At 52.1% G+C, this 57,671-nt stretch carries 49 protein-coding genes, 1 pseudogene and 1 riboswitch (2 of these 51 running past the window's edge); of the genes and pseudogenes, 33 read left to right on the top strand and 17 right to left on the bottom strand.

Annotated elements, in window-relative coordinates; translation table 11 throughout:
• Window positions 1-57, top strand: a riboswitch (TPP riboswitch); it begins 54 nt to the left of the window's first position.
• 208 nt (window positions 58-265) lie between these two features.
• The 10 genes from ABE504_RS20505 to ABE504_RS20460 all read left to right on the top strand — a co-directional run bounded on the left by ABE504_RS20505 (window position 266) and on the right by ABE504_RS20460 (window position 9,626).
• Window positions 266-871, top strand: a complete 606-nt coding sequence (locus ABE504_RS20505; protein ID WP_430092080.1) for an ECF transporter S component — start codon at window positions 266-268, stop codon at window positions 869-871.
• 4 nt (window positions 872-875) lie between these two features.
• The gene (locus tag ABE504_RS20500) at window positions 876-2,612 is read left to right on the top strand and encodes an ABC transporter ATP-binding protein (protein ID WP_430092078.1); all 1,737 of its coding nucleotides are present in this window, start codon (window positions 876-878) and stop codon (window positions 2,610-2,612) included.
• Window positions 2,603-3,406, top strand: coding sequence for an energy-coupling factor transporter transmembrane component T family protein (locus tag ABE504_RS20495; protein ID WP_430092076.1), 804 nt, complete (start codon window positions 2,603-2,605; stop codon window positions 3,404-3,406). The genes ABE504_RS20500 and ABE504_RS20495 overlap by 10 nt, the downstream gene beginning before the upstream one ends.
• A gap of 347 nt (window positions 3,407-3,753) precedes the next feature.
• Window positions 3,754-4,482 carry an SDR family oxidoreductase gene (locus ABE504_RS20490; protein ID WP_430092074.1) on the top strand — a complete coding sequence of 243 codons (729 nt, stop codon included), beginning with the start codon at window positions 3,754-3,756 and terminating at the stop codon, window positions 4,480-4,482.
• Window positions 4,483-4,514: 32 nt separating this feature from the next.
• Window positions 4,515-4,895 (top strand): MerR family transcriptional regulator, encoded by a 381-nt coding sequence (locus ABE504_RS20485; RefSeq protein WP_430092072.1) that lies wholly within the window; start codon window positions 4,515-4,517, stop codon window positions 4,893-4,895.
• A gap of 399 nt (window positions 4,896-5,294) precedes the next feature.
• On the top strand, window positions 5,295-5,879 hold the full coding sequence (locus ABE504_RS20480) for a TetR/AcrR family transcriptional regulator (RefSeq protein ID WP_430092069.1): 585 nt from the start codon (window positions 5,295-5,297) through the stop codon (window positions 5,877-5,879).
• A 96-nt stretch (window positions 5,880-5,975) separates the two neighbouring features.
• Window positions 5,976-7,406 (top strand): MFS transporter, encoded by a 1,431-nt coding sequence (locus tag ABE504_RS20475; RefSeq protein WP_430092066.1) that lies wholly within the window; start codon window positions 5,976-5,978, stop codon window positions 7,404-7,406.
• 83 nt (window positions 7,407-7,489) lie between these two features.
• Entirely contained in the window at window positions 7,490-7,840 is a 351-nt protein-coding gene (locus ABE504_RS20470) for a TIGR00730 family Rossman fold protein (RefSeq protein WP_430092064.1), read from the top strand.
• 117 nt (window positions 7,841-7,957) lie between these two features.
• On the top strand, window positions 7,958-8,890 hold the full coding sequence (locus ABE504_RS20465; protein WP_430092062.1) for a VanZ family protein: 933 nt from the start codon (window positions 7,958-7,960) through the stop codon (window positions 8,888-8,890).
• 181 nt (window positions 8,891-9,071) lie between these two features.
• Complete coding sequence (locus tag ABE504_RS20460; protein WP_430092060.1) at window positions 9,072-9,626, top strand: ATP-binding protein; 555 nt, start codon at window positions 9,072-9,074, stop codon at window positions 9,624-9,626.
• A gap of 62 nt (window positions 9,627-9,688) precedes the next feature.
• Here the strand turns inward: ABE504_RS20460 and ABE504_RS20455 are convergent, their stop codons facing one another.
• From ABE504_RS20455 to ABE504_RS20445, 3 genes are read right to left on the bottom strand one after another with little or no spacing between them, the layout of a single operon-like run.
• Window positions 9,689-10,360: a response regulator gene (locus ABE504_RS20455; RefSeq protein WP_430092058.1), complete on the bottom strand. Its 672-nt coding sequence runs from the start codon at window positions 10,358-10,360 to the stop codon at window positions 9,689-9,691.
• Entirely contained in the window at window positions 10,350-11,606 is a 1,257-nt protein-coding gene (locus tag ABE504_RS20450; RefSeq protein WP_430092056.1) for a histidine kinase, read from the bottom strand. Before ABE504_RS20450 ends, ABE504_RS20455 begins: the two co-directional genes overlap by 11 nt.
• Window positions 11,607-11,636: 30 nt before the next feature.
• Complete coding sequence (locus ABE504_RS20445) at window positions 11,637-12,098, bottom strand: hypothetical protein (protein WP_430092054.1); 462 nt, start codon at window positions 12,096-12,098, stop codon at window positions 11,637-11,639.
• 279 nt (window positions 12,099-12,377) lie between these two features.
• Here ABE504_RS20445 and ABE504_RS20440 point away from each other — a divergent pair, with 279 nt between their 5' ends.
• Window positions 12,378-12,512, top strand: a complete 135-nt coding sequence (locus ABE504_RS20440; protein ID WP_430092052.1) for a VOC family protein — start codon at window positions 12,378-12,380, stop codon at window positions 12,510-12,512.
• Between the two features lie 96 nt (window positions 12,513-12,608).
• Window positions 12,609-13,097 carry a DUF1772 domain-containing protein gene (locus ABE504_RS20435; RefSeq protein ID WP_430092050.1) on the top strand — a complete coding sequence of 163 codons (489 nt, stop codon included), beginning with the start codon at window positions 12,609-12,611 and terminating at the stop codon, window positions 13,095-13,097.
• A gap of 154 nt (window positions 13,098-13,251) precedes the next feature.
• Here the strand turns inward: ABE504_RS20435 and ABE504_RS20430 are convergent, their stop codons facing one another.
• The 3 genes from ABE504_RS20430 to ABE504_RS20420 form a co-directional block, all read right to left on the bottom strand.
• Entirely contained in the window at window positions 13,252-13,650 is a 399-nt protein-coding gene (locus ABE504_RS20430) for a hypothetical protein (RefSeq protein ID WP_430092048.1), read from the bottom strand.
• Window positions 13,651-13,757: 107 nt separating this feature from the next.
• A complete protein-coding gene (locus ABE504_RS20425; protein ID WP_430092047.1) occupies window positions 13,758-14,945 on the bottom strand; it encodes an oxalate decarboxylase family bicupin in 1,188 nt (395 codons plus the stop codon).
• Window positions 14,946-15,080: 135 nt separating this feature from the next.
• A complete protein-coding gene (locus ABE504_RS20420) occupies window positions 15,081-16,535 on the bottom strand; it encodes an S-layer homology domain-containing protein (protein ID WP_430092045.1) in 1,455 nt (484 codons plus the stop codon).
• Window positions 16,536-16,809: 274 nt separating this feature from the next.
• Here ABE504_RS20420 and ABE504_RS20415 point away from each other — a divergent pair, with 274 nt between their 5' ends.
• Together ABE504_RS20415 and ABE504_RS20410 are read left to right on the top strand one after the other, a co-directional pair.
• The gene (locus ABE504_RS20415) at window positions 16,810-17,385 is read left to right on the top strand and encodes a nitroreductase family protein (protein ID WP_430092043.1); all 576 of its coding nucleotides are present in this window, start codon (window positions 16,810-16,812) and stop codon (window positions 17,383-17,385) included.
• An 11-nt stretch (window positions 17,386-17,396) separates the two neighbouring features.
• A complete protein-coding gene (locus ABE504_RS20410) occupies window positions 17,397-18,311 on the top strand; it encodes an aldo/keto reductase (protein ID WP_430092126.1) in 915 nt (304 codons plus the stop codon).
• A 163-nt stretch (window positions 18,312-18,474) separates the two neighbouring features.
• Here ABE504_RS20410 and ABE504_RS20405 read toward each other — a convergent pair whose 3' ends face one another.
• The 6 genes from ABE504_RS20405 to xylA form a co-directional block, all read right to left on the bottom strand.
• Window positions 18,475-19,383, bottom strand: a complete 909-nt coding sequence (locus ABE504_RS20405; protein ID WP_430092124.1) for a pseudouridine-5'-phosphate glycosidase — start codon at window positions 19,381-19,383, stop codon at window positions 18,475-18,477.
• A gap of 22 nt (window positions 19,384-19,405) precedes the next feature.
• Window positions 19,406-20,512, bottom strand: a complete 1,107-nt coding sequence (locus ABE504_RS20400) for a carbohydrate kinase (RefSeq protein WP_430092041.1) — start codon at window positions 20,510-20,512, stop codon at window positions 19,406-19,408.
• Window positions 20,513-21,118: 606 nt separating this feature from the next.
• Window positions 21,119-21,574 (bottom strand): hypothetical protein, encoded by a 456-nt coding sequence (locus ABE504_RS20395; protein ID WP_430092039.1) that lies wholly within the window; start codon window positions 21,572-21,574, stop codon window positions 21,119-21,121.
• A 140-nt stretch (window positions 21,575-21,714) separates the two neighbouring features.
• On the bottom strand, window positions 21,715-24,312 hold the full coding sequence (locus tag ABE504_RS20390; protein WP_430092037.1) for an Ig-like domain-containing protein: 2,598 nt from the start codon (window positions 24,310-24,312) through the stop codon (window positions 21,715-21,717).
• 185 nt (window positions 24,313-24,497) lie between these two features.
• The gene (locus ABE504_RS20385; RefSeq protein ID WP_430092035.1) at window positions 24,498-25,787 is read right to left on the bottom strand and encodes a LysM peptidoglycan-binding domain-containing protein; all 1,290 of its coding nucleotides are present in this window, start codon (window positions 25,785-25,787) and stop codon (window positions 24,498-24,500) included.
• A gap of 252 nt (window positions 25,788-26,039) precedes the next feature.
• On the bottom strand, window positions 26,040-27,359 hold the full coding sequence (xylA, locus tag ABE504_RS20380; RefSeq protein ID WP_430092033.1) for a xylose isomerase: 1,320 nt from the start codon (window positions 27,357-27,359) through the stop codon (window positions 26,040-26,042).
• A gap of 169 nt (window positions 27,360-27,528) precedes the next feature.
• Here xylA and ABE504_RS20375 point away from each other — a divergent pair, with 169 nt between their 5' ends.
• From ABE504_RS20375 to ABE504_RS20365, 3 genes are all read left to right on the top strand, one after another.
• Window positions 27,529-28,707, top strand: a complete 1,179-nt coding sequence (locus ABE504_RS20375; RefSeq protein ID WP_430092031.1) for an ROK family protein — start codon at window positions 27,529-27,531, stop codon at window positions 28,705-28,707.
• An 86-nt stretch (window positions 28,708-28,793) separates the two neighbouring features.
• Window positions 28,794-29,288, top strand: a complete 495-nt coding sequence (locus ABE504_RS20370) for a hypothetical protein (RefSeq protein ID WP_430092030.1) — start codon at window positions 28,794-28,796, stop codon at window positions 29,286-29,288.
• A gap of 373 nt (window positions 29,289-29,661) precedes the next feature.
• A complete protein-coding gene (locus ABE504_RS20365; protein ID WP_430092122.1) occupies window positions 29,662-30,165 on the top strand; it encodes a Crp/Fnr family transcriptional regulator in 504 nt (167 codons plus the stop codon).
• A gap of 348 nt (window positions 30,166-30,513) precedes the next feature.
• Here ABE504_RS20365 and hmpA read toward each other — a convergent pair whose 3' ends face one another.
• Window positions 30,514-31,728, bottom strand: a complete 1,215-nt coding sequence (gene hmpA, locus ABE504_RS20360) for an NO-inducible flavohemoprotein (RefSeq protein WP_430092028.1) — start codon at window positions 31,726-31,728, stop codon at window positions 30,514-30,516.
• A gap of 164 nt (window positions 31,729-31,892) precedes the next feature.
• Here hmpA and ABE504_RS20355 point away from each other — a divergent pair, with 164 nt between their 5' ends.
• Window positions 31,893-33,857 (top strand): hypothetical protein, encoded by a 1,965-nt coding sequence (locus tag ABE504_RS20355; RefSeq protein WP_430092027.1) that lies wholly within the window; start codon window positions 31,893-31,895, stop codon window positions 33,855-33,857.
• A 32-nt stretch (window positions 33,858-33,889) separates the two neighbouring features.
• Here the strand turns inward: ABE504_RS20355 and ABE504_RS20350 are convergent, their stop codons facing one another.
• Window positions 33,890-34,525: an FMN-dependent NADH-azoreductase gene (locus ABE504_RS20350; protein WP_430092026.1), complete on the bottom strand. Its 636-nt coding sequence runs from the start codon at window positions 34,523-34,525 to the stop codon at window positions 33,890-33,892.
• A gap of 240 nt (window positions 34,526-34,765) precedes the next feature.
• Here ABE504_RS20350 and ABE504_RS20345 point away from each other — a divergent pair, with 240 nt between their 5' ends.
• The 5 genes from ABE504_RS20345 (at window position 34,766) to ABE504_RS20325 (ending at window position 39,026) form a co-directional block, all read left to right on the top strand.
• Window positions 34,766-35,809 (top strand): agmatine deiminase family protein, encoded by a 1,044-nt coding sequence (locus ABE504_RS20345; RefSeq protein ID WP_430092024.1) that lies wholly within the window; start codon window positions 34,766-34,768, stop codon window positions 35,807-35,809.
• Between the two features lie 7 nt (window positions 35,810-35,816).
• Complete coding sequence (gene aguB / locus ABE504_RS20340) at window positions 35,817-36,692, top strand: N-carbamoylputrescine amidase (RefSeq protein ID WP_430092023.1); 876 nt, start codon at window positions 35,817-35,819, stop codon at window positions 36,690-36,692.
• Window positions 36,693-36,904: 212 nt separating this feature from the next.
• Complete coding sequence (locus ABE504_RS20335; RefSeq protein WP_430092021.1) at window positions 36,905-37,378, top strand: hypothetical protein; 474 nt, start codon at window positions 36,905-36,907, stop codon at window positions 37,376-37,378.
• A gap of 48 nt (window positions 37,379-37,426) precedes the next feature.
• A complete protein-coding gene (locus tag ABE504_RS20330; RefSeq protein WP_430092019.1) occupies window positions 37,427-38,398 on the top strand; it encodes a helix-turn-helix transcriptional regulator in 972 nt (323 codons plus the stop codon).
• Between the two features lie 94 nt (window positions 38,399-38,492).
• The gene (locus tag ABE504_RS20325) at window positions 38,493-39,026 is read left to right on the top strand and encodes a DinB family protein (protein ID WP_430092017.1); all 534 of its coding nucleotides are present in this window, start codon (window positions 38,493-38,495) and stop codon (window positions 39,024-39,026) included.
• Here the strand turns inward: ABE504_RS20325 and ABE504_RS20320 are convergent.
• Window positions 38,993-39,955 carry a helix-turn-helix transcriptional regulator gene (locus tag ABE504_RS20320; protein WP_430092016.1) on the bottom strand — a complete coding sequence of 321 codons (963 nt, stop codon included), beginning with the start codon at window positions 39,953-39,955 and terminating at the stop codon, window positions 38,993-38,995. The genes ABE504_RS20325 and ABE504_RS20320 overlap by 34 nt on opposite strands.
• Window positions 39,956-40,075: 120 nt before the next feature.
• Here ABE504_RS20320 and ABE504_RS20315 point away from each other — a divergent pair, with 120 nt between their 5' ends.
• The 3 genes from ABE504_RS20315 to ABE504_RS20305 all read left to right on the top strand — a co-directional run bounded on the left by ABE504_RS20315 (window position 40,076) and on the right by ABE504_RS20305 (window position 41,576).
• Window positions 40,076-40,489: a DoxX family protein gene (locus ABE504_RS20315; RefSeq protein ID WP_430092120.1), complete on the top strand. Its 414-nt coding sequence runs from the start codon at window positions 40,076-40,078 to the stop codon at window positions 40,487-40,489.
• 111 nt (window positions 40,490-40,600) lie between these two features.
• Window positions 40,601-41,080, top strand: a complete 480-nt coding sequence (locus tag ABE504_RS20310; protein WP_430092015.1) for a GyrI-like domain-containing protein — start codon at window positions 40,601-40,603, stop codon at window positions 41,078-41,080.
• Between the two features lie 28 nt (window positions 41,081-41,108).
• Window positions 41,109-41,576, top strand: coding sequence for a phage tail protein (locus ABE504_RS20305; RefSeq protein ID WP_430092013.1), 468 nt, complete (start codon window positions 41,109-41,111; stop codon window positions 41,574-41,576).
• A gap of 814 nt (window positions 41,577-42,390) precedes the next feature.
• Here the strand turns inward: ABE504_RS20305 and ABE504_RS20300 are convergent.
• Window positions 42,391-45,318: a lamin tail domain-containing protein gene (locus ABE504_RS20300; RefSeq protein ID WP_430092011.1), complete on the bottom strand. Its 2,928-nt coding sequence runs from the start codon at window positions 45,316-45,318 to the stop codon at window positions 42,391-42,393.
• Window positions 45,319-45,565: 247 nt separating this feature from the next.
• Here ABE504_RS20300 and ABE504_RS20295 point away from each other — a divergent pair, with 247 nt between their 5' ends.
• From ABE504_RS20295 to ABE504_RS20270, 6 genes and pseudogenes are all read left to right on the top strand, one after another.
• Complete coding sequence (locus tag ABE504_RS20295; RefSeq protein WP_430092009.1) at window positions 45,566-47,377, top strand: cache domain-containing sensor histidine kinase; 1,812 nt, start codon at window positions 45,566-45,568, stop codon at window positions 47,375-47,377.
• Entirely contained in the window at window positions 47,374-48,768 is a 1,395-nt protein-coding gene (locus ABE504_RS20290) for a response regulator transcription factor (protein ID WP_430092008.1), read from the top strand. The genes ABE504_RS20295 and ABE504_RS20290 overlap by 4 nt, the downstream gene beginning before the upstream one ends.
• Window positions 48,769-48,845: 77 nt before the next feature.
• Window positions 48,846-50,348 carry an ABC transporter substrate-binding protein gene (locus ABE504_RS20285; RefSeq protein ID WP_430092006.1) on the top strand — a complete coding sequence of 501 codons (1,503 nt, stop codon included), beginning with the start codon at window positions 48,846-48,848 and terminating at the stop codon, window positions 50,346-50,348.
• 93 nt (window positions 50,349-50,441) lie between these two features.
• Window positions 50,442-51,356, top strand: coding sequence for a carbohydrate ABC transporter permease (locus tag ABE504_RS20280; RefSeq protein ID WP_430092004.1), 915 nt, complete (start codon window positions 50,442-50,444; stop codon window positions 51,354-51,356).
• 14 nt (window positions 51,357-51,370) lie between these two features.
• A complete protein-coding gene (locus ABE504_RS20275) occupies window positions 51,371-52,204 on the top strand; it encodes a carbohydrate ABC transporter permease (protein WP_430092002.1) in 834 nt (277 codons plus the stop codon).
• A 362-nt stretch (window positions 52,205-52,566) separates the two neighbouring features.
• Window positions 52,567-52,707 (top strand): annotated as a pseudogene (locus ABE504_RS20270) (phage tail protein); the annotation flags it as partial.
• An 18-nt stretch (window positions 52,708-52,725) separates the two neighbouring features.
• Here the strand turns inward: ABE504_RS20270 and ABE504_RS20265 are convergent.
• Complete coding sequence (locus ABE504_RS20265) at window positions 52,726-55,335, bottom strand: LuxR C-terminal-related transcriptional regulator (protein ID WP_430092000.1); 2,610 nt, start codon at window positions 55,333-55,335, stop codon at window positions 52,726-52,728.
• A 166-nt stretch (window positions 55,336-55,501) separates the two neighbouring features.
• On the opposite strand from ABE504_RS20265, the gene ABE504_RS20260 reads away from it, so the two are divergent.
• Window positions 55,502-57,671, top strand: partial view of an InlB B-repeat-containing protein gene (locus ABE504_RS20260; protein ID WP_430091998.1) — the 5' portion only. It continues 1,373 nt past the right edge of the window; 2,170 of the gene's 3,543 nt are visible here — the first part of the coding sequence; the start codon lies at window positions 55,502-55,504; the stop codon falls past the right edge of the window.

Below are 57,671 nucleotides of genomic sequence, written 5' to 3'. Positions count from 1 at the left end.
CTGACCGTTAATCTGATCTGGATAATGCCAGCGTAGAGAAAATGTGGTGCCCTTTGAGTCAGGAAATGGACTCCTTATGCACAAATTTTTAAGCCTGCCGTTAATTCGGCGGGCTTTTTTGGCATAGTACGGGCCCGCGCGAGGCGTCATGCCTGCGCTTTAAACGCTCACGTCCACGAGGACGGCGTATCCGTTCTGTTTTGACACGATAACACGTGTTCGCCTATCTCATTTAATACGATCCATGCAAAGGAGTCGAAGCAAGATGGCGCAAAAAGAAACACAACCGAGAGCAGCAAAAGGATTAAAACTGACCGATGTCCTGATCACGATTGTGATCGCGGCAGTATTCGGCGTGATTTACCGGATCTGGGGGCCAATGTACGACCTGCTGAAGCCGTTGGGCCTCCATGCGGAACAATTGAGCTATGGCATGTGGTTTATGGCGGGAACGTTCGCTTTCTTGGTGATCCGCAAACCATGGGTGGCGCTGCTAGCGGAACTGGCGGCGGCGACCGTTGAAGCGCTGTACGGCGGTTCCTGGGGCGTTACGACGTTGGTGTACGGATTGCTGCAGGGCTTGGGGGCGGAGCTTGTTTTTGCTGCGTTCCGCTATCGTCGGGTGAACGTGGGCGTGACGATGCTAGCCGCTTTGGGTTCCGCCGTGTTCTCCCTGTTTGTGGACAGCTATTACGGATATATTGAGCAGTTGGCGTTCTGGAACTATGTGTTATTCATTGTCACTCGACTGATCGGCAGCGCCATTATTGCAGGTGTGTTCGCGTATTATTTGACCAGCGCCTTGGCACGTACGGGCGTGCTGAATCTGGTCCGTCCGGTATCCTCCAAAGATTACGACGCGCTCGGGTAACGCCATGAGTTTGCAGGCGGACGACAGAATTAAGGTTGCAAATCTCAGGTTGAAGTATCCGGGGACGGAGGGGGAGCTGATTTTCAAAGGGCTTTCCTGTTCCATTGAACCAGGGGAAAAAGTACTGTTGCTCGGCCCGAGCGGCTGCGGCAAATCGACGCTGCTGCAGGTGATGAGCGGCATCGTGCCGGACATCGTGGAGCTGCCGCTCAAGGCCGACGCCATTCACCGACCGGAGCGCTGGGGCTATGTGTTCCAGGACCCGGATACGCAGTTCTGCATGCCGTATGTTGATGAGGAGATCGCGTTTGTCCTCGAAAATCGACAGGTGCCGCGCGAAGAAATGCCAGCGCGGATCGCGCAGTATTTGGCGCTGGTCGGGCTGCGGCTGCCGAATGCGCATACGCTGATCAGCGAGCTGTCGCAAGGCATGAAGCAGCGGCTGGCGCTGGCGAGCGTCCTTGCGCTCGAGCCGGAGGCGCTGTTTCTCGACGAGCCAACCGCGCTGCTGGACGAAGAAGGAACGGCGCAGGTGTGGGAGACGATCCGCAGCATCGCGCCTGGCAAAACGCTCGTCATCGTCGAGCATAAAATCGACGGCATCCTCGATCTGATCGACCGGCTGATCGTTCTCTCCGAGGAGGGGGAGATCCTGGCAGACGGCGCGCCGCAGATGGTGTTCCGTACGATGAAGCCGTTCCTGCGGGAAGCGGGGATCTGGTATCCCGGCGTGTGGGAGGATTGGGACGCGGCGAGGGAGGAAGAGCGTGGGTTAGAAGTGCGAGAGTGGCAGGAGCATTGCCAAGGCCGAGTGATAGGGCAGGGGCAAAGGCAAGAGCAAGAGCAAGGGCAAGAGCAAGAGCAAGGGCAAGAGCAAGAGCAAGGGCAAGAGCAAGAGCAAGGGCAAGAACAGAGCCAAGGTCAAAGGCGAGAACACGACCCGCATAACCCGCACGACCCACGCCCCCTCACGGCTGACAGCTCGTCCACGGTTCTCTCGTTTCAGCAGTTCGAGGCGCTCCGGGGTGGCAAAGTTACAGTCGCTGTGGATAACTTAACCGTCAACCGTGGCGACTGGATCGCCGTCGTCGGCGCGAACGGCGCGGGCAAAAGCTCGCTGCTCCTCGCGATCATGGGGCTGCTGCCGACGCTCGGCGAGTGCCGCGTGGCCGGTACGGCCGGGCGTAAAGTCGAGCAGCTCGCGGCCAGCATCGGCTTCGTGTTTCAAAACCCGGAATTCCAATTCGTCACGAATTCCGTGGAAGAGGAGCTGACCTACTTGCAGCCGAAGGTGCAGCAGGAAAGCATGCGGGCCGCGCGCGAAGCGCTGCTGCGGCAGTACGGCCTGCTCGAGCTCCGCGAGCGGCATCCGTTTGCCCTGTCGCTGGGGCAGAAGCGCAGGTTGTCCGTGGCGACCGCGATGGTGCGAAGCCCTCGCGTGCTGCTCCTCGACGAGCCCACGTTCGGGCTCGACGCGCACGGCACGCTGCGCATGCTCGAGGGACTCGAGCGGCTGCGCGCAGCCGGGACGGGGATCGTGATGGTCACTCACGATCCCGAGCTTGTCAGACGCTTCGCAACGCGCGTCTGGCATGTCGCTGACGGCTGCGTGCGCGAAGCGGCGCGACCTGAGGCACCGGCGGCCCGCGGGGCGCGCGGGCCTGAATCGGCGCGGCCCGCGGACGCAGCCGCGCTCGCCCACACCTCCGCCTCCGGCAAGGAGGTGCCCTTATGCAATTGACGTTTCCGCACCGCGAAACGTGGCTGCACCGCGTGAACCCCGGTATCAAGCTGGTCACGGCGGTCGTGCTCTTCATCGTGGTGGTGTTTACACACAACCTGAGCACGATGCTGTATGTGACACTCGGCTCACTGCTGCCATTGGCCGTGCTGAGCGGGCATCCCTGGAAGCGGCTGCTGCTGTACGCGTCGCCGTTCCTGCTCATTTTCATCTCGTCTTCGCTCGGGATGATGATGTTCGGCCAAGGGGAAACGGAGTGGTTTCACCTTGGGATTATCCATATTACCGCGGAGAGCTTCTACCGCGGCATTCATCTCGGCCTGCGCGGCATGCAGATCGCCGCAGTCGGCCTGCTGTTCAGCTTGACGACGCGGCCGGTCTCACTGTTCTATGCGCTGATGCAGCAGTGGAAGGTGCCGCCGAAGTACGCGTACAGCTTCCTGGCCGCGCTGCGGATGGTGCCGGTGATGCTGACGGAGTTCCAGACGCTCCGCTATGCGCTCAAGGTGCGCGGCAAGCCCCCCGGGCAGCCGTGGAACCCGCTGCTGCGGGTGTACGGCGTGCTGCGCCGCTACGCGATTCCGCTGCTCGCACAGAGCATCCGCCGCGCGCACCGCACCGCTGTCGCGATGGAGGCGAAGCGCTTCTCGCTGAGCAAGCGGCGGACGTATTACTACCTTGTCACTTACAGCCTGCTTGATGTCGCGTACGTGGCGTACTGGCTCGTCCTGCTCGTTGCCGCGCACGAGCTGGCCGCCTACTATCCGGTCGTCGCGGTGACCGACGTTCGTTAACCTAAAAACGGCTGCCCCCGAAGATCAGGGGCAGCCGTTTTTAGCATGCTCGGATTAACGGTCGCAAGCGAGCGTCTCGAAAAGGCGGGCATTCTAGCCTTATGTCCCGTGAAAATAAATTTTGTAAATTGGTGGGTGGCATTAAGCTAACGGGCAGGTTAGTTCCACTAAATGGTAATGTACCTTATCTCAAAGGGCAGGCTGTTACTGGGCTGTTACTGCCCTTTTTTTGTATTTACCGCTTGACTTGGTGTTAACACCAAGTTGTAACATGAGCGTTGTCATATACAACAAGCGAAATGATGCATGTCATTCCGCTCAAAAAAGAGAAGGATAGGTGAGAAGAAATGACCGTACAAATGAAGAAGGTAGCATTGATTACGGGAGGCAACAGAGGGCTTGGAATTGAAACGGCCCGCCAATTGGGGAGTTTAGGGTATACGGTTCTGTTAGGAGCGAGAAATCAGGAAAAAGGGGCAGAAGCAGCTGCAAAATTGCAAGCCCAAGAAATTGATGCGCATTGTATCGAACTGGATGTGACCGATCAAGCCACCATTGACGCAGCAGCTGGGCTCATCACAACAAAATATGGAAAACTGGATGTGTTGATTAATAACGCAGGAATTGGGGTTATGCATAAATTTACGGAACTAAGCGTAGCGGATTTAAAGAGATCATTCGATACGAACTTTTTTGGTGCGTTTGCGATCAGCCAAGCGATGCTCCCCCTTATTGAAAAATCGGATGCCCCGCGGATCGTCAATATTTCCAGCTCCATTGGATCCTTAACGCTGCATAGCGACCCGGCTAGTGGCATATATCCTTTTAAGGCATTGGCCTATAGCAGTTCCAAAACTGCACTGAATCAGCTTACCACACATCTTGCTTTTACCTTGAAGCATACGCCTGCTAAAGTAAATTCCGTTTGCCCTGGTTTTGTAGCTACCGATTTCAATAACGGATACGGAGATTTGACACCGGAACAAGGATCCCGAATCATTGTCCAATATGCTACACTTGCACAAGATGGACCCACAGGGGGCTTCTTCAACGAGCAAGGTGTTATTCCATGGTGACTTAATTTCTCAAAAGATAGGAAGGTCTTAGGATGAGCAGCGGCGCCGCTTTTTCAATCAAGGAAATTTCAATGATGACCGCACTGACAGAGGATGCCCTCCGTTATTACGAGAAGATCGGACTGCTTCCCCGGGCAAAAAGAAGAGAAAATGGCCGACGAATGTATCACAAGGAAGACATGCAGTTAATGGAGCTTATTATTTGTCTGAAGAAGATAGGTGTTCCCCTTAAAGATATTAAAGAGTTTGCAGCGCTCTCCTACAAGGAAGACATCCTGTCTGCACCTGAAGTGTATGATAAGGTTCAAGCATACAGAAGAAAGCTCCAGGACCAAATCGATCACTTGCAGAAAATTTTGGGCATACTGGATTACAAAATTGCGAATAAGAAAAGCCTGCTGAAGGATTCATAATTTTAGATGATTCAGTATTTAAATGCAAGGACAGAACACTGTGGAGCGACTACCGGTGTTCTGTATTTTTTTATAGGAACCCGGATCCGCCATGGTTCTTTACATTAAGGGAGTACAACAATCGCTATTAATTATTGACTGTTCAGTCTAGAAATGCTAAGATGAATTCGTCAATCGAGGGGAGTGAAGGAAATGAGGAATTAAGGCTATTTTTTTATGATAATTTCGGACTGAATGATCAAAATATGATGGAATTATCCAAACCTACATTATCGTCGTTCGAACGAAGGTAGGACTATTTGAAATCTAACGCGATTTGCTGAATAAGGACATGACTCCAATTCTTGACCGAACGATCTGTTAAGGGTAGTATGGGGATGAGGAAAGGAGGGATTCTACGTGGCACGAAGCAAAGAATTCGACATGAACCTGGTTCTGCATAAAGCGATGGAAGTGTTCGGTCATTATGGGTATGAGGGAACGTCGCTTCCCATATTGCTCGAGGGGCTGGGCATCGCACGGCAGAGTTTATATGATACGTACGGCACGAAAAAGGATCTCTTCATCAAGGCCGTTAAGCATTACGTAAACGAGAAATCATCCGCCGTCGTCGTTCTTTTGGGGAAGTCGGAATCCGTCAAGGAAGCGATTCATGAGATCTTCCGTGAAATCGTCTTCGTTCTTCAAGATGAGGATCGGCGCAAGGAGTGCTTCATTCTTTCCAGCGCCATCGATCAAGTCCCGCACGAGCCGGAGATTGCCGCCTTGTTTGAGGAGGACCGTATCCGACTGGAGCGCGCCTTCTATGAAGCGTTGGTTCGGGCTAAGCAACGGCAGGAACTGAACACCGATAAGGACCTACAAATGTTGGCCCGGTACCTGTACCATTCGCGGTATGCCTTGACGCAAGTGGCCAAGTTAACGAACGATCCCAAAGTGCTGGAAGAAATCACGACAGTTACCCTGTCGACGCTGGAAGCCTGATGTGAGAGCGCTGCTCTCCTTTTGCTGCATTTATTAGATCGTTTAGTCCGAAATGGATTTTTTAGATCGTTTAGTCAAAAAAGGAGGATATACAAAATGAATAGAGGCCGTTTCAAAGGGTTGGCGCTTCTCGTGCTAGCCATCTCCCAATTAATTATGGCTCTGGATTATACGATTATTTTCGTGGCAATGCCTTCCCTGGGTGAGGGACTGGGCTTCTCCGCCAACCATCTGCAATGGGTCGTTAGCGCTTATTCCCTGGCATTCGGAGGGTTTCTGCTGATCGGGGGCAGGCTCTCGGACATGCTGGGTAGACGGAGAATGTTCATGATTGCCATGTCCTTATTCGGGCTGGGCTCTATGCTTGGCGGGCTGTCCGATTCTCAGCTCATGCTTATCATAGCCAGAGGCCTGCAAGGTCTCGGAGGAGCTCTGCTATCCCCGGCAACATTGTCGCTGATCATGTCTAACTTCGAACAAGGAGCTGAACGGAATAGGGCCATGGGCATCTGGGCTGCCATGGGCGGAGTCGGCATGTCGCTAGGGTTGCTGCTCGGCGGTGTACTCACTAGCTTTATCGGTTGGGAAGCGACGTTCTTCGTTAACGTTCCGATTGCGCTATTCACTCTTTTGTTAGCACCTGTCGTCCTCAATGAAAGCACGGCAATGAGCGGTCGCAAGCACTTCGACATCGCAGGGACGATCTCGGTTACCGCTGGCATGCTTCTTGTCGTCTATTATCTGATTCAATCTCCAATCTCGGGTTGGCTTAGCTCAACCACCTTGCCGCTCGTTCTGATTGGAACCGCACTTCTCGTATCCTTCGTCGTCATTGAGAAGCTTTCCAAAGGTCCGCTGATTAACTTTCGCATGTTCCGAAATCGCAACCTAACCGGTGCCGCGCTCGTCGCCTTTCTTTTCTCAGCATCGTTCGGTACGCTCTACTACTTCTTAACCCTATATACACAGAACGTTCTGCATTTTTCAGCGATTCAGTCCGGACTTACATTTCTGCCGCTGACCCTAAGCGCGTTTCTGGGAGCAAAATTCATCACTCCCATGCTCGCCAAAGTCGGAGTCGCTGGGACAATTGCATCAGGGATGGCGCTTGGAGGTGTAGGCTTCCTGTTGCTGACCCAGTTGTCGGCTACGGGCAATGCCTTGGGAGTAATTCCAGGGACGATTATTATCGGTTTCGGGCAAGCGCTTGTCTTCACGACCATGTTCATCGCCGGAAGTACAGGAGTCGATCCTAGCGAACAAGGAGTATCCTCCGCGGTTATCAACACCGGTCAGCAGATTGGAGGAGCCATTGGGCTCGCGGTCATCATCGCTTTTATCTCAGCTACCCTTGGTTCTAACGCGACAATGGAGACGATGAGTCCTGCTGCTCTTAATTCGTCCATCCATACCGCGTTTATCATTTCAGCTGTGGTTACACTGATCGGTATCATAGTTGCGTTCGCTGCCTTAAAACGAATAGGCGGGAATACACCAGAAGAAGGGAAGGTTATCGCAACTCACTAAGGAACAGCAGCCCTTTCTTGAAGAGAGACATACTTTGAGATAGTTTATTAAAAGAAAATGTAGAAAGGATAGTGGACGAAGATATGAAAACAATCGCTGTATACTGTGGATCAGGCACTGGCAATGACCCTATTTATATGAATGAAGCAATGAAGTTAGGGGAAGTTTTAGTAGCACATGGATTGGATCTTGTATACGGAGGAGCAACAGTCGGATGTATGGGTGCTGTTGCCGATGCAGTCATGGAGTCTGGTGGCAAGGTCATTGGAGTCATACCGAAAAAACTGGCTAATGTGGAAATTGCTCACGAACATCTAACAGAACTTCATATCGTTGAAACTATGCATGAAAGAAAAGCTTTAATGGCAGAGCGTGCTGATGGATTTATCGTTAAATATGAATCAATACTACACGCCGATGTTATCGCTTTTTGACCATATGATTGAACAAGAGTTTGTAAAAGAGCCGTATAAAAATTTAATTCTAATTGACGATGATTCAACAAACTTAATCGAAAAGCTAAAGAACTATAAAGCGGAATATATACATAAATGGTAGCCCGTAAAATTATTTCTACCATAACGATATTCTATATAATTCTGATTCTTTATTTTTTATTTTTCGCTTTCGGTAGAGTGGGTGGCGCCGCGGAGCGCTACACCTTTATTTTTTTACCGGACAATTTTTTTAAATTGCCAAGTATATCTGATCTTCTACATCCTACCCTGATGGATTTAGTAGGATTTGGAAACATCGCGGCTTTCATCCCTTTCGGCATATTGATTCCATTGTTATATCGGATCACCTTTATTCGATTCATTACCTTGTTCATCCTGTCGATTCTCGTGATGGAAACCATACAGGCACTAACATTGCTCGGCAGCTTCGATGTTAACGACGCCATTACCAACTCATTAGGTGCAGCAGTCGGTTATGGGGGGTACAAGCTTGGTGTTCGTAACAAAAGCATATGGGGGAATATTATTGCTGCCACCGGCATTTCCTGTCTGGTTCTTCTAATCGGGGTATGGGGATTGTGTGGGATAGTAGATAAAGCGTTCACTAAAGAAGAAGGTCCCTTTGTGGCGATCAACGAATTGAAAGACAGCTCCGGAAATTCATCAACGGGGGAAAAACCAAATAGCTTTAAAATTAGTGGTCAAAACGTAACCTCCCGCTATAATATGTATGGCGTCGAAGGTAAGAGTATTGAAACGTACACGTATACGTATAAGGAGAAGTTTATTTTCTACTTGTATTATGGAATACCCGATCAAACGGATTATTCCGGAAACATCCGTGTTTCCGTCGATGGACGCGAGGTAATGGCCGGCTCTGGAGAAGATCAACGCCGTTATCCGGAGCTGTTCCCGGCGATGTGCCAGATTCCTATCGAAGCGGGGAGCGAGCTCACGATAACCATAGAGGGGAACGAAATAATATGGGATGTTGGGTCAGTAAGCACGGAGGAAACTGTATCATAGTAAATCGTTACGCTAACGGGGAACGATAGCGTATATTTAGGGAGTTGACTGCCTCGTGGCAGCTGCTCCCTAGATTCGTTGAGGGACGGGCAGGATAGTTCAATCGTTTCACTAATGTACTTCGGGAGGGAGTAGTTACACGTTATCTGAAAGTACGAACCAAAACATAAGGAGCGATTATATGAGCCGCCTAGTTATTATGACAGTTGGATTAACGCATAGTGGAAAAACTACCTTCGCTAAAGAATTGGAATCTGTCTTACAACAAGCTGTAGTCATTGATCAGGACAATCATGCTGAATTTATTAATAGTCATTATAAGAAACTTCTCCCTATGGAAGGGCCTAACACACTAAAATTCTCTATTACCAATGCGATTGTTGAATATGCTGCAGTACAAAGTAATTTTCACATCATCTTGAGCAATTGTAATCTAAATAAATCAGGACGAACAAATGTACTCAGTTATTTTCATGAAAAGGGATTTACAACTATTATTGTTTACTTTAATTTATCTATTGAATTACTGAGAACACGGGTTGAACAAACGCAAAGAAGTAAAGCTATTTTCAGAAGTGCATCGAGCTTTTTAGAAGTATTGGAGCGACAAGGAAATTCGGGAGAAATACCACCTAGTAAAGACGAAGCTAATTATCTATTTGAAATAAAAGATCCCAATACTACCACGGATGTAATACAACAAATCAAGAAATATTCGGTCAATGGCAGCATTTAGCATTTCGGGATTCAACTAACTGGAAACTTTTGTTCACAAAATGGCAGGCTGATCATCAACCTTTATTGCACGATCCGATTGCGGATCGCGAAGACGACGGCTTGCGTCCGGTCGTTGACGCCAAGCTTCTGCAGAATGTGATGAACATGCGTTTTGACTGTGCTCTCCCCGATAAATAGTTTGGCGGCGATCTCCTCGTTGCGCAGTCCGAAAGCCATTTGTTGAAGCACCTCGAGTTCCCGTTCTGTGAACGATTCATCCATTGAATGGCCGAGACTGCTATCCACCGTATTCGCTCTTGCAGAGCGGACCACCCGAGACATCGCTTTGGCAGCGATGGCCGTGCGGAAGATCGCTTCCCCGCGGGAGGCAGCCCGAATGGCTTCAATCAGTTCTTCCGGTGCAGTGTCCTTAAGCAGATACCCGATCGCTCCGGAACGCATGCCTTGGAAGACATATTCTTCGGTGTCGAACGTCGTGAGAATAATAATCTTGCAGTTGGGCCAAGCGGCCATAATATCGCGGGTCGCTTCGATTCCGCTGTATTCAGGCATCTGAACGTCCATTAGCAAGACATGCGGGTGGGCAAGGTCCGCCAATGTGACGGCTTCGCGTCCATTGGAAGCTTCGCCGACGACTTCCATGTCGGGTTGCGCATTGATCATAAATTTGAATCCATGCCGGACCAGCAGCTGGTCATCCACAATGGCAACCCGGATCGTATCAAGACTCAATCTTTTCACCTTCCTGCAATGGGTTAACAAGCGGTATTCGAATCGTCATTCGCAAGCCGTGAGGCTGGTGATTCCGAAGTTCGAACGATCCTCCGATCCTTTCGCATCTGGCCATCATGCTCATAATTCCGAACCCGGGCTGCGGAGGGGAGTCGCTCCGGAATGGACCATTATCGGCCACCGTCATCACGAGCTTCCCCTCGGATTCGGTGATCGAGACCTCAACTTCCGAGGCGTTGGCGTGACGAATAATATTGGTCAGCGCCTCTTGCAGAATGCGATACAACGCTTCGGCAATCTCCGGATGCCACTGTGTGATTGTGCCTTCCGTGGCAAATCGAATCTGGAGCCGGCTCTGCTCTTTGACTGTCCGAATGAGGCTCTTCAAGGCAATCAGTCCGAGGCCTGCATCGTCTCGTCCCATCTGATGCACGACGCTGCGAACCTCCGTGAGGCAGTTGCGGGCAACGTTCAAGACGGTGGCCAACGCCTGGTCGGCTTCAGATTCGTTGGCTTTGATCATATAAGGCAGAGCCTGCAATTGTACGATAACGGAGGTGAGCCCGTGCCCAATCGTATCGTGGATGTCTCGCGCGATCCGCGTCCGCTCCTCCAGAACGGCGAAGCGCAGAGAACGCACGGTGGCTTCCTCCAGTTCCTTATGCATTTGTTGGAGATCTTGATGGGCTGACTCTAACTGAGCATGCATCTGACCGAGTTCGCGAAAATGACGCTGTTGTGCTTGTTTGGATTCCCACCGCTGTTGGATGGAGATGATGAGGATATACATCACTACGTGAACGAGAGAATAGGTAAGGATCCCATTCGGAGCAAGCTGGCCAGAGATCTGCCAATAAGCCGCGTTAGCAGCCATTACGGCGGCGGCCAGACCGATGCGCAGAGATCCCGAGAATCGTAACGCGATATGACCGATAAGGAAGTACCCGAGAAAGAATATCAAGTAACTCTCGTCGATCACGATGGAAGATAGGGCAGTTGCCGCCCATACCAGTATGATAACGACGATATGTCTTCGGGTAGGCTGGAGCCAGCGCGGAGGTGTCCAGAGAAATGCCAGATAGACAGTATGTAGAAACAGCGCCACCAAGGGAGCGGAGACGTGTTCCACCGACTGAAATAGTGAAGCCAGCAGAAAGAGACTTAGGATTATGAGTCTAAACGGACGTCTTGCAATCTTAATCTTTTCCAAAAACCGCTGGCTGAATCTCATACAGGATGCAATCACGCTCACTATCTCATCGAAATCAAGTGGATGTTAATGACTAACTTGCAATTGTTTATATCTAGTATAAATTAAAAAGCGCCGCCCGCAAACACTTCCTAGGGAAATAAACAGCAATACATTGCCCACGAGGATCATGCGATGATCATGTCCTCCGAGTTGAACGAAGGCAAGACGCAGGAGAACGATAACCACAAATATCGCAATGCCGCTGATCGGACTTTGGGAAGTGACCGTTCTCGTGTCGGGATTCCAACGAACTTTATCCATTCGCCCTCTCCAGATACCTATAGCGAGTCCGATGACGACGCTGACTGCATAAAGGGCGAGGTGAAGGAGCTGTACGCTTCCGTTCTGAGCGGTAATTTGCAACACCATGATTACAAATAGAGCAGGCACGATCCAAAGGGTACCCGGGCGAATGGTTTTTTCGCGGGCCAGTCTGAAGCAGACGACAAACATAATCAAGAGGTAAATCCCATTGTTCAACATCATTAGAATTCTCCGTTTCTCGGTTGATTTAGTTAACTTCATTATGAGCCGAGAGCGAATCTCCGTCGTCCACCCTTAGTTTGAAATTGCGGCTTCCCGTATCCACCTGCAGGTGGACGCGGCTGCATTTCGCCATGGGTTAAACTCAGATTAGGGAAGTGCAAACAAGTAGCATTGTCAATGGAAGCGGCAATTCGTATGATTCAAATGGTTGTAAAAAAATGTAAATGGGGGGCGAGTATGTATGGCGACAACTGACTGGAAGAACGGGATATTAAGTTTTTGAATGGACCGATAACGCGATCCTGGGGGAGGCGGACAGCTTGCTTCGCCGATCCGGACGGGCATTTGTGGGGATTGCGCAGTTATTGTAGAACAATCGGAAGCGTAACTCACCAAAAAGAGCCAAATCCATGAATGCTGGCATGAACTTCGTCAGAGATACAATACTATTTTGAAGAGCCAGAATGATGAACTCTCGCTTCAGTTTAAGAGTATTGGAGGAAAGTAAGGATGATGAAGCTTCTCTATTATTTAACTTTTGCCTCCTCGTTGGGGGCAGGTTTGCTTGCCGGTGTTTTTTTCGCTTTCTCGGTCTTCGTCATGCAATCGCTTGCCAAGCTTCCTACGGACCAAGGCATATCTGCCATGCAGAGCATCAATACAACGATTCTGCAATCGTCCTTTATGGTGGTCTTCATGGGCACAACTGTCTTAAGTGTCGTTTTGGGGATCGTTTCATTTATCAAATTGGGCAAAACCAGCGCGTTATACGTGATTATTGGGAGCCTGCTCATCTTAGTCGGAGTGTTCCTGGTGACAACTTTATTTAATGTGCCGCTCAACGATACTTTAGCCGCCGTAACCTCCGGGAGCGCGGAGGGGGCACAAGCGTGGAAGGAATATTTGGACAGTTGGATGCCGTGGAATCATGTGCGGACGATTGCTTCTATCGGGGCACTGATTTTCTTTATCATCGCAATTCGCAGGTGGGAAGTCTAGCGGTAATGAGGCACAAATACAGCGGCAGTCTAAGACCTTTTTCAAGTCATTGTCCGCCGCTGTTTTATTATACCTATTTTTCGAAATCTGACGATTTTCTATGCTCATAAAACCCGGTAGTTTAAGTCTTTCAGTCTAGAACTTAAGCCCTGCATCAATCGCCCCACTTCAAAGACAACATCAACCGGCAGCAAGGCGCCCCTCCGGCGGTCTTCGGCCCAAGCACAAACTGCACAGTGCTGGGGGTATAGGTCGTGTGGACATCCGATTTGCTTCCGAAGGTATGGACGATGCGGTCGACTTCCTTGTGATTGCCGCTTTGGGCGCTGGCCATTAACTGCTTGGCAACGGCGGGGTCGCCCAATTTGTTGACGATCAGGGTGGCATCTTTCAGCATGCTGTCCGACAGGACCACCGAGTTCTTGAGCTGATTGGTATCGATGGGCGGGTAATCGCGGTCCCAGGCCCAATAAGGTGCGTAGTGGTACGGATGCGGCGGGTAGGCGTAATAGTGCAGCGGTGCGTAGGGATACAAAGAAGGATCGTTATACAAAGCGGCCGCCCCCTTTCTGAAAAATATGCTACTGCACTATATGCCCGCGTTAGGCGAGTGTGCATCGGGCGGGAGCGGGCCTGGTACTCGGCATTTCCAAAGCGGCTCTATGGCCGCGGATAGTATGAGAAGCCGGGGTATTTGACGACCGGCCATTTTTCTTTGCGCAGCGTCTGAATGAACTCAGGCCCGACATTAAGGTTGGACGCGACCAACTCCTGCGGAGTCAAAGCCAGCCATTGATTGAGCGAGACGTCCTGGAAGCGGTCGCTTTTGAACATTTCCAGAAACCAGAGGGACTCGGTTCCGTTATTTTGGATATAGTGTCCGAAGGCAAAAGGGACATACCCCACGTCCCCGGCGCGGTAATCGAACGTTCTGGCCACGCCGCCCGCGGCAAATACCGTCATACGTCCCTGACCGGCCAAATAGTATTGCCACTCATCCTGATTCGGATGCCAGTGCAGCTCGCGCATTCCGCCGGGTTCGACTTCCACGAGTGCAGCGGCAACGGTTTTGGAAATGGGAAAATTGCTGGAATCGACGATCCGGACGCAGCCGCCGGGTGTGCGAAGAGGAGACTGCGCAAGCAGCTTGTGCGTGAAGCTAAGCGGCACTTGCCCGTTGGGCGACGTAACCTGCTGCGTTGCGATCGGACCGGGGATCTTATCTTGATAGATGTATTTCTGCTTAGGAGAAATGTCGGTAAAAGCATCCATACTGACGCCAAAGTTGGCGGAAAGCACATCCTTGGGCGTGTGCGCAAACCAATCGGAGAGCCCGAGCGTTCCCAGGTCGGAGAAGCTGCCGTCGTCGAACACAAGCAGGAACTCGCAGCCTTCTTCCAGCCCTTGAATGGAGTGCGGAATCCCCGGCGGAAAATACCACAAATCCCCAGGCCCCACATCGGCGATAAAATTACGCCCGTCCTGATCGACGGCAGTAATGCGTGCACTGCCCAGCAGCATATAGGACCATTCGGCCTCCTGATGCCAATGCAGCTCACGCACGCCGCCCGGTGTCAGGCTCATATTGACGGCAGCCAGCGTCTTCGCAATCGGCAGTTCGCGAATCGAGACGCCGCGGGACCAACCGCCGTGATTGAGCTGCATGTGGGCATCCGAAAATGAAAACTTGAGATTCGGCACCGTCCCATTATCTGTCACCGGCGGGACCAGCATATCGGGGTTCTCCAAATCCCGCATCACATCGCGGGGACCGCTGTCGACGTTGCCCATACCGTCATAACGAATCGGCTGCGGGATATGGGCCGGCGGTATATGAGGTCGATCCATGCGCTCACTCCTTTTATGTACCTTCATCCTACTGATGCTTATTCGTGGGCAAAAATAAAAATGACCCCGGAGTGGGGTCATTTTTATTGCAAGATCTGCGTTTGGAAGGGGCCGATATGAAAGCATTCGGCTGAATTAGCGCGTCATCGTGACGTAGCTTGTCACCTTTTGACCGGAGGCTGTGACTGCAGTCAGTTCGAAATACTTCACATTGCCAGACACATGCACTGCCCCGTGCTCGTCTGCCGTTACAGTGCCGACCGTTCCCAGAGCATCGTCGCCTTGAATGTCATTCACGATGAACAAGGTACCTAATGCAAAATTGTAATTCGCGGCATCCGCTTTTTCATACTTAATGCCGTAATTGTCGGTAATCGTAAGATCCATTGCGGAGTAAGCGTCGAACGTGGCTGCGTAGTCATCGTCCACCATCGCCATTGGCTCCGTAATGGACGTCTCGCCTGCGGTCATAACGGCTGCTTTCACAGGATCGCTCGTCACAGTCACGGTGACATGGAGCTGCTTGGCATCTCCGGAACCGATCTGCACCATGACGCTGACGTCAGCCGTACCCGGCTTATTGCCCAGCACATAAGCGTGGTGGTCTGCGCTTAAACCCACTTTAGCTACGTTCGGATCCGATGAAAAGACGGACTGCACCACGCCCGGAATCGCTACCGTGTCGCCGCCGTTTGTGGTGACTTTAATTTCAATTTCTTTAGCGAATTTGCTGATCGCAGGGTTTTCGGCATCAGCCTGGGAGATCATGCCGGATGCATTGCCGGTCAATCCGCTGTCGATGACGCTGGCCAGTGTATAGGAACCCACAATCGAGACATTCCCTGACGTGCTGCCCGTGCCTGTCCCTGTATTCGTACCGGTTTCAGTACCGGTTCCAGTACCAGTACCAGTACCAGTACCAGTACCCGTGCCAGTACCACTGCCGTTGTCTGTGCTAGGAGGCGTTGCCTCTTCATAAGCTTGCTGAGCGCCGTAGGCACTCACGACCAGATCCTCGCGCGTTGCTTGCGCGTCGCCGTCTTTGCCGGCCGGGTGAATGCCCAGCGCAGTCGCTTGCGTAACTACTTTCGCGTACCACGGTGAGCCCGTAGTCACGACTTTTTTGCCTAAGCCTTTCAGCAATATCGTGTCGAGTTGAGCTGTGGTGACAGCGTCGCCCGGCGCAAAAGTTGTATCGGTCATGCCATCGATCAGGCCAGCTTTTTTCGCGGCTTCAATGTACGGAATGGCCCAACCGTTGGCGGCATCGTCCGCACGTACGTCGGTGAAGCTCGATGCAGTTACCTTCAAATCGACCGGAATCTCAAAAACTTTCGTCGCCACTTTCGCAAACTGAGCACGCGTCATATTTTGCTGGATACCGAATGTGTCGCTGGATACACCGTCGAAAATGCCTTCGCCGATCATCGCATCAAGCTTAGCCTTGAGGTCGACGGAAATGTTGCCTAAGTCTGTGAAGTCAGCGCTGGTCTTCGCGGTTGCCGCGGTAGCCGGTTGAACGAGCATTAAGCTTGCCAGAAGCGATAAGGCCGTTGCTGTATGGGTAAAAGGAAGTTTCAATGTTTTCATCATAGTCCTCCATCGAAGATAGTCGTAAGCGTCGCTCTAGTAAACTAGCTTGTCTAGTGCCTATCGTGATGCTTCTACTATAGCGTGTCATAGAAACCACGTCATTGTCAAATTTCTGTCAAAGCAGGCGCTGGACATTTCGGCGCAAAATGTGCCAGATCTGCATCTATGCCATGTTGAATTACGCGCATGGAAGCGGTAAAGTTAGGTCGAAGGCTGCACATGAGCGGCTATATCGCGGCTTTGGGCCAATTCAGGATGGAGAGTGGGAAGCATGGACGTTCAAGAGGCAATTCGCAGCCGCCGCAGCATCGGCAAAGTCAAGCCGGACCCGGTGGAGCGAGCGTTAATTGAAGAGATTTTGGAAGCGGGCATTTGGGCGCCGAATCACGCGCATACTGAGCCTTGGCGATTCTGGGTCATGACCGGCGAAGGTCGGGGGCTGCTCGGCCGCGGTTATGCGGAGGTGGCGCTGGCGGAAGCGGGCGACACGATTTCCAATGAGGAAGAGGTGAAGCTGCGTGAAGCCAATGTGAAAAAAGCGTTTCGTGCCCCTGTCGTGATCGCTGTCGCCGTATCGCCGTCCGAGAAGGCCGTCGTGCCGGAGATTGAAGAATACGCCGCCGCCCACGCGGCTGTGCAAAATATGCTGCTCACCGCCCATGCGCTTGGGTTAGGCGCGATCTGGCGCACGGGTGCGCCGACCTACCATCCGAAAATGCGGGAGGCGTTCGGCCTCGCCGGCAAGGAGGAGATGGTCGGCTTCATTTACCTCGGCTATCCCGAGCCGCTGCCTGTGAAAGCAGTGCGGAAACCGCTCGCCGAGAAAACGATCTGGGTAACGGAGTAGGGAAGATGGCAATGAAACGAAACCGATTAGGCACTTCGGAGCTCATGGTAGGTGAGGTCGGACTAGGCTGCATGTCATTAGGTACCGACCAACGTCAGGCAATTGGGCTAATTCATGCAGCTTTAGAACGTGGGGTAAATTTTATAGATACGGCAGATTTATACGATGATGGTCTCAACGAAGAAACTATCGGTGCAGCGATTCGCGGGCGCCGTCGTGATGAATTCATTCTAGCCACGAAAGTGGGCAATCGACGAATTCCAGGACGTGAGGGCTGGGTATGGGATGCCTCTAAGGCCTACATACTTGCAGCGGTAAAAGAGAGCTTGAAAAGGCTCGGCACGGAGTACATTGACTTATATCAATTGCACGGGGGAACTTTGGACGACCCGATTGATGAGACAATCGAAGCCTTTGAACAATTGAAACGAGAGGGGATTATTCGTTATTACGGCATCTCCTCGATTCGTCCCAATGTCATTCGTGAGTATGCAAGCCGTTCATCGATTGCGAGTGTTATGAGTCAGTACAGCTTATTGGATCGACGTCCGGAGGAAGCCGTGCTGTCGCAGCTTGCCGACCATTCGATCAGTATGATCGCTCGCGGGCCAGTGGCGAAAGGGATTCTGTCGAGCAGTGGATATCAGCGTCTTGAGAAAGGATATCTTGATTATACCGAACAATCATTAGGCGTCCTTTATCCCCAACTGCGGGAGTTCGCAAATGCCAGTAATCGCAGCCTAAGCCAGCTTGCTATTCGGTATGCGTTATCGCATCCTGCGGTCGCTGTGGCAATTCCCGGAGCAAGCTCGCTGTACCAATTGCTTGCCAACATCGACGCGGCAGAGGCAGCTCCGCTGACCGAGGATGAGATTAAGCTGCTGCGTCAGCTGACCCGCTTGAATAGATATGAGCAACATCGCTAAAATGGTCCAAGGGCAATGAAGAAAAAACCAGCCTGCATGTCCTGCATCAAATTGAGCGTTCTGCCACGAGTAGTGGTGAAAAGAACGATTCGCTCACAATTTGACGCGGTTTTGCAGGCTGGTTTTGTGTTGTAGTTGTTGATGATTGGGTCGCCAGAACGGTTTACTTTTTCAACGCAACCGCGATGTGCGCCGCGGTCTGCGCATTGTGATAGACGAGCGCCAGGTTCGTGTCCAGGCTTCGGCCGTCGGTAAGCTGCTTGATGCGCGCGAGCAGGAACGGGGTCACTTTTTTACCTGTGACTTGCTCCTCTTTCGCTTCGTTCAGCGCTTGCTTGATGTATGTTTCGATGTCCGACTGCTCCATCGCGGAAACTTCCGGCACCGGGTTGGCGATGACCGCGCCGCCTTGCAGGCCAAGATCCCACTTCGTGCGGAGCATAGATGCCACGTCTGCCGCCTCGTCGAGGCGGAAGTCCACGCCGTAGCCGCTCTCGCGGGAGTAGAAGGACGGGAATTCGTCCGTCTTGTAGCCGACAACCGGCACACCGTGGGTTTCCAAATATTCGAGCGTGCGGCCGATATCGAGAATGGATTTGACGCCGGCGCAGACGACGGCGACATTGGTTTGCGCCAGTTCGGTGAGGTCGGCCGAGACGTCCATGGAGTTCTCGCCTTCGCGGTGCACGCCGCCGATGCCGCCGGTTGCGAACACTTCGATGCCCGCGATCGCAGCGCCGATCATGGTGGCGGCGACGGTCGTCGCGCCGATTTTGCCGGAAGCGAGGATGTAGGCGAAGTCGCGGCGGCTTACTTTTTCAACTTGACCGTTCGTTGCAAAGGCTTCGAGCTCCTGCTCGTTCAGGCCGATTTTGATTTTACCGTCCATAATCCCGATCGTTGCCGGTACAGCGCCGTTGTCGCGGATAATTTGTTCAACTTTACGCGCCATTTCGATGTTCTGCGGGTATGGCATACCGTGGGATATAATCGTCGTTTCGAGCGCCACGATCGGCTTGTTGTTCGCCAGGGCTTCTTTTACTTCTTCGGTGTAGGTGAGGTATTGGGACATTAGAATCATGAGTGCTCTCTCCTTAGATGTTGGTTTGAGGGGCTGCTGGGGTGACGGTGTGAAGCAGCCGTTCCTCGGTTAGTTCGGATGCCGCGGATTGATGCGTCTGCAACGTCAGATGGGCGGCGGCTAGGCCGTAGCTGCAAGCTTCCAGATAGGACTGCTGATGCAGGACGGCGTAAGCGACACCGGCCAGAAAAGCGTCTCCCGCGCCTGTGACTTCTACGACTTTGGTCGGCAGCGGAGGGAAGAGACGGATCTGCTCCTCGCTGTGGTAGAACACGCCTTTGCTTCCCAGCGTGATAAACACATGGGCTGCGCCGCGCGCGCGAATCGCTTCGGCGAGCCGACTCGTATCGTCGTACGGGCTGCCGGCCAGCAGCTGTGCCTCCTCCAGATTCGGAAAGATCGCGGTCACGCCCGTCAGATCGGCGGGCAGCTTTTTCGCCTTTTCCGAGGAGACCGGGTCGATGAAAAGGGAGATTCCCTCTTCGCGGCATTTGCCGATCAGCTCCGCCAGCGTGTCGGGTGGCAAGTTCGTATCCGCGATGATGAGCTTGGCAGCGGCGATGTGCGGCCATTTTTCCTGCAGCAGAGCAGGCGTATATTGATCGTAAATATCCATATTGGCAAAAGCGAGCGCCATCTCGCCCTCGGGATCGAGCAGCGCGGTGTAAGTGCCGGTCGCACCATCCTTGAGCACGACGGACTGGCTGACGTCGACGCCGCGCTTGCGCGTCTCCTCCAGCACCCACGCGCCGGCCTTGTCATCGCCGACGATGGTGAAAAGCGATGTGCGGCAGCCGAGCCCTGCCAGCGTTTCCGCGATATTGCGCGCCACGCCGCCGCACGATTCGGTGACGGACACCGGATTCGAGGACGCCATGCGGATTACTTGCTTGGCCGTCGCTTTGCTGTCGAGGTTCGCGCCGCCAAGGCAAAGCACGGTCTGCTCCTCGGCCATAATGTAGGCGCGGCCGCGAATGATGCCTTTCTTCGTCAGCGCGGCAATGTAGCCGGCGACGGCGGAGCGGGAAATGCCGATGATGCTCGCCATTTCCTGCTGGGATATGAATGGATTTTGACGGATTAGCGCCAGAACGTGCTGTTCACGGTCCATGAAAGACATGAAACACTCCTTTCGACTGACGTATGGTTCTAGTGTAATGGATCCGTGGACAAAAGTCTATTTCACAGACATTTGTTTAGTGGTAGACGAACAGCCCGTCCCTTCTACTTCCAGCTGCGCCTGGTAGTAGAAGAAAACGGGCAATAGTTGGCGGTAACCGGTTCTCTAGACGAGCGGCAGAAATAAGAGGGGAAAACCACTCTTATTTGTCCTAATCCAAGGGAAAAGCAAAAAATAAGCGTAGTGTACCCCTCTTATCTGTCGGGTTTGTGGCATAAAACGCGCTCTTGCAGCGAAATAGAAGTGGTGAGCCCCTCTTATTTCAGAAGAAAGGTAGGGGAAGCTAAAAATAAGAGGGGTTAACCACTCTTAAATCTAAAGCACGTCACTCCGAGGTACCGAAAGGACCGAGGATCAACCGTGCAGCCATTCGCCACACGTCCCGCCAACGTTCTACTCTAGCTGCGCTCAAGGAACGGTAAATCATGGGACGTACACCTCCGGGGGTCAGGGTTTGCACATGTAATGCCAGGATGCACGCGGGCCGGTCTCGCCTCGAGCACGCTGCTCCGCACTGTCAGAGGGCGGAAGTCCCCGCTAGTCGGCTCACTCCGCATGCGGCGTGTTCGAGCGGCGGCCGAGGCCTAGCAGGCCTAGCAGCCCCAACAGGCCCAGGTAGCTGTACCAGGGGCGCGATTTCGCTTTTGGCTCTGCAGCGGCTTGGAGCTTGATCGAGCGGTCAGGCGCCCCAGGGCCAGCGCCAAGGGGGCCGCCAACCGGCGCACCAGGGCCGTCCTGCAGCGCCGTCGGCGGAGTCAGCCCGTACGAAGCGGCATGGCTGTGCCGGCTGTGGCGGTGCGAAGGATGCAGCGGCGCCGCGGGCATGCCGAACGGATTCGTTTCAAAAAACGTTGGCGCTCCTTGCTTCGCAGATTGCTGCACTTCGGCTTGCGACATCATTTCCATGTCGTGTTTATGGGATTTGAGCCGGTATTGGTGGGCACCCAGCAAAACGGTAATAGCCAGAAAAGAAAGCGAAGCGAGCTTGATCGATCGATTCATGGTAGATCTACCTCCAAAAGTTCTCGATAGGAGACAACTCCGAGTAATTAAGCATATATTCCCCTATGCGCAAGAACTTATGCAGAAGACGCAAAAAAGCCCCGCTCTGACAACAACCAGAGGGGGCCGGGAAAAGCCGATTATTTGGTAACGGTCACTTGAACCGTCGTGCGCATATTGGCAAAAGTGACGGAAATACGCGCCGTGCCTTTACCGGTCGCCTTAATGACGCCGTCTTTGACATCCGCGATCATGATGTTCGAGGTCGTCCACAAGGCAGGCTTCGTAACGTCATCTTCCGAGCCGTCCGAGTAAGTCGCGATTGCGCTGACATTGGCCGTCTGGCCTTCTTTCAGCTCGATCTTCACAACATCTGTCTTCAAATATTTCAGCGTGTCGACTTCCACCGGAATGGCGACGGTTTTGCCGCCGAAGGAGACGGTAATCGTCGTTTTGCCGGAACCGATTGCGGTGAAAAGTCCATTGTCGACGGAACCAATTTTATAAGCCGACACTTTCCAGGTAGCGCTGTTCGTGACGTCTTTGGTCGTGCCGTCCGACATCGTAGCTGTCACTGTCAATTGCGTCTGCTCGCCGCTCTTCGTGATGAAGAACGTTTTGCTGGCTTTGAGTGAATCAATGACGCCAATTTCGACCGGGATCGAAATGCTCTTGCCGCCGTAAGTTGCCGTTACCGTCGCTTTACCGCGTGCGACAGGCGTCACCACGCCTTTGGAAACGGACAGGATCGAGGCGTTGCTCGTTTTCCATTCGGCATCGCTCGTTACCGTGCGGGCGGTCTCGCTCGCGTCGGTAGCCGTCAGCACGATGCTTCTCGTCTCATTCAGATCCATTACAATGTTTATGACACTGGCTGTGAGATCGCTGGCCATATCCACTTCGACCGGAATCGTCACGGTTTTGTTGTCCAACTGTGCCGTCAGCGTAGACGTACCGGAGGCGATGGCTTTGACCACGCCTTGGTCGACTGTAGCGGCCTTTGTATTGCTGCTTGTCCAGATGACATCGGAGGTGACATCGCTCTTGGTATCATCGGTGTATAGCGCTTCGGCTTTTAATGTTGCCGAGCCGCCCTTTTTCATGACCAGCTTGTCCTCGCTCACGGTCAGGCTTTTCAGCTCGCCTACCGACACTTGCAGAACCGCTTTACGCGTGCCGTACTCTGCCGTTACGGTTGCCGCGCCGGTAGCAACGCCGGTAATGGCGCCTTTGCTGGCTTCGGCGATATCCTCGTCGCTGGATGTCCACGTCGCTTTGTCCGTCACATCTACACCTGTGCTGCGATCTTTAAAATATGCAGTTAGCGTCACGTTCGCCGAATCGCCGCTTTGCATATTGACCGCTTTCTGCGACAGCTTGACGGAGGTTGGCACGTCGATTTCTACGCGCGTTGTGGTCGTTTTGCCGCCGTAGGAAGCGGTGATCGTGGCAACGCCGGATTTAAACGCTTTGACCGTACCTTTGGTCACCATCGCGATGTCCTCGTGATCGACGCTCCAGATTGCGCTGTCGGTCACGGTCGCCGTCGTGCCGTCCGCATAGGTGGCGTATACGTCCAGCGACGCGCTGCCATCCGCTTGCAGCGTTAGGGAGTCTGCGCTCACAACGAGACGGTGCGGCACTTCCACATCAATGCTAGCTGCAACGGTGCGGTCGCCGTACTTGGCAAACACAGTCGCTTCGCCAATGTCGGTGCCAAGCAGTTTGCCTTTGGTCACTTGCACGACATCTTCATCGCTCGACGACCATTCGGCGCGGTCGGAAATGTCCGATGTCGAGCCATCGGCATAGGTAGCGGTCAGCTTCAGCTGGCCGGTGCCGTTTTTCTTCAGCAAAATACTCGTTTTATCCAGCTCCAGCTTCACGGTGCTGTCCACGTCAACGCGGATCGTCGTCGTTTTGGTGCCGTAGGAAGCCGTCAGCGTCGCTTTGCCGACACTGTAGCCAGTGATCGTGCCGTTAATCACGTCGGCAACGTCCGGCTTGTCGGACGTCCAGACGGCTTTGCTTGCGACATCGCTCGTCGTGCCGTCCGGGTAGGTAGCCATAAGCTTCACTTTGCTCGTGCCGTCTTTCAGCAAGGACACGTCGGACTTGTCCGCATCGAGACGGCGAACCACCTCGACATCGACGTCGAGCGTAAGCGATTGATTCATATACTTCACGGTAATCGTGCCGCTGCCGGGATTTTGCCCGCGAACGAGCCCGTTCGTCACGGTGGCAATCGTGCTGGCATCGACGGTGTAGTCGGCGAGGCTGGACACATTTTCAGATGTGCCGTCCTCGTAATAGGCCGTAATGGCTAATTGCTGGGTGCTGTTCAAGCGCAGATCGAGGGATTGCACGTCGGAGGTTAACGACTTCACCTTTTTGCTGACGGTGACCGTCACGACTTCCGTTTCTCCCATATAAGTGGCTGTAATGATGGCTTTTCCTTCTTTTTTGGCGGTGACGACGCCTGCATACACCGAAGCGACCTCAGGCGTGCCGGAGTTCCAATCGGTTTTGACCGTCGCATTCTCTGTCGTGCCGCTGACAAAAATGGCCGTTGCCGATAACGTGGCGGTGTCGCCAACCTGCAGGCTGATCTCATTTTTGTTCAAAACGAGCTTCGAGATGCTATCCGCTGCGAACGCTGCGCCTGCCCAAAGTACTTGACTGGCGAGGGCCAAAATAAGAACCAGGGACAACCACTTCGTGTGACTTAGCCTTTTCATGTTTTCCGTTTCCCTCCAAAGTAAGCTGCTGAATTGACCAAATGAACATAGATCTCTATTTACATCGGCATTTGCACGCGGAAAATGAAGGAAAAACGTGTCGAGAACCTTAAAGTTTGCTGAATTGTGGCTGAAAATGACGAAAAACCCCCATCTTCTCGGAGAAAGCAGGGGGAGGGGGCATATCACCCCCGCTTGACGATATTAAAATTGTCCTCCAGCAGCAGCCAGTTCTGCGGAAATTTGAGGCCCAGCTTCCAGTAACTGATGCCGCGCAGGCCGAGCTCTTGAATGAGCCGGAATTTTGCTTGAATGGACCGTGCATCCTCCGACCACACTGCATGCTCCTTGCCGTTATCATCCCAATAGTTAAAATGCGGCGCTTGCGCAGTATAGTCGTACAAGATTTGCGCGTTGAACTTGCGCGCGAGATCAATCGTCGCTTGCGGCGAGATGGCTTTGGCGTAGGCGCCCCCTGGAACAAAAGGGAGTGTCCAGTCGTAGCCGTACAGATTTTGCCCCATCATGATTTTGGAAGCAGGCATTTCGCTCATCGCATATTCGAGCACCTTGCGCACAGGGCCAATGGGGGAAACCGCCATCGGAGGGCCGCCGCTGTAGCCCCATTCGTACGTCATAATCACGACAAAATCCGCAATCTGCCCATGCGCTTTATAATCGTGCGCTTCGTACCATTGACCGGCCTGTGTGGCGCTCGTCTTGGGTGCCAGAGCGGTGGACATCAAGTTGCCGTCCTGGTGGATCATCGTAGCAGCTTTGCGCAGGAAGCGGTTGTATGCCTCGCGGTCGGCGGGGAGCAGGTGCTCGATATCAAAATGAATATCCTTAAAACCATGCTGCTTCGCTGTGGACTGAATCGTCTGCAGCAGCTTATCCTGAACGGTCATATCGTTCAAAAAAATATGCCCGAGATCGGCGCTGAACTGGTCGTTCTCGAGATTGGCGACGACCATCATCAGCGTGGCGCCGTTATTCTCGGCGATTTCCCGCAGCCCGTTCAGCGGGGGGGCCTTGAGCGTGCCGTCCCGTTGGATGCGGAACGTAAAAGGGGCCAGATACGTCAGATGCGGAGCCGCCTCTCTGGACGCTTGCAGGAGCACGGGCGATACTTCGTCGCCCCTTGGTTCGACGTACGCGTTAGATTCCGCTTTAGGGCGGGGGTGCGGCGGGATGTAGAGCCGGAAGCCGGCCGAGAGCGACTGATAATCGGTGAGCCCGTTGACAGAAGCGAGCGTGTGCAGATCGAGCCCGAGCTTGTGAGCAATTGCGTAGAGCCCTTCGCCGGGCTGCACCCAGTAATACGAGCCGACGATCGGAATGACAAGTGCCTGTCCGATGACGAGCGACTGACTCGGCGTCAGCTCATTGGCCGAGGCGATCTCGTCTACGGAGCTGCCGTAAATTTGCGCAATGCGGTAAAGCGTTTGTCCGCGCTGGACAACGTGAATTTGCATGTGCGGGTTCCTCCTAGTTGCAACAGATCAGGGTCCTGTGAGCCCATTTTTCTACACTGTATTCGGGCCGGAGGCGATGGGTGAATGTCTAGGAAAATAAACCGTGCTGGCGGAGGAGCCGCAGCGGAAGGGGCAGAAGGGAGAGGGCTGCTCACCGCTTAACGGCTCAGCCCGAACACGCGAAAAATCCCGCCCAGCGAAAGGCTGAGACGGGATTTGGAAAGGTACGTTTTTGCTTCAGGGGAAAGCCCCTTACGCGTTCGTCAAATACTGATTCACCGTCGCCTTGATCAGCTCGAGGCGGCCGGATTGGTTCTTGATCGGGCCGTTGTTCGCCAGCGCGTAAGCTTCAAGGGACTTGAAGTCCGCTTTGCCTGCGACGATGTCGGCACCGATGCCGATCTTGAAGGAACCGTAGCGTGTGTCGAGGATATTGTCGAACACATTATCTTCGATCAGCTTCGCAGCCACTTGCAGACCGCGGGCAAAAGCGTCCATCCCTGCGATGTGCGCATACACAACGTCGATTGGCTCGAAGGAAGTACGGCGCACTTTAGCGTCAAAGTTCACGCCGCCGCTTCCGATGCCATTTTCGTTCAGTAAGATTTCGTACATCGCCATTGTCGTCGCGTACAGATCTGTCGGGAACTCGTCGGTATCCCAGCCGAGCAGCAGATCGCCTTGGTTGGCGTCGATGGAGCCGAGGATGCCGTTCAGACGTGCAACGCGGAGCTCGTGCTCGAACGTGTGGCCCGCCAGCGTCGCGTGGTTCGCTTCCAGGTTCAATTTGAAGTAAGGAAGCAGGTCGTATTTTTGCAGGAAAGAAAGCGTCGTAGCCGCATCAAAATCATACTGGTGCTTGGATGGCTCTTTCGGCTTCGGTTCGATCAGGAATTGGCCGGTAAAGCCGATCTCCTTCGCATAAGCAACCGCCATGTGCAGGAAGCGCGCCAGGTTGTCGAGCTCAAGGCCCATGTCCGTGTTGAGCAGCGTTTCGTAGCCTTCACGGCCGCCCCAGAAAACGTAGTTTTCGGCGCCGAGTTCTTTGGCGTGGTCGAGCGCTTTTTTCACTTGTGCCGCCGCATACGCAAAAACTTCCGCATTGTTCGTCGTCGCCGCACCGTGTACAAAGCGAGGGTTGGTGAACATGTTCGCTGTGTTCCACAGCAGTTTTTTACCGGTGGAGGCCATTTTGTCTTTAATGAGAGCGACGATTTCGTCGAGGTTGGCATTTGTTTCTTGCAGCGTGCTGCCTTCCGGTGCGATGTCGCGGTCATGGAACGCGAAGTACTCGACGCCGAGGATGTTCAGCAGCTCGAAGCACGCTTCGACGCGGGCTTTTGCCAGCTCCATACCATCGTATTGGTCCCAAGCACGGATGTTGGTGCCGGCACCGAACGGGTCAGAACCGTTAGCCGAGAATGAATGCCAATAAGCGACGGCGAAGCGCAGGTGTTCTTTCATCGTTTTGCCTAGCACGACTTGATCCGGGTTGTAGAATTTAAAAGAAAGCGGATTCACAGATGTCGGACCTTCATACTGAATCGGTTGAACGTTATCAAAATAGCTCATGTGACAGCCTCCATAAGATAGGATAGTAATGCCTGATGGAGTCATCATACCACCAAACGAAAAGTTTGTAAATTCATTAAACAAACTTAGTCCGTGCGTCACACACTTTTTTCTGATAGAATCAGATGCATAGTCGAAATTTGACACAAATGGTACGGCAGGAGGATTTATGAAGCAGACAGGCGACTTGAATCTGGTGAAAAAAATCAATAAAACGATCGTGCTGAACCACATCCGCACGGACTCTCCCATCTCGCGGGCGCGGATCGCGGAGGTGACGGGGTTGACGAAGGCGACGGTGTCGAGCCTGGTGAATGAACTGCTGGCGAGCAGCCTCGTGGAGGAGATCGGCGCGGGCGAGTCGAGCGGCGGGCGGAAGCCGATGATGCTGCTTTTTAAAGGGACGGCGGGGTACGCGATCGGGGTCGATTTGGGCGTGCACGATATACTGGCCGTGCTGACGGATTTGAACGGCGCGATTGTGCGGGAGCTGCGCGTGCAGCATGATAATGCATCGGTGGAAGCCGTGAGCGCTCAATTGAAAGCGGTGATTCGCGAACTGGTTGATGGTGCGCCGCAGAGTGTCTACGGCGTTATCGGGATCGGCCTCGGCGTGCCGGGCATTTGCGATGAGGAAGGGCGGCTGCTGTTCGCGCCGAATCTGGGTTGGGAGAACGTGCCGCTACAGGCCGAGCTGGAGGCGGAGTTCGGGCTTCCCGTTACGATCGATAATGAGGCGAATGCCGGCGCTGTCGGAGAAAAACAGTTCGGCGCAGGCAAGGACACGGCACATCTCGTCTATGTGTCGATCGGCATGGGGATCGGCGCCGGGATGATTATTCGCGGGGAGTTGTACCGTGGGGCAACGGGGTTCTCGGGCGAGATCGGGCATATCTCGATCCAACATGACGGGCCACAGTGCCGCTGCGGCAGTTTGGGCTGCTGGGAGCTGTACGCCTCGGAGCAGGCGCTGCTCGAGCAGGCGCGGGCTGAGCTTGGGGAGACAGCGTCGGCAGATCTGGACGGGCTGCTTGCGCGGGCGGCGGATGGCGAGGCGGCGGTGATTCGGCTTTTTGAGCGGCTGGGTTACTACCTGGGGGTCGGCGTCGTCAATATCATCAACGCGTACAACCCTTCTTATATTATCCTTGGCGGCCGCCTGGCCAAAGGGGAAAAATGGCTCATGAAGCCTCTGCTGGAGGCGGTCGAGCGGCGTTCGCTGCCGCATCCGCGAGCAGGACTTCGCGTGGAATTCTCGGGGCTTGGCGACCGTTCGACGGTGCTCGGGGCGGCGTCTTTTGCGGTGGCAAAGTTTTTTGCCTCGACGACGGTGACGCTGGATTCCTGAAAATTCCATGAAAATTTTCATTGACCTGACCATTGGTCGTTTTGTAAAATGGGAAGAGTTTGAAAGAAAAAGGACGGGAACCAACGATGCTTCTTCGTACGCTTGTAGTTTGCTGCTATCTTATGGGAGCTTATTGGGCATCCTATCACTTCCCATCACTGAAGATGGTGTTTTACCCGACGCTGGGCGCATTTAGTTTTCTGTTCATGCATCGCGTGCACAATATTAAAGAGATTCGCCTCATCACCTTGGGCGCTTTGATCGCAGTGACGATGGGCAGTCTACTGTACGCGATCAGTCACGGGGCGATTTCGTTTTTCTTGACTGCGCTGGTGACGATCTCGCTGATTCAATTTTTCAAATGGAATGCGGCGCCGATCCTGGCGGTTTCATTTATCCCCTTCTTTGCTCACCCCGTCTCAATGTGGGTGCTGCCGATTGCGGTAGGCGTGTCGCTGTGCGGCCTGATGCTGTCCATGTGGCTGATTGGCAAAGTGGAGCGCTCTGGCTGGTACGTATCTGCTACGCAGGCGCTGACGTCTGTACGCGGCGGTTACAAGTCTGTACAGAAGGAATTATAGGATTGTGGAAAAAGCGATCAGCCTTCGGCTGACGCTTTTTATTATGCCGGAATGCGGCTGGCCTCACGGCTCAAAGCTCAGTCTGACTAGCGGTGATAGCTGAAGGGCACGATGTGCGAACTGGAAAACCTCCAGCTCATTCGGCCCCGAATGGGAAAATGGTGAGGCTGAACTGGAAAACATCCAGTTTATTCAGAGGGAATGCGCTGAAATCAGGCGATGCGGCCTGCATGGACGGGAGAATTTCCAGTTGAGGCATGCCAGCTGCGGGAAAATGGCAAAATGAGATGGAGAAATTCCATCTCGTGTTGTAGCAAGCTAGTCGCGCGGCCGGCCGGGCTGCATGTTGAAAGAAGGAGGGACGCAGGTTATGATGAGGCTGCATAAAGGAGAAACCCTGTTTCGCCAAGGGGAAACAGGGCCGCTGTACAAGCTGGAATCCGGCTTGCTCAAAATCGTGCGCATCCAGGAAGACGGGAACACGCATCTGGTGAATCTGATCGTGCCTGGGGAGACGATTCCCCACCACTCGCTGATCTCGCCGGGGGCGTATCACGGCACGGCTATCGCGCTCGTCGCGTGCGACATCCAATTGCTCCCCGCTGCGCAGTGGTACGCCGACCTGGAGGGCGATCCTGCGCAGTACCGCGCGATCGCACGGCAGCTGCAGGACAAGTTGCGCATGATGCAGCAGCGCATCGACCAGCTCACCGCCGTTGCCCCGGCCGTAAAGCTGGAGAAGCTCGAGGGCTGGTTCCGCCAGTACATCGGGGATCTGAAGCTGACCGATGTGCTGACGCAGGAAGAGATCGGTCAGTTCATCGGTCTGCGCCGGGAGACGGTGAACCGCTTGCTGCGCGAGAGCGGGAGGAAGTAGCGTAATCGTAACCGGAGGCGCAGCACGAGTACGTCAACGAACAAGCAAGCTAGTTAACCCCAGTGTTTCCCCTCTCGTAGAGTGCAATTTCATGCCTAACTTTGGCGGCAATGGAGTCGGCAGGCGCTCAAAACTGCGATTATGCAGGAATTTCAGCTCAACTTCTTCGGTTGCGAGAAATGCCTGCGGTTTGGCAGGTTTTTATCCCGATTGGGGCCAGAATGGCTTGGAAGTAGGAAAAAGCCTGCTTATCCGCAGGCATTTCCTTCATTTGGCTAAAAAAGCGAAAAATTCCTGCCGCTTCGCAGGAATTTTTCGAACAGGCTTCTATTTACGAAAGCAATCGTGCTACAAAGTACCTTTCGGGCCAAAAAACTCATACCGGCGATCCGCTTCCGGCACGCCCCACTCCGTCAGCGCGGCGTTCACTGCTTGCATGAACGGCACCGGGCCGCAGAAGTAGAAGCTGCCGTCCCGTCCAGGGACAAGGCTTTGAATCCAAGGCAGGTCGATATAGCCTTCTTTGTCAAAAGCGCCTGCCGCACGATCCTCTTCCGTAGGCTGGGCATAGCACCATGCCACTTTCACCTGCGGATTCGCCGCCGCGACGGCTTCCACCTCAGCGCGTAGTGCGTGATGCTGGCCATCCAGTGCCGCGTGGAGGAACGTTACCGTACGCTCAGGCTGCTTCGCAACCAGCGTGTGCAGCATACTCACCATCGGCGTCAGCCCCACCCCGCCGCTGATTAGCGTCACAGGACGTGTGTCTTGCAGATCCAACGTAAAATCCCCCGCTGGCGCGGACAACTCCACGACATCGCCTTCTTGCAATTGCTCGTGCAAGTAGACAGACACCTTGCCCGCTGGTACGTCATCACGGGTATCTTCCCGTTTCACGGAAATACGGTAGAACGATTGTCCTGGCGCATGCGATAAGCTGTATTGACGAATGTGCGTATTTGTTTCACCTGGGATTTGAAAGCGCAGGGAAACATATTGTCCCGGCTCAAAATCCGCGATCGGCCCGCCATCCTGCGGCCGCAAGTAGAAGGACGTGATCACGTCGCTTTCCTGCTCTTTGAGCGAGATCACGAACGGACGGAAGTCCGCCCAGCCCCCCGGCGCTTCTGCCGCTTCCTTGTACATTTCCGCTTCAACGCCGATAAAAGCCCCCGCAATCACACCATAAGCATCTGCCCATGCACCAAGAATTTCGTCTGTCGCGGCGTCGCCGAGGACATCTTTGATCGCCCCAAGAAGGTTCTCACCAACGATAGGATAATGCTCAGGCTTAATCCCTAAGCTGCGGTGTTTATGAGCAATCTGCTTCACCGCCGGCAGGATAGCCTCTAATCGATCGATATGCAGCGCCGCGGCATAGACGGCATTGGCGAGAGCGGTTTGCTGACGTCCTTGTTTTTGATTAGCGTGGTTAAATATATGAAGCAGTTCCGGATGAGCGGCAAACAATCGTTGGTAAAAGCGTTTTGTAATCGTCTCGCCATGTACTTCCAACACCGGAACGGTGGATTTGATAATGCGGATCGTTTCTTCGGATAACATGTAAATCGCCTCGTTTCATTGGGTTTGGTTCATGGTTTCAGTATACCGAACCCGGGCGTCACACTTTGTGATTAAAATCACACGAAATCGGAACAAACTGTGACTGTGCCGCAAGCCGCCCACCTAGTATACTGGGACTATTAGGAAAAAAGGGGAGGCTTCGTATGCCAGACTGGTCGTATCATTCGCTATTTAAGCCGCTGCTATTCCGGCTTCCGGGCAGACTGGCGAGGGATCTTACGCTGCAGGCGATCGGGGGCCTCAGTCGTATTCCCGGTGGGACAATTGTCATCCGCACGATGGGGCATATGGAGATGTCTCCGCTCATGGCGAGCGAGCTTGCGGGCGTTCCGCTAGCTTGTCCGGTCGGTCTCAGCGGCATGCTCGACCCCAAAGGTACAGCCCACCGAGCGCTCGCGCAGTTCGGGTTCGGCTACATCGAGCTCGGACCTGTGACGGTCCGGCCTGTGGTGAGCACCGCGCCCATCGAGCGCGCGGTGGAGGAAGAAGCCATCGTGTACCCCGATGGCTATGAAAACCCCGGCGCAGACGCGGTCGCCTCCCGTCTGCGCAAAGGCACCGGGCATCGCCTGCCGCACTTCGTGCGGCTCCGGCCGATGCCGGGGAGCTCGCCGCAGGCGGCGCTGGAAGAGCAGCGGGAGCTGCTCTCCAAGCTGGCGCCCTATGCGGCGGGGTTTTTCGTGGATGGCCTCGCCGAAGGCTGGCCATCCGACGAAACCGCGGCGTACCTGAAAGAGGTACGCCGCCTAACGAGCACCGCCGCCCCCGGCAAGCCGGTGCTGCTCTATCTCCCGCAGCCGACCTCGCTAGAGGAGCTGCGGCACTACGACGACACCGTGCGCAGCTTCGACGGTGTCGTCCTGGGCGACGCGCAGCGCGAGCTCGGCTCGCGGCGCGTGCGCATCAATGGCTCCGCGGCGCTGAGCGCGGAGCTCCATACAATCCGAGCGCTGCGCCAAGCGCTCGGCCCCCGCCCCGCCATCGTCGCCGGCACCGCCGTGCACGAGCCGCAGGACGCCGTGGCGCTGCTCGAAGCGGGCACGAGCACCGTCCTGCTGCACAGCGGCCTGGTCTACGCGGGGCCGGGGCTGCCCAAGCGAATCAACGAAGCGATCGTGCACAGCCGCATCACTTCACCTAACACGTGCGCCGGTCAGCCGCAGTTCCATTTTCCCCCGCCCCCGTCCTTCTGGGCGAACTGGGGCTGGATGTGCCTGCTCGGCCTCGGCATGATCATCGGCGGCATCCTGGCGTGGCTGATCGCAATGACCAGCGTGCTGCTTCCGTACGATGAGCTATTTTTAAACAAATCGCGAAGCGAGATCCTCCATTTTAACGGACATCTCCTTCATTTCATGTCCCATGATCGGATTACCTTGGCCGGTACCATGATCTCGATCGGCGTCTTTTATCATCAACTGGCGAAGCATGGCTTGCGCTATGGCTTTCATTGGGCGCGGACAGCGGTCATTTCATCTTGTGTCGTGGGTTTCAGCAGTTTCTTTCTCTATCTCGGCTACGGCTATTTCGATCCGCTTCATGCAATCGCTGCCGCGATCTTACTGCCGATGCTGCTCCTCACCCTGCGAGGCTTAAAAGATCTTCCCTCCCGCAAACCGCCCGGCGTCCGCAACGATTCCGTGTGGCTGAGGGCGCAATGGGGGCAATGCTGCTGGGTTGTGATGGGCTTCGGCTTAGGCATCGGCGGTCTAACGATCTGCTTCGTCGGAATTACGAGTGTGTTCGTTTCCACCGATCTAACGTATCTAGGCCTGACGAGCGCTGAGCTTGCCGCCTGGAGCGATAAAGTCATTCCGCTGATTGCGCATGACCGCGCAGGCTTTGGCGGCGCCTTGTTCTCGCTGGCGGTAGCCATCACAGCATCGGCACTTTGGGGCGTGAATCAAGGCGAAGGCTGGCTATGGCACACGTTCCTGTGGGGAGGCATCCCCGGTTTTGCCTCGGGCTTGCTTGTTCATTTTCATATTGGCTATACGGATTTCGTCCATCTCTTGCCGGTCTATGCGGCGCTCCTTCTTTACATAGCCGGTTTGTACTTAACCTATCCTTATTTGGTCGGCAGACACAAAAATCCCGAGAGCCTATAGCCCTCGGGATTTCTATTATACGGTCCGCAAATTTAGAAGCTTTTCGCCACATCCTGCGCATGCTTGATCGCATCGGCTTTGATCTGTTCCTTTTTATCCGGGAACTGGTTATGCCCTTCGACAAAGACGCCCTGCACGTCCGTAATGCCGAAAAAGCCCATAATAATCGTGATATATCGATGACCGGACTCCATCGCGGCCGCAGGGCCTTCGGAGTAGATACCGCCGCGGGCCTGCACGTGCAGCGCTTTTTTGCCGGAAAGAAGGCCGACAGGGCCGGACTCGGTGTATTTGAACGTTTTGCCGGCCACGCAGAGCGCGTCCAGATACGCCTTCATCACAGGCGGGAACGAGAAGTTCCACATCGGCGTTACGAACACGTATTTATCCGCGGCGGCAAATTGTTCCACGAGCTCATTGATTCGGCTGACTTTAGAGCTCTCCTCAGCTGTCAGGGACGAAAAATCCTGCCCACTGCGCAGCTTGCCCCACCCACTGAATACGTCGGCGTCAATATGAGGGACGGACACGCTGTAAAGATCAATCGGAACGACTTCGTCGCTCGGGTGCGCTTCGCGGTAAGCGTCGATAAAAGCTTTGCCGACGGCCATACTATAAGAAGTCGTGTGGTCGTGCGGATGCGCGGTAATATACAGAACAGTTGCCAAGGTCATCGTCCTTCCGGGTTAGAATAGTAGAATTACTCTACTAATGTTCATTAAACCCGTCTTAAATATGCTGGTAAAAGAGGGCTGTGCCCCATGCAAATTCATGCTATTTTGTAAACGGTCATGCATTGAGCCTAAGCGGTTTTTGCGATATGATGGTAGACGGTCAATCTTTGCAGAACGGACGAGCCCAGGGCTCTTAAGATAATGCAATCATTTTAGATAAAGCGAGTGATGATAATGACGACGAATCCCCAAGCGTTAGGCTACCGCATGCCAGCCGAATGGACTGCGCATGAACGTACTTTTATTTCCTGGCCGGTGCAGGCTTCCATGGTATATCCGGAGGATCACGTGGCGGTGTCACAGGGCTATGCAGAGCTTGTGAAGGCCATCGCGGAATTTGAGCCAGTAACGGTGATTGTGAACCCTGCGGATGCCGCGGCGGTAAAAGATTTGGTGGGCGAGGCGGGCGACGTCTCTTACCTGGAAATTCCGCATAACGATGCGTGGTTCCGTGACAATGGCCCGACGTTCCTGCTTAATGAAGCCGAGGAAATTGCGGCAGTAAATTGGAAATTTAACGCCTGGGGCGGCAAATACGCGCCTTGGGATCTGGACGACAACGTCGCTCCGCAAATTACGGAGACGTATGGGGTTCGCCGTTTTGATGCTCCGCTCGTGATGGAAGGTGGCTCCATTCACGTCGATGGCGAAGGTACGCTGCTAACGACCGAAGAGTGCCTGCTGAATACGAACCGCAATCCGGAGCTGAGTCGGGAGCAAATTGAAGCGCATGTGCGCGAATTTGTGAACGTGGATAAAATCATCTGGCTGAACAAAGGCCTCGACGGTGACGAAACGGACGGCCATGTGGACAATATCGCGTGCTTCGCGGCGCCGGGCAAAATCATTTTGCAAGTGTGCAACGATCCTTCGGACGCCAACTATGCGATTACACAGGAGAATCTGGAGATTCTCCGGGGCGCGACGGACGCTAAAGGGCGTTCCTTTGAAATTATCCAAATCGAGCAGCCGCCGATTGCTTTCTTTGAAGAGCAGCGGCTCACGCTGAGCTATTTGAACTTTTATTTTGTGAACGGCGGCATTATTCTGCCGGTGTTTGGCGGCGCGGCGGAAGAGACCGACCGCAGGGCAATCGACGTACTGCAAGCGGCGTTCCCGGATCGCCGGATTCGCACGATTGATGGAATGGCGATTATCAAAGAAGGCGGCAACGTGCACTGCGCGACGCAGCAAATGCCGGCCAGCAAGAAAGGATGATTGAGGCATGAGAAACGTAACTGTAGCAGCAACGCAAATGAGCTGTTCCGATAATATTGAAGAGAACATCCGCAAAGCGGAGAAGCTGGTCCGCGAGGCGGCCGCGAAGGGCGCACAAGTGATTTTGATTCAAGAGCTTTTTGAAACGCCATATTTCTGCCAAAAAGAAAAATCCGACTACTACCGCTACGCGACGGAGCTTGAGAATAACAAGGCGGTCGCGCATTTCCGCGAGATTGCGAAGGAGCTTCAAGTGGTGCTGCCGATTTCTTTTTATGAAAAAAAGAACTACGCGCGCTACAACTCGCTTGCCGTGATCGACGCCGATGGCTCGGTGCTTGGTCTGTACCGCAAAAGCCACATCCCGGACGGTCCGGGGTATGAGGAGAAGTTTTATTTTAACCCGGGGGATACGGGATTCAAGGTGTGGAAAACTCGCTATGCCAAAATCGGCGTCGGCGTATGCTGGGACCAGTGGTACCCGGAAGCGGCGCGCTGCATGGCGTTGATGGGGGCGGAGCTGCTGTTCTACCCGACAGCGATCGGCTCGGAGCCGCAGGACGGCTCGATCGATTCCAAGGATCACTGGCAAATGTGCATGCGCGGCCACGCGGCGCAAAACCTGATCCCGGTGATCGCGTCGAACCGGATCGGCAAAGAGGAAGATGAGGATTCCTCCATCAACTTCTACGGTTCTTCGTTTATTGCGGGCCCGCAGGGCAATCTGATTGAAGAAGCGGGGCGCGAGGAGGAGACGGTGCTCGTGGCGTCGTTCGACCTCGATCAGCTGGAAGTGCAGCGGATCGAGTGGGGCATTTTCCGCGACCGTCGTCCGGACCTGTACGGGGCGATTGCGACATACGACGGCGAGCGGAGGCTGTAAGACAGCCTATCGCTGCCATCCCCTACTCGCGACGGCAATACGCCGACACGCACATCACGGAAGAAAGCCAACGAGAATTCGTAGGCTTTCTTTTTTTACTCTTTTAGCATGGGAATGGAAAAATATAGTACACTGGGGGTGGAGGAGGTGGCGCGGATATGCTCAAATTTCTCATTTCGTTGGTGTGTTTTTTTATAGGAAGTTTTCTGGTAATGCGTATGTTCAGTTGGTGGGCGAAGACAACGTGGAAGCGGGATATGTATGTGGCTGGTCTGCAAGCGGTCTTGTTTACGGCGATTTTGCTTGTGGTGTCGCAGCCTAGCGGAAGTAACAACTTGAGTGAATACATGCACTTAACGAATGCAATCTCAACAAATCTGAACGAATTAAATCAAGAGCCGGGGATTACACGAATGGGAGTGGCGGGAAATGGAAACGAACGTCTGATTAAAGTAGGGATTGGGTGGGACCACGACAAGGTAACGGAAGCGAGAATGAAGGAGCTCATCGATCGGGTGTTAAGTCATGCGGCAGCTTCCTACGGGGAGCGGGATTGGCAGCAGTCGTTTTTGACATATACGTTGAAGATTGAGGAAATCGTGGATACCATGGGCGGTGACGGCAAAGTAATGGCCGAGAAACCGGCGGGGACGACTGAGCTTGTGTGGAGCAATTCCTTTCGATAGGCTGTACATACGTTAGCATTTAATTTAGCGGGAAAGAGGGCAAGCCCGATGGCCAAATGGGATAACATGCTGTCCATGCTGTGGATGCTGCGATCGGGCAGGAAGCTGACCGCCGCGCATATCGCGGACAGTTTGGAGATCAGTGTCCGGACTGTGTACCGGTATATCGACGCCTTATGCGCCAGCGGTGTGCCGGTGGTCGCGGAATCGGGGCATGACGGCGGCATCCGAATCCTTGAGAGCTTCAAGGAGACGCCGCTGTTCTTCAACACGATCGAGCTGAAGGCGTTGGCGGATGCATTTAAATTTGCACAAGGCGCGGGCTATCCGTATACGGAGGAGCTGGAAAGCGCGTTGAAAAAGGTGGAGAACGGGCTGCAGGAAGAGCAGCGCGACGACCTGTCCCGCCAGACGAGCGGGCTGGATGTGATTGCGCCTGCGCGGCCGCCCTCTGTCGTTCCGCTACTGCGTGATCTGGAACAGGCGGAGAAGGAGGGCCGAACGGTTCGCATCGCCTATCGCAAGGCGAATGCCGAGCAGAGCGACGAACGCGACATCGATCCGTACGGGCTGGCTTACGACCGCAACGAATGGTATGCGGTCGCTTGGTGCCATCGGACGCAGGCGGTGCGGACGTTCCGCGTAGATCGCATCGCGCGGCTGACGCCGGTGGATGCGCGGTTTGCCAAGCCGGAGGGCTTCTCCGCCTCCGCGTATTTTCGCCAGCAGTCCGAGCAGGGACGGGAGGCGGCGGGTCCGCTTGCGCTCATCCGCATTGAGGGTGAGCCTGACACGCTGAACGCCGTTTGTGCCCATTGGCATCTGCGTAACTATTTGAAGGAACGGACGGACCGGGAGGCGCAGTTTCTCCTCGACGTGCCGACGATGGACAAGTACCTTCCTGTGTATTTGCTCACGTTCGGCACAGCCATTCGCATTCGTGAACCAGAGGAACTGAAGCGCCGCGTTCAGGAAATGGCTCGCGGAATCGCGGCACATTACGAAGACGATAGGCATTAAAACTTCACTGACAGCGTTTGTCAGCGAACCTGGTCTATGCTAGAGACAAGGCTGAACAGTCAAACGATGAATACAAGAAAGGTGAGGTTATTCCATGTTACAACAACAACCATATCGCATGTACGATTATCATGTTTGGGCGAACGACCAGTTATTCGCTCATCTGGCACAGTTACCGGAGGAAGTCTTCCATGCGGAAGTGACAAGTGTATTCTCCTCCGTAGCGCAGACGCTTACACATATCTACCGTTTCGAAAAGCTCTTTATGGCCGTGCTCGCGGAAGTGCCGAACGAAGAGATTTATGCGAAGATGCCGGGCTGGGCGGAGGAAGCGCAGAACAAATCCGTGAATGAAATGCGGCAATTGTTCGCAGACCTCGCGGAACAGTTTCGCGATCTGCTGCGCCGGACGCCCGATCCGGATAAGATGATGACCATCTATCATCCGCATTACGGCAGCATGGACATGCAGTTCTCCGAGATTCTGCGGCATGTGGTCAATCACGGCACGTATCACCGGGGCAATGTGACCGCCATGCTGAGGCAGCAGGGGTATGCCGGCGTTCCGACGGATTATATGTTTTATATGGCTGATTACTTGTTCCCTAACACATCCACTCTCGCCTGAAATCCCTCTATAACTTCTGTCGGTATTTCTCTGACCCTTATATCTTCACCTAAGAAAAGCAGCCAATTTGTGATTTCAGCCAATTCATCCGCACGATGAACATGAATGAACGCTTTTAAAATAGCCGTAGTTTGATAAGGATTCGTGTAGGAAATTGTGATTTTTAATGGATGGTACTTTTTGAACTGAGCTATCGCCTTGGGACCAAGTTCGAGGACCAGGTTGATGGCTTTTTCCTGTCTGCTTAGTTCTGAAATCTTCTTCTTGCTTATTCTTTTTTTCTCAGGGTATGGTTTGACATCGGTAAGATAGTCGACTGGAATAATCCGTCTCTTCTCCTCCCCTAGGTCGAAGGCTTCCATTTGCCAAGAGCTTTTTTCCCGATAGAGGTGCATGAGATAGATGGGATAAGACTTAACTTCTCTTCCTTCTTCGACGGAAACGAGCAAGTAGCGGTCTACAAGAAGGAGTTGGATGAATTGTTCTAACATCGGATGGGGCAAATCTGATAGATCAAGCAGGTCAGGATTGTGGGGATTGGTCCCTTCGAAGAGCAAGATTTGATTTAACAGCACAAGATCATCTTGCTGGTTTTGAGAGATGAGACCGAGCAATTTTTCCGCTAATGAATGGCGACTCTTGAGATAAGGGAGTTGTAGATTTCGTGTGGCCATGAAGGCGATAAAAAGAGCCTTGATCTCATTATCGGTAAAGCGGACAGTGGGCAAGACGGAGTTTTTCATCACAAAATAACCCCCGTCCCTCCCGACCTCGGCAACAAGAGGCATTCCCATCGCTTCAATTTCCCTGATATCTCTGATCGCCGTCGAACGGGAGATGTTAAACTCTTGCATGATTTCCGTAATGGTAAAATGGGCGCGGTTGTTGATATACCGCATGATGATATTAATCCGTTCTACTTTTTTCATAGGGTCCTCGAAACAGTATCATTTTTTGACATGATTTAGGTTTATTATAAACTCATCAAGTTGAAAAACAAAATGACTTGATCACATCAAAAAATCAAAGGAGAAATGGATATGAATACGATGACCGATCATGCAAAAATTGAAAAAGGTGGAACCCGCCCCATTGGAAGGATAGCCGCTTACTGGACCGTCACCATCATTCTCGCAATCTCGATTACATTAAGCGGGATCGGGCAATTGCTTCGATATGGCGGCAATGTGGATCTAGTAACGCATATTGGATTCCCGTTATATGTCACGAATATTCTCGGAGCTTGGAAGCTGCTTGGCGTCATTGCAATCGTCATGCCAGAGTTCCCCAGGCTGAAGGAATGGGCTTATAGCGGTATCTTTTTCCTAATGACGGGTGCGGCTCTGTCTCATATGTTCGCTCATGATTATGGCGATGGTGGATTCAACCTACTTCTTCCGCTGTTCTATGCCGCGCTTAGCATCGCCTCCTGGGCGCTGCGTCCGAAAAGCCGCAAACTCTAATGGGAGCACAATGCGGTCGCCTTTTAAACAGTATCATATTTTGATATGATTTATGGTTATGATGAATCTATGAAGTGAATCAATATATCAATTAACAAAGGAGCTTGAATGATGGCAACCTATACTTTTGAGGAAAAAGACAGCTTTATTGTTCTTGGGATTGGAACGGAGCTGAAGAGCGATTACACGGATTATGCCGGTATCAACAAGGAGAAGGAAAACTTCTGGAGGTCTGTGGAGCAGGATGGACGGCTCGACACGTTAAAGGCCATTGCTGCGAACGACTACATCTTTGCTGTAAATGAAGCGGTCAATCACAAGATGATGTATTATGCTGGCGTCATGACAGATTCATCGGTACCGGAAGAACACAGAGTGATCCAATTCCCTAAGGGACAATATCTCATCGTGAAAGGTGAGGGGCGGACGGCTGATGAGTTGAGCAGTGTGCTTACGGGCATTGCCTTTGGTCAAGTGTTGCCGGCAGCTGATCGTTACGCCTATGTTGGCGGGCCCAATGCAACGGTTGAGATGGGACAGCGAGACGGCTCTGTATATGGTGAAATGTGGGTTCCGGTTGTGGAGAAGTAACAAAATTAGCTAGCAGGAGGAATATGGCATGTCCTTAATCGTTGATTTTAAAAATGTATCTATGGTTGGTCTGGAATCCTCGCCAGTAGCAGAAACGCTGGCTGGTCTGCGCGCGAATGAAGCCCGTTATTTTATGAACAAATATAAGCACGAATTTACGGTCGTACCCGCCAGTGAAAGCCAGAAGACGCTTGATTATGTGAATCGGGTTTTGAAGGAAGAACGTGGTATTGCGTTTGCGGCTCAGCCTTTGGAAACATCGCGTTTTCAGGTAGAAAATATTAAATGGGCCTTCGTCTTTTATGAGGATGGTCTAGCGGTAAACGTCTTGTATACGGTGGATGATCCTAAGAAGCGGGCCGTAGGGTTTAAGCTATCTGAAGGGATGGAAGTACCTAAGGAATTGGAAGAGAAGAAGTTCAAATTTGCAAGACAGAAGTCCAAGCTGGCTGGGACCATTCGAGGTTCGTTCTTCGTTATTAAAGGAGAATATTGAAGCAATTAACGTCCCTTAGCCTGCATCTGGCTTGGTGAATCTAGCTTAAGTATGACACCCAATTGGGTGTCTTTTATTTTGCTATTAAATTCGCCAATTGAGTGATAGGGAGAACTGTATCATAAGTGACGGCGAAATTTTTCGCATGAACCGCTTGCTGGGCGCGGAAGGCTTCACCCCGAGAGGCAGGGTAGGTGATAGGCTTAATGTTTCCTTAAAAAAATGATGGCAATATTAATCAAAGTGCTAATTATGAATGCTAACAAATAAATGATCCAAAAGATAAGTATATTTAATGCATCGGTGTAAACAAAAAAGGAAACTAAAGACGCAATAACAAATAAAATAAATCCCAATCCAATAGATTGTAGGAGTAACACTTTTCGATTCTTGAGCTTCCTGCCTCTTAAAACCACAAATAATATAGAAACAACAAGCGCTACGACTAACATAGTGAAATCTACGATAGCTTCTAGATCAATTAGAAACGCCCCCCCATTAAAATGTTACATAAGTATAACATATTCTCAGCCCGATCCAATCCTTTTCCGAGCAATTGTGCTAGATCCATCAACAAAGGGTGAGGGCATTATTTTCATTCATAGAAAAAGTATAAATTTAGCCTCCTTCTCTACAATATTAGCCATCTCACCCTATTCTAGTCTGGAGCGCATTCCTTGAACCCGGCTTCGACAGTTCGTAGATACACAAACCGCCTCAACCCTAGATCTGTAAGGGATGGGGCGGTTCGGGGATGATTTGTGCTCAGCGCTTCGCCGCGTTCAATGCCACTAGTCTTCGTATGCTATTGATCTTACCAAGCCGGTACCTGCTCGCTGGAAACCGATCCCGGCGTTGCGAGGGTGTTGCTGGGAGATTTGCGCAAATTAATGCTGCCATCTAGAGGGTAAAGATATTGAATCCCATCGTTTTCATGAATATCGCTTGGCAGATAGGAAGCGGTGCTGATTGGATTCCCATCTGCATCCGCTATCGAGATGGTTCGTGCGGACGAGTTAGACATACCGTTATCGATGTACTGGTATACCTGCGAGGCTGTTAACGCGGTTCCGTAATTCTGATTAAAATCGTTCAGAGTCGCGCTCACGCTTGATTGATGAACCCAGATGACAAAAGTGCCTTTTGCTGGAATCGTTTTGTTGGAGGCGATCTCCCAATTCCATTGTGAGGATTCTGTCTTGTAGATAACGTTATAACCTTCCAAATTGATCGGCGAATCGGTTGTGTTATACAACTCGATAAATTCGAAAGCATCCGGTGTACCGGAAGTGCCATTCTCTTTCAAAGAATCGGGAGTTATTTCGGTAATCAATAGTTTCGGTACCGTATCCAAGCGCCATATGCTATCGATCGGGTATTTACCGTCAGCTTTAAACCTGGATGTGCCCGATTCGAATACAATTCCCATGCTATGGCCTGATGTCGTAATCCCCTCAGCCAGAGGCGGTACACTCAACACTGCGGTTTGGGCGTTGCTATCCAAAAACCAGACCGGCACGGAACTGCTATTGATGGTGACATGGGTATCGGCGGGATTGGATAAAAAATGAGTATAAGAAAAGATAAGGGAATCTGTGTGTCTTCCTCCTTTCACTTGGGTTAAAACGATACGATGATCCGAAACAATGGCAGCACCTTGGATGTTGTCCGTAGTCGAAAGAATATAATCGGGTGTTACCGGAGTATTCTCGTCCACTAATTTCCCCGAAGGAATCCGATCGGTTTGGGGATCCAAAATAAACCCAGTCATCCAGGCGGATTGAACCGTTCCATCCGTTGCCGTTAACGTATGGGATGCATTTGTCGGATAGTCGGTGCCGCTATGAAATTCACCCGACCACAACACGCCATTATCATAAGTAGCATAGGAGGATCTTGTGCCGGTGGCAAATTTGTCTTGGATATGGATAGGTGAGCCGTCGGAAACGTCAATAAGATCCTGAAGAGGTATCCGATACAAGTAGCCGTCTGAAGAAATCCATACATTGGACGCGCTTACGGTCACACCGCCAGCATGGCCGGGGTAGGGTCTGCCGTCGGAGAAATAGATGGACATAGCTTTAACCTTTTGCCCGGTGGAAGCATCTACGACTGACAACATACTGGGCTTCCCGTCTTGACGGTAGGCAGATATTAAATACCAGTCTTCCGAGGATACATAACCAATTCCTTGCGGAACAAAATTTTGGGCTAAACCCGGTATATAACCGACCGGGGTTGCTTCGTTGAACCAACGGCCATATTCTGGAAAACTCCCTGTCTGCGGGGGAACGTACGACTCTTGCGTAATGCTTTCCAATTTCGGCGCGCAGGTAACGATGTCGGATTTCAGAGACTCTTGCCCCGAGGCGTCCACCGATGAAACCTGAAAAGCATAAGCCATGTCATCTTCCAACCCGGATACACTGGCAGTGTGTTGGCTCACCGGGACCGACGAGTGGTATACGCCGTTCACATAAATAGAATAGGAAGCAATCCCTGCCCCGGTTATTGGGGTCCATGACAAAGCAACCTGATTTGTGCCGGGGGACGCTTGTAACCCAGTCGGAACATGCTGGGCTGCCGGTACCTGACCGTTATCTAACGAACCCGGTGTACCCAATGAACTGTTATCTGTTTTTCTCATGACGTTACTTCCGTCGTTGGGAAATCGATAAACAATTCCTTTGTTTTCGTGTACGTCGGCCGGCACATAACTGGCCGTGCTAATGGCCATGCCGCTGGAATTGGCTATGGAGATTGTTCTCGCACTGTCATTGGCCATTCCGTCGTCATAAATCATATACACTTGAGACGAGGTTAAGGTCGTGCCATAGTTTTGGTTAAAGTCGTTCAATGTTGCGGTGCCGTCTGCTTTATGAATCCAAATTACCATTGTACTTTTGGCATTGATCGTTATGTTTGCCGAAATGGGCCATGATTCTTGCGAATTTTCCTTTTGATAAACGATTTTATGGTTTTGCAAAAGGATTGGAAAATCCGTTGTGTTATATAACTCAATGTATTCAAAGGCATCCGGCGCACCCGAAGTTCCGTCAACTTTTAATGAGTCAGGAGTGATTTCGGTAATCAGTAAGGGTGGTAAAACAGGCGGAACTTGTTGTTCTTGGGCGACTCCGGGGGATGCATTCGTGTTATTCGATATTTTCCGCATAACGCTTCCGCCATCAAGAGGGAATGCATACATGATTCCTTTGTTTTCATGGACGTCGGTTGGTGTATAGCTGGCAGAGCTAAGGGTCGTGTGGTTCGGATCGGCTATGAACAATGTCCGACTTTGTGAATTTGACATCCCGTCATCGATATAACGGAAAATCTGGGATGGCGATAATGAGACTCCGAAATTGCGATTGAAGTCCGCCAAACTTGCGCTAGCTACGGAACTGATCCAGACCACAAGCGTGTCGTTTGGCTGTATGATCATATCGGCGTTAATCGGGTGGGTTTCTAGGTTCGAGGACCATTGATAGATAACTTCGTAATTCTTGAGATTGATTGCCGTGTTTGTCGAATTATAGAGTTCGATAAATTCGAATGCGTCCGGTGAACCGGAGGTTATATCCAGTGTTCGTGTATCCGGTGTAATCTCGGTGATCATGATATCGGGAACGGATATGGATGCCGCATAGGCGGTGCTATTTCCGCCGCTCGAAAACAGAAACAGACCTAGACAAACAAGCAATGCACTGGCAAACAGGAATGTAGTTCTCAGAATTGTCACACTCATCACCCTTTTCTTGTAAAATATATTTCCGGCAGGCGCCTATCACCCCATCCTCTAAAAGTCCGATCACCCCCTTCAATTAGTGAAAATTCTAGGATGTAATCAGCAGCCAATCAATGCCAATAATTTAGCAGGAATGTAGAAAGATTTAGCGCTGGTTGTTTTTCTTGACGTTTGACATTACGGAAACCTATACTTATGCCATTCCAGATGAGATGAGGGGATCCTGAAAGGAGGTTGACCGTTGTTGAGATTGGACAAGCTTTTCAAACGCTTCCATAAATCGCGGTCGCTAAAGACGAAAATGCTGATGTTATTGGTGGCAATGTCGATCATTCCCATTCTGGTTGTCAGCTACTGTTCGCAATATTTGATGTTTCGCTCGGCGACAAACCAGAGCTTGCTGCTTTCCCAGCAAATTGTGAACCTGCTGGCGAACGAACTTGATCAACGAATTTCCAACATCGACCAGTCGTTAAATCCGCTAAACATCGACCTCGATTTCCAAAAATATTTGAACGTGCCTAATGAGGATACGGTTTCTCAATTGCGGTATTTAAGAAACTTTCGCGGGTTTTTCGAAAAAATGACACAGTCCAATGCCAATATTTCCGGAATCCTGTACCTGGATAAGCGCGGCAAAGTGTTCTATGAAACGACTCACAATGAAATCGTTAATATGCAATACCAATTCGATCAAGACCCCACCTATCGCAGACTGCTCACGATGACCGATACGGCGCTTTTACCGCCTCATCCTAGCAAATATATTGAGAACGGCGGCGTGGAAACGATATCGCTGGTAAAGCCCGTATTTAATTTTGACACCCATGCATTCGATGCTTGGATCATCGTACAACTGGACCCGCAGCAGTTGTTTTCGAACATCGAGCAATCGGACTTTGGCCAATATGGAGAAGTTGTTATGTATCATGCCGCAACAGGAGAACGAATCGAATTGACGAAGGGGAGCGATTCTCATCCAATTTCCGCATCTGTTCTGGCGTCTGCCGCTTCCGGAGGGATGAAGACGTATGTGGCTGATCAGGAAAATCGCAGTTATCAAGTGGCGAGCAGGCTGATGTCGATTGATGGCTGGACGATGGTAGGCATCGCCCCGCTGGATGTGATGGTCAAGGGAACGGAACAGACGAAGCAATTTACGCTGATTATTGCCCTTTCCCTGTTAATGATATCGTTTGCTGCCGCCATCTATTTTGTGCAATTGATTCTCAAGCCGTTGGAAAGGCTAAAATCATCAATCGTCAGGCTCGGCATACAAAAATGGACAACGAAAGTCCCGCCTGCTTCTGTCGGAGAAATTGACTTTCTGATTGGCTCGTACAACGCCATGCTCGATAATTTGGAGCATATGGAGGAAACGGTGCAGAAGACGGAAATGCGGGAAAAGGAAAAAGAACTATTGCAGTTGCAAGCCCATATCAATCCGCATTTTTTGTTTAACACCCTGGAGACGATCGGGGCATTCGCCTTCCAGCACGAAGGTGAAAAAGCGGAAGAAATGGTTCAACTGATGGCCCGTATGATGCGCTACAATATTCGCTCAGATAGCGGCTGGTCGTCGCTCGAAGAGGAGCTCGGCAATATCAGGGATCTCCTCAAGATCCACTATTATCGCACGCAAATGAACATGGAAGCGGAAATGGATATTGACGATGCCGCATTAAGTGAACAGATCATGAAGCTCAGCATCCAGCCATTTGTGGAAAATGCGCTGAAATACGCTGGAAACTCCTTTACCAAAGGGGCGCTTTTCCGTATAGCAATCAAGATCCGATTTGACGCCGACCGCTTGGTCATCGAAATTCGCGACAACGGAAAAGGGATGCCTCCCGAAGTGCGCAATAAATACGAGAAGCTAATTCGTTCCAAGGGTCAATATAAAGACGAATTTTTCAACAGTCATACCGGCATTCATAATGTGTTTCGCCGCTTCCTCTTGGCATATGGTGAGCATTTCGGCATGGAGATCAGAAGCAACGAGCACGAAGGAACCCAAATCATCTTGACTGCTGAAAGGAGGAAGAACGCATGATGAAAATATGTGTTGTAGATGATGAGAAGACCGTCAGGGAAGCGATCGTGCGCAAGCTGGAACGATTGAACAAGCCGATTGAGGTTTTCGATGTTGGAAGCGGTTACGAAGCGCTTGACACGATCAGACTTATCCGGCCGGAGCTGCTAATTACCGATATTATGATACCAGAGTTGTCCGGTCTGGATATGCTGGCGATGCTCAAGAAAGAAAATAATCATACGGAGATCGCCTTGATCAGCGGTTATGACGAGTTCAATTTTGCCCGCAAAGCGATTCAACACGGGGCTGTTCGTTATTTGCTGAAGCCCGTTCAGATGGAGGAACTGATTGAGTTGATTGAGCTTGTGGATTCCCGCTTGATCGACAGGTGGAAAGCTGACATGAAAGAGCGCGTGTGGGAGCTGAAGCGGCATTCTTTGTCGATCGGAGAACTTGAATCGAAGCAGATCGCAGCTTGGTTTGACGATAAAACTCCCATAGTCATTCGATGGAGCGAGCAACCCGTATCGGAAGATGCTGAGGTTGTGTTCACGTTTAACGTAAATGATCGCCATCGGGGAGAGGTGAGAACGGCTGATCCGGGGGCATCCAATGTGTTCTATGATCGCAGCGAATTCGCCTCCCGATTGCGTCGAGCGGAGGAACAATGGCAGAATGAACGTTTCTTTGGCGAAAGAAGGCAACCTGCTGCTGCAGACGGAAGCGATTATGAGAAAAGGCTCCTTCGCCAGATGCAGAAGCTGCATGATCAAATGCTGAAGGACGCAAAGGGAATGCATTCCGATGATCTGCATGAACATTTAGAGCAATGGTTTTTGTCGGCCGAACCGTTACACTCTTCCAAACTGAAGAAGCAATGCGCTTATTTGATAGCGGCGCTGGACAATGTGATGACCTCAAGCAAGGAGGTAAGCGTCGTTACGGAGGAACAGGTCATGCACTGGTTAGAATGGGTCGGCGGCTTTGCCACTTGGGAGGAGCTGAAAATCAGCATGTCCCATTTTATCGTGGACGGCCTAAAGGCGTTGCATGAATGCACGGTCGTTGCTCAAAATCTCGGATTGACCGCCCAGGTATTGAGGTTGCTTGAGCAATCATCCGATCCCCAAACAAGCCTGAATACGATCGCGGCGCAGTTGAATGTGCACCCGGTCACGATTAGCAAAACGATTCGCCAGGAGACCGGGAAAAAATTCGTCGATTTGTTGGTTGCGCGGAAAATAGAAATCGGCAAAAACCTGCTGATGCAATCGGATAAAACGGTGATTGACATTGCCCTGGAAACCGGCTATTCCGATTTTCGCTATTTCAGCAAACTTTTCAAGAAAACGTACGGTCTGACGCCCAACGAATTCCGGCAAACTAAAAAATCACCACATCAAAGCTAAAACTTTCACCCTCCCCCTTCTTGGGGTTTTTTTATACTGAATATGCAACATGCAAAATAATACAGGGGTGATGAAAAATGACGAAAAACAAACGGCTGATTTCCATTTGCTGCACGGCGCCGATGATGGCGATGCTGCTGCTCGCGGGATGTTCATCCGGAGGATCTTCCCAGGCGGAAGGGGGAGCTCCTGTATCCAGCAATTCCGGTTCTGCGGCCGCTAATACGAAAAAGCAAGAAGATGTCACGATCACGATGTGGATGCGTTGGCCGGAGTTCGCGGAGTTGAACAAACAAACTATTGCCAAATTTGAAGCAAAATATCCGCACATTCATGTTCAAAACACGGAAGTGGCGACCAGCCAGTATTTGCCCCAACTGCAGGCGGCGATTGCCGGCTCGGAATTGCCGGATATCTTCGCCAATTACTCCAGCCTGCCGCTGTATCAGCTGCACTCTCTGGATGTCGTTCACAGCTTGAACGATGTGATTGGCGATCGAAAGATCAAGTTCGAGAAGGGGATGTTCACTCCCGGCATGACGATGATTGACGGGAATATTTACGCCTTCCCGATCACATCGAACCACCGGGACGGGTATGTCATGTATTACAACAAAGATGTGCTGCAGAAGGCAGGTCTTGGCGAACAGGACATACCGAAAAACTGGGATGACTTGTTGAAGGTGGGCAAGCAGGTTGAGAAGAAGACGGACGGCAAAACTTACGGCGTTGTCATGGGCATGCAGGCACGCTGGCTTGTCAACAACATTATAGCGCATTTATCTTCGGCCATTACGCCTGAGGTTTTGCCCAATTCGCATCTAAACCCGCACACCGGGCAATATGTGTACGATACGAATGGGAACGTGGAGACGCTGCAGTTCATGAAGAAATTGTCGGATGAGAACGTGCTGCATCCCAACAGCTTGCTGATCCAGCCGCCGGAAGCAGCCACCCTGTTCAGCGGCGGCCAGGCAGCCTTTTTACTCAGCGGATTGTGGGAAATGCCGACTTTCTATCAAGCAGGATTCAAGTCCTTTGGTGTGGCTCCGATGCCGAGCAAGGACGGAAAAGCCATGTATGAAGAAGTCAACGGTGACCCGAAGTCCGCCTTATATGTCAGTAAGAATACGAAGCACTTCAACGAAGTGAAACTGTTCCTGCAATTTATGATGGATGAATATTACAAAGGTCTCGTCTCGAACGAAATCAATTACTCGCCGATTCCGGAAATCAACCAGGCTGTGGAGATCAAGGATGCGAATCTCAAGAAAGGCCTCGACATACAGGACAAATTATTCTTTTTCGCCCCTCACCCGTTCATTAAAAATCTGAATACGGTTCAAGTGAATGAGGCTATGAGCGGGAAGCTGCCGAAGGAAAAGCCCGCCGATATATTGGAAGGCTATCTGGTCGGACAAATTACAGATGTCAAGCAAGCCTTGAAAAAGATAGGCGACGCACAGAATCAGTTGCTGAAAAAGACGACTGAAGAGGTTAAAGCCAAAGGCGTTAAAGTCGATAGCTCGGATTGGCAATTTGCCGATTGGGAGCCTTTCAAATCTTATGAAGTCAAATAAAGAGAATCCCGTGCGATGCTCGAAATGCTGAGTGGAGGGGCCGTGTGCGGACATGGCCCCTTTTTTTCGAAATGTGAAAGGAGTGGAAGGGCATTGGAAGGGCGTACAGGAAGAAGAAAGTGGAATCGAATTTGGTGGTCTTATTTGTTCGTACTGCCACAGTTCGCATTTTTTATCGCATTTACAATTTATCCGATCATTATGAGCTATATTTATTCCTTTTTTGATTGGAGCGGTATCGGCCCCCTGAAGAATTTTGCGGGTTGGGGAAATTATATCGCGGTGCTGCATGACAAATGGTTTTGGAACGCCTTCGGCAATACGTTTGTTTATATGCTTGGAACGACATGCATTCTAATGCCGACCAGTCTGCTCATGGCCATAGCGCTCAATCGTGTCATCCGCAAGGGACGCGTTTTTTACAGGGTGCTTTATTTTTTGCCGGTCATCACTACAACGGCTATTATCGGACTGGTCATGAAGGCGATCTTTGGCAACAATAATGCGTTCTTCAATGAGCTGCTGATAAAAATCGGCATTCTTGATCAACCATTTAATTGGTTGGGTCACGCTCATTCCGCCATGATTCTGCTGATTGTGATTGGCGCCTGGCAGTTTTTCGGGATGATGATGGTTTACTGGCTGGCGGGTCTGCAATCTTTGCCGACGGATATCTATGAAGCCGCCAGCATTGACGGATGCGGCTCCTGGCAATCGTTTCGCCACATTACTGTGCCACTTCTTCTTCCCATCGGCGCCGCGATTTTGCTGTTGAGTACGGTTCACAATATGCACGTCTTCGACCTAGCCAAGACGCTGACGGAAGGCGGGCCGTATTTCAGTACGGACGTTATGGATTTGTATGTTTATCGCTATGCGTTCGATACGCAGGGCTTTCCCGCCTATGGTCGCGCCTCTGCCGCAGGGATTGTGTTCGGAATTTCGATTTTTGCAATGGCGCTGCTGCTAGGTTGGCTTGTTAAAAGAACACGCGCACAAACGGTGTAAGTAGGAGGGGAATTATGATAAAAACACAAAGGTTTAGACAGTTGCCACTGCATGCATTCCTCATGGCAGTGGGAGTTATTTGGGTTTATCCGTTCGTGTGGATGATTTTATCTTCGTTGAAATCAAATAAGGAATTGATCAATGGAGGCGTTCGGCTTTTACCGGAAGTGCCGCAATGGGGAAATTATGCACGGGCCTGGAATTTGGCGAACTTCTCCGGCTATTTCACAAATACAGTGATAATCACGGTGTCCAGCGTTATCATCGTCGTCGCGATGTGCGCGTTGACAGGGTATGCGATGGGCAGGGTAAACTTCCCCGGACGAAATTTGCTGATTGGCGCCATTACGGCGACCATGTTTATTCCTAAGGGCTATACGCTGATCCCAATTTACATCATCATCAAGCAGTTGGGGCTGTTGAACACGCTTCCCGGTGTCATTCTGGCCGAATCATCAGGCGCGCACGTTCTGTTTATTTTGTTGTTCATGACTTATTTCCAGAAGCTTCCCAATGAATTGGAAGAGGCCGCGGAAATGGACGGATGCGGATATGTCCGCACGTTTCTGCAAGTCATGCTGCCGCTTGCGAAGCCGATGATCGCCACCACGGCGATCATGCAATTTATTTGGGCGTGGAACGCTTTTCTTATTCCTTTGGTGTTTACTTTGAGCAAACCAAACCTTCGTACACTGGCTGTCGGCATGTTTTCCTTTGTTGGCGAGCATTCGATCGATTGGGTGGGCATGTGCGCAGGAGCTGCTATATCCTTAATTCCCGTCATAATTGTTTTTATTTCGTTGCAACGATATTTTATCGAAGGTGTATCCGGATCGATTAAAGGGTGACCGTTGGAAAGCCAAGATCATGAAATATCCGCAGATGTCGTGCTAGCGATGCGGAAGCTTGCTGTCTTTAGCCATAACCGTGCTGATGGTCGTTAAGCCGACGAGTTAGAATAACCAAAATGAGCTGCCCATGGCGGCTCCCCTTGATTCTGCCAAGCCGCTGAACCGTTCCTCTATCCGGGTGATTCCGCCCATCCAACAATTTTTGCGAGCTTGCAATAGGCATTTTGTGTCTTGCCTTTTTATTTGTTAACCTTTTATATTTTGCAAACTCCTATTGAGAATTGCCAATTGTCGGATCTTTATGGGGTACCTATACTAAATCCGAGTACAAAGCAGTCGGCTGGTTAAGAAGCCTTGCCAAGTTGGTAGGGTTTAAGCTATCTGAAGGGATGGAAGTACCTAAGGAATTGGAAGAGAAGAAGTTCAAATTTGCAAGACAGAAGTCCAAACTAGCTGGGACCATTCGAGGTTCGTTCTTCGTTATTAAAGGAGAATATTGAAGCAATCCCGTTAATGCATTAATCAGGCATTAACGGGATATTTTTTAACAAACTTAAATCCTGCGACGCAGCCAAGGCCTGGGTACGCGAGGAGACGCCGAGTTTCTCGTACAGGCGAGAAAGGTAGATCCGCACGGTGCCCTCGGTTAAAGCGAGGGCTGCAGCAATTTGTTTATTCGACGCGCCTTGTTGGATCAGGCGCAAGAGATCGCTTTCTCTCCTGGTTAGTTGTATGTCCAGGAGAGGAGCGGGTGTCAGATACGGCTTGGACAGCTTAGGAAACAAATCCAGCAGCATGCGGACGTATGCCTCGGATACGCGGCTCGAAGAGCTGAGTGCCGTATCGTCGCTGCTTAGATAGGCGGACAACAGCTCGGCCATAGCCGCTCCCTCATCAAGGAAGCTCCGAATGTAACCGAATGACTCACCAATAACCAGCGCTTTGTGAACATACAGCAGTGCAGCGCTTCGCTGTCCGCGCTGAGCTTCTAGCAAGGCTTGCAGGTTCGCAATTTCTACCAGACTTGAATAGAGCTGCTCTCGCTCAGACTGAGGCCACAGCTGTTCCAACAGCCGGAGCGCTTCGGTCTCTTTGCGCTGTTTTCCTAAGAGGCGGCAGAGTGAAATGAATTCGAACTCTTTATTGAACGTAGGCTTGTCCTTGGTGGTTAGCCCGAGACGAGCCATTTCTTTTTTGGCCTGAGAAATCTGCCCGTCCTGTACATAGAAGCGAACCTTGCAAGCCCGCAGCGCATCGATCCAGTGTGTATCCATCTTCTTGCAGGCCAGCAGCGCCTCATCAATGACATCATGGGCCAGTTGACTTCGACCCTCGGCGAGATGGATACGGGCTTCGGTCAGGCAGAGCGGAATCAACAGCCCGGGAATGTGGCAGCTCATGGCCGCTCGCTTGAGAACCGGGATCAGTTCACGGCATTGCTCCAACCTGTTCCACTCGTAGTAGCCCTCGTAGAGCGACTGTTTGACGTACAAATTAAGGAGAGATTCCTGCCATCCGTGGGATTCCAGAACGCCCATGAACAGGTTGCCGATGGTTTCGGTATCCTGCGAGAGGGCGCCTTTGAGACCGATAGCTGTGCGTCTTACCAGAGGCTCGGTCGTATTATAGTTAAAATTGTAATAGGTTGGATTGGCCGGCAGGATCCGATCCAGGATGCCTTCCGCAAAGGCGAACCACCTGTCAAAATCCCCGTTTAAAAACACTAAGTTGGATCTTACAAAGAGGATGCCGCTTTGTAACTGCTCCCATCTCTCCGTTTGCTCCATCGTTGTACCGATTCGCTCCATGCGTTCCAGCTCCTGTTCGGCTTGTCCCAACTGTCCGGTCAGGACGAGAACGAAGGCATAGAAGAGAGCCAGTTCAGGGGACGTCGCGGTGTCCGCAGGAATGCACTGGAACCAGTACAGCAGCGTCGACACTTCCCCTTTGTTCAGCACCGTCGGCAGATGCCGCTCCAAATGAGTTTGCATCAGCTCGAAATCTTCCGCCGCGATGGCATGATGGATGGCTTCCTCCATAAAACTGCGCTCAGCCAGACACGTGCTTGCGAGCCGATTGGCGCGGTACCAAAGCTCCGGGTGGTTCTTTTTGGCCAACTCCTGCAAGTATTGCGCGAATAGGTGATGGTAGCGAAACCAGTTGTTCTGTTCGTCAAGGGGCACCATAAACAGATTTAGGTTTTTAAGCTGCTCTAGGAGCTGTACACTATTCGTTTCTTGCGTGACGGCATGGCAGAGGATGGCATCCATACGATCCAGGACAGAAGTTTGAAGGAGAAAATGGTAAATATCCGCAGGCAGCCTGGACACGACCTCATGGAATAAATAATCGGCGACGTCCCGGTAATTTCCGTTAAACCCCAGTACATAGTCAGAAACCGGAGTCCCGGCACGAAGGTTCAACATAATTAACTTTAAAGCGGTCACCCAGCCCTCTGTCCGCAGTGTCAATTGTTCGATTTGATCGGGGGACAGCCCCGGACTAGACATTGCCTGGAAAAATAATGCGGTCTCACTCGGTGTAAATTGAAGCTGTGATACATCAATCGCGGTGTATTCCTCGCGTGCCAACCAATGGACAGTGGGAAAAGGAAGCTCGTTCCGGCTAGCAATCAGGACATGCAGCGGCTGCGGCAAATAGTCGATGAAATAGGAAAGACTGCTATGGATATGCTCGTTCCGTATCCGTTGGTAATCGTCTAGCATCAGCACCGCTGTTTCTGAAAGGATGTATAGCTCATTCAAGAGGGCATCCAGGAAAGTGTTAATGGATACATTTGGTAAAGTTTCGATCAGGGGTGCAATCCGCTGAGCGACCGCTTCTGGCACAACGGCTGTAAGCGCATGAACCACATACCGCCAAAATCGGACAAGATCGTTATCCAGCTCGTCGAGAGACAGCCAAGCCGGAGCTTGCTGCTGGCTGTGTGCCCACTGGGTGAGCAGCGTTGTTTTCCCAAAGCCGGCTGGCGCACAGACGAGGGTGAGCCGGCCTTGCAATCCCGCTGTCATGGCTGTAAGGAGCCTGTCCCGTTTGATCAGGGTCTCTTTCAGAGCGGGATAGGTGGTTTTGGCTTTTAACAAGATGGGGGCCGGTTGGCTGTTCATGAAATCCTCCCCAATCGCGAAATCTCATTCGCAAGTTTGAATGGTTGCATGGCTTCATTATACGAAAAAAGTAGCGCGAAGTTAACATTCGTCAATCGTGCCGGATGTCAGGAATTTGTAAAATGGGGGTGGATTGTACAAAAGCGCTAAGGCCATGGAGGTACCTATGCTAAACCGACTTAACAAAATGATCATCGTACTCGTTGTTCTTTTAGGATTCATTCCCATGGCTCCGATGAAGTCCGCGCATGCCGCGGATGATGTCGTTGCCCCGCAGCTGGCAACCGGTTATTACCATAGCGCAGTCCTTCTGAGCGACGGGACGGTATGGGCATGGGGGCGAAATGAAAAGGGCCAATTAGCCTATGATACAGGGACATACTCTACTTGGCCGGTGTTGATAAGGAATCTGGATCACGTTAAGCAGATCGCAACCAGCATTATGAGCAACTACGCGATTAAGGAAGACGGGACGTTGTGGGCGTGGGGCTTGAATGGAAACGGCCAGTTAGGTGACGGTACGCTTATGAACCGAACGCTCCCCGTGCAGGTCAGCGGGATTAGCGGGGTGACCGCTGTGTCCACGGGCCTCGGTTACCATGTCTTGGCGTTGAAGAACGATGGGACTGTATGGGCATGGGGAAGGAACGACAACGGGGAGTTAGGCGACGGAACAACGACACAAAGACAGCTGCCGGTGCAAGTGGTTGGTTTGACAGATGTCGTAACCCTGGTCAATGCAGGCTATCACAGCCTGGCCTTGAAGTCGGACGGAACGGTATGGGCATGGGGAAGAAATTCGTACGGCGAGTCTGGAGGCGGGATCTCCGCAGACCGCACCACTCCCTATCAAGTGAGTATAAGTGGTGTAAAGGCCATCGCCGCAGGAGATCATCACAGCATGGCTGTGAAGGAAGACGGAACGGTCTGGACGTGGGGGAGAAATACGTACGGAACGTTAGGTGACGGAACTACCACAACCCGGGTCATCCCCGTTCAAGTTACAGGCCTGGACCATGTGAAGAGCGTTGCGGCAGGCACTCATTTTAGCTATGCGCTGAAGGAAGATGGAACGGTGTGGAGCTGGGGCTATAACAATTATGGTCAGTTGGGTGATGGGACGACGACGACGAGATTAAGTCCCGTGCAAGTAAGCGGGTTAACGGATGTGGTCGCCCTGGGCGGGGGCGGTTACAATGGTACGGCCATGCAGTCGGGCGGGGAAATCTGGGCCTGGGGCTATAACGGATATGGAGAACTAGGGGATAAAACGAGAGAAAGCCGGACGGTGCCGGTTCGCAATGCGGCCGTATTGGATCTGACTCCGCCTGCCATTACCAATCCGGACATTACCCCCACCGACATTACGGAAACAGGCGTTACATTGTCTTGGCAGAAAGCAACCGACAATCTCAGCAAGCAGGAAGAATTGGCATACCAGGTCTATCAAATCGGCAGCAGAACGGCAGCAACCGTCAGCGCCGTTGAATCCAGCGGCATTCGAATCGGTACCTATGAGCGGGATATGGACAACAAGCAAGTCACAGACCTCTATGACGGTCAATCCTACACATTCATTGTGATTGTGAAAGACAAGGACGGCAATAAAAGTATTTACAATAAGGTGGCCATTCGGACTTTAGCCATTCCGACTTTCTCTGTCACCTATCATACGAATGGCGGAACAGGAACCGTACCGACAGATGCAAATGTGTATTATCAAGGCGAGACGGTTACCGCATTAGGAAGTGGAGATCTGTTGAGACCTGGCTATACCTTTGCCGGGTGGAATACGCAGGCGGACGGAAATGGGACGACGTACGCCGTGGGAGCGGATTTTAACATAGGTGCAGCGGATGTGGAGCTGTATGCCAAGTGGACGCAGAACCCAACCTACACGGTTACCTACGTCGTATATGATGGCACAGGCGCTGTACCGATCGATAGCAATGCGTATGAACAGGGGATGCCGGTCACGGTGCTTGGCAATACGGGGAACCTGACGAGGCCCGGCTACACGTTTGCGGGATGGAATACGCAGAAAGATGGCAATGGAACGACGTTTATGGCGGGGGCCACATTTACCATCGGCACGGAGAATGTGGCGTTATATGCGAAATGGACACAGAATCCGACCTACACGGTTACTTATGTGGTTTATGGCGGGACAGGCGCTGTACCGATAGATAGCAATGCGTACGAGCAAGGAATGCCGGTCACGGTGCTAGGTAATACGGGGAATCTGAGGAACCCCGGCTACACCTTTGCGGGATGGAATACGCAGAAGGATGGCAGCGGAACGGCCTATGTGGCCGGAGATACTTTTAGCATGGGTG

It is taken from the genome of Paenibacillus oryzisoli, from assembly GCF_050467285.1.
GTDB lineage: Bacteria > Bacillota > Bacilli > Paenibacillales > NBRC-103111 > Paenibacillus_E > Paenibacillus_E oryzisoli_A.
The sequence above is the reverse complement of the archived record's forward strand: the minus strand, read 5'-3'. Positions and strand labels throughout refer to the sequence as shown.

Excerpts from the sequence above, each read along its gene's own strand:
- ABE504_RS20495 (WP_430092076.1), top strand. The coding sequence starts at position 2,603 with ATGCAATTGACGTTTCCGCACCGCGAAACGTGGCTGCACCGCGTGAAC.
- ABE504_RS20425 (WP_430092047.1), bottom strand. The coding sequence starts at position 14,945 with ATGGATCGACCTCATATACCGCCGGCCCATATCCCGCAGCCGATTCGT.
- ABE504_RS20325 (WP_430092017.1), top strand. The coding sequence starts at position 38,493 with ATGTTACAACAACAACCATATCGCATGTACGATTATCATGTTTGGGCG.
- ABE504_RS20475 (WP_430092066.1), top strand. The coding sequence starts at position 5,976 with ATGAATAGAGGCCGTTTCAAAGGGTTGGCGCTTCTCGTGCTAGCCATC.
- ABE504_RS20355 (WP_430092027.1), top strand. The coding sequence starts at position 31,893 with ATGCCAGACTGGTCGTATCATTCGCTATTTAAGCCGCTGCTATTCCGG.
- ABE504_RS20390 (WP_430092037.1), bottom strand. The coding sequence starts at position 24,312 with ATGAAAAGGCTAAGTCACACGAAGTGGTTGTCCCTGGTTCTTATTTTG.
- ABE504_RS20315 (WP_430092120.1), top strand. The coding sequence starts at position 40,076 with ATGACCGATCATGCAAAAATTGAAAAAGGTGGAACCCGCCCCATTGGA.
- ABE504_RS20400 (WP_430092041.1), bottom strand. The coding sequence starts at position 20,512 with ATGTCTTTCATGGACCGTGAACAGCACGTTCTGGCGCTAATCCGTCAA.
- ABE504_RS20485 (WP_430092072.1), top strand. The coding sequence starts at position 4,515 with ATGAGCAGCGGCGCCGCTTTTTCAATCAAGGAAATTTCAATGATGACC.
- xylA (WP_430092033.1), bottom strand. The coding sequence starts at position 27,359 with ATGAGCTATTTTGATAACGTTCAACCGATTCAGTATGAAGGTCCGACA.
- ABE504_RS20470 (WP_430092064.1), top strand. The coding sequence starts at position 7,490 with ATGAAAACAATCGCTGTATACTGTGGATCAGGCACTGGCAATGACCCT.
- ABE504_RS20345 (WP_430092024.1), top strand. The coding sequence starts at position 34,766 with ATGACGACGAATCCCCAAGCGTTAGGCTACCGCATGCCAGCCGAATGG.
- ABE504_RS20490 (WP_430092074.1), top strand. The coding sequence starts at position 3,754 with ATGACCGTACAAATGAAGAAGGTAGCATTGATTACGGGAGGCAACAGA.
- ABE504_RS20310 (WP_430092015.1), top strand. The coding sequence starts at position 40,601 with ATGGCAACCTATACTTTTGAGGAAAAAGACAGCTTTATTGTTCTTGGG.
- ABE504_RS20435 (WP_430092050.1), top strand. The coding sequence starts at position 12,609 with ATGATGAAGCTTCTCTATTATTTAACTTTTGCCTCCTCGTTGGGGGCA.
- ABE504_RS20395 (WP_430092039.1), bottom strand. The coding sequence starts at position 21,574 with ATGAATCGATCGATCAAGCTCGCTTCGCTTTCTTTTCTGGCTATTACC.
- ABE504_RS20505 (WP_430092080.1), top strand. The coding sequence starts at position 266 with ATGGCGCAAAAAGAAACACAACCGAGAGCAGCAAAAGGATTAAAACTG.
- aguB (WP_430092023.1), top strand. The coding sequence starts at position 35,817 with ATGAGAAACGTAACTGTAGCAGCAACGCAAATGAGCTGTTCCGATAAT.
- ABE504_RS20265 (WP_430092000.1), bottom strand. The coding sequence starts at position 55,335 with ATGAACAGCCAACCGGCCCCCATCTTGTTAAAAGCCAAAACCACCTAT.
- ABE504_RS20285 (WP_430092006.1), top strand. The coding sequence starts at position 48,846 with ATGACGAAAAACAAACGGCTGATTTCCATTTGCTGCACGGCGCCGATG.
- hmpA (WP_430092028.1), bottom strand. The coding sequence starts at position 31,728 with ATGTTATCCGAAGAAACGATCCGCATTATCAAATCCACCGTTCCGGTG.
- ABE504_RS20410 (WP_430092126.1), top strand. The coding sequence starts at position 17,397 with ATGAAACGAAACCGATTAGGCACTTCGGAGCTCATGGTAGGTGAGGTC.
- ABE504_RS20460 (WP_430092060.1), top strand. The coding sequence starts at position 9,072 with ATGAGCCGCCTAGTTATTATGACAGTTGGATTAACGCATAGTGGAAAA.
- ABE504_RS20335 (WP_430092021.1), top strand. The coding sequence starts at position 36,905 with ATGCGTATGTTCAGTTGGTGGGCGAAGACAACGTGGAAGCGGGATATG.
- ABE504_RS20445 (WP_430092054.1), bottom strand. The coding sequence starts at position 12,098 with ATGATGTTGAACAATGGGATTTACCTCTTGATTATGTTTGTCGTCTGC.
- ABE504_RS20465 (WP_430092062.1), top strand. The coding sequence starts at position 7,958 with ATGGTAGCCCGTAAAATTATTTCTACCATAACGATATTCTATATAATT.
- ABE504_RS20370 (WP_430092030.1), top strand. The coding sequence starts at position 28,794 with ATGCTTCTTCGTACGCTTGTAGTTTGCTGCTATCTTATGGGAGCTTAT.
- ABE504_RS20375 (WP_430092031.1), top strand. The coding sequence starts at position 27,529 with ATGAAGCAGACAGGCGACTTGAATCTGGTGAAAAAAATCAATAAAACG.
- ABE504_RS20320 (WP_430092016.1), bottom strand. The coding sequence starts at position 39,955 with ATGAAAAAAGTAGAACGGATTAATATCATCATGCGGTATATCAACAAC.
- ABE504_RS20500 (WP_430092078.1), top strand. The coding sequence starts at position 876 with ATGAGTTTGCAGGCGGACGACAGAATTAAGGTTGCAAATCTCAGGTTG.
- ABE504_RS20365 (WP_430092122.1), top strand. The coding sequence starts at position 29,662 with ATGAGGCTGCATAAAGGAGAAACCCTGTTTCGCCAAGGGGAAACAGGG.
- ABE504_RS20275 (WP_430092002.1), top strand. The coding sequence starts at position 51,371 with ATGATAAAAACACAAAGGTTTAGACAGTTGCCACTGCATGCATTCCTC.
- ABE504_RS20385 (WP_430092035.1), bottom strand. The coding sequence starts at position 25,787 with ATGCAAATTCACGTTGTCCAGCGCGGACAAACGCTTTACCGCATTGCG.
- ABE504_RS20405 (WP_430092124.1), bottom strand. The coding sequence starts at position 19,383 with ATGTCCCAATACCTCACCTACACCGAAGAAGTAAAAGAAGCCCTGGCG.
- ABE504_RS20420 (WP_430092045.1), bottom strand. The coding sequence starts at position 16,535 with ATGAAAACATTGAAACTTCCTTTTACCCATACAGCAACGGCCTTATCG.
- ABE504_RS20415 (WP_430092043.1), top strand. The coding sequence starts at position 16,810 with ATGGACGTTCAAGAGGCAATTCGCAGCCGCCGCAGCATCGGCAAAGTC.
- ABE504_RS20290 (WP_430092008.1), top strand. The coding sequence starts at position 47,374 with ATGATGAAAATATGTGTTGTAGATGATGAGAAGACCGTCAGGGAAGCG.
- ABE504_RS20330 (WP_430092019.1), top strand. The coding sequence starts at position 37,427 with ATGGCCAAATGGGATAACATGCTGTCCATGCTGTGGATGCTGCGATCG.
- ABE504_RS20305 (WP_430092013.1), top strand. The coding sequence starts at position 41,109 with ATGTCCTTAATCGTTGATTTTAAAAATGTATCTATGGTTGGTCTGGAA.